Here is a 43,606-nt window from a genome sequence, read left to right as displayed (position 1 = left end):
GGGCTTGTCAGTGAGGGCGCGGTAGTTCGATCACGAACCGTGTCCATCCTGCCTCTGATTCGCAGCCAATCCGCCCGCCATGGGCACGAATGATCGACTGGGTAATCGCCAGTCCCAACCCAGCATGTTCATTGCTGCCTTCCCTGCGTGCCGGGTCGGCCCGGTAGAAGCGATCGAACAGATGTGGCAACAAGCCCGGCGCAATACCTTCACCGCTATTCTCGACGCTGACCCGCCAACCTTCTGAGTCTTCCTCCAGCTTCACCGTGATCTCGCCGTCCTCGGGGGTGAAGCGCAAGGCATTGTCCAGCAGGTTGGACAGTGCCCGGCGCAACATGCCGCGATCACCCGGCAGGCTTGCGCGGCCTTCGCGCTTGAACCGAACCCGGTTCTCTTCGGCCAGCGGCATGAAGAACTCCAGCAGGGCATCGACCTCATCAGCCAGCTCAAGTGCTTCGCGCTTGGGAGTCAGCAATCCGTGATCGGCCTTGGCCAGGTAGAGCATGTCGTTGACCAGCTGCGCCATCCATTGCAGCTCCTCGAGGTTGCCGTGCAGGGCTTCGCGGTAGTCCTCCAGTTCACGGGGTCGGGTCAGGGTGACCTGGGTGTGGGTCAGCAGGTTCGACAGCGGCGTGCGCAGTTCATGGGCGATATCGGCGGAGAACGCCGAGAGGCGCTGGAATGAATCATCCAGGCGCGCCAGCATGGCATTGAACGACTGCGCCAGTTCGGCCAGCTCCGGCGGCATCTGTTCTTCAGGCAAGCGTTGCGTCAGCGAGTTGGCCGAGACGCCTGCGGCAATCTCGCCCATGCGCCGCAAGGGTCGCAGGCCGCTACGCACGGCCCAGGCGCCGAGCAGGGCCGTGGCCAGGGCCGAGAGGCTGACGGTCAGCCAGATCAGGTGCTGCATGCGCTGCAAGAAGTGTTGGTGATGGGTGATGTCGAGGATCAGGGTCAGTTGCGGCGAGTCGGCTTTGTTCGGGTCCAGTGGGGCATTGAAGACCCGATAGGCGGTGCCCTCGATCCGCAGGCTGGTGAGTCCCGATTTCGTTGGCAGGTCGCCGGGCAGGGCGCTCGGGGCATTGAACCAGCGCTGGCCGTCGGCACCACTGACGCGCAGGGCGAGATCAGGCCTCAGGTTGATTTCGGCCTGCAATCGCTCGCTGCGCCGCTGAAAGTCGTCCAGGCTCTCGACCCCGGCCAGGGTGCTGCGCAGTGCCACCAGGCGGGCATCGAGCAGTTGCTGGTCGAGTTCGATGAAGTGCGACTCGCTGGCGCGGTTGAACAGCACGCCCGCGCTCAGCGAGACCACGGCAGTGCAGGCGGCGAACAGCAGGGCCAGGCGGCTGCCCAGGGACAGGCGGCGCATCAGGCGTTGCGCTCTTCGAGAACATAACCCATGCCGCGCACGGTGTGGATCAGCTTGTGCGGGTGAGCATCGTCGACTTTCAGGCGCAGACGGCGGATTGCCACTTCGATGACATTGGTGTCGCTGTCGAAATTCATGTCCCAGACCTGGGAGGCGATCAGGGATTTGGGCAGTACCTCGCCCTGACGGCGCAGGAGCATTTCCAGCAGGGCGAATTCCTTGGCGGTCAGGTCGATGCGCTGTCCGGCGCGTTCGACTCGCCGGCGAATCAGGTCCAGGCGCAGGTCGGCCAGTTGCAGGCTGGTTTCCTGGGTCGCCGTGCTGCCCCGGCGCAGTAGGCTACGAACCCGGGCCAGCAGCTCGGAAAAGGCGAACGGTTTGACGAGGTAGTCGTCGGCGCCCAGTTCCAGGCCGTGGACCCGGTCTTCCACCGCATCGCGAGCGGTCAGGAACAGCACCGGAATGTCCAGGCCGGCGCTGCGCACCGCTTGCAGGATTTGCCAGCCATCGCGGCCAGGCAGCATGACGTCGAGGATCAGCAGCGCGTAGTCGCCGGTCAGGGCCAGGTGCTGGCCGGTGGTGCCGTCGGCCACCAGTTCGGTGTTGAAGCCGGCTTCGTTCAGGCCCTGGCGCAGGTAATGACCGGTTTTCGCTTGGTCTTCGACGATCAGCAGTTTCATGGACAACTCATGGCTAATGATACGGGGACGTTATACCGCGCGCCCGGTGCTCGGGGGGCAAGCTGACAAAGTTGTAATCTGCGGGTCAGCTCAATGCCAGCGAGCGGGCCTTACAGTTTCACACAGCCTGAACCCGATCCCGTTGGAGTGTGACTATGTTTTTGCGTAACAGCCTGCTGCTGGCCGGTTTGCTGGCCCTGAGTTTTCCCGTCTGGGCCTCGCCTGCGAGCCGCTACGATTTTGGCCAGCCGGCACCGGCGGGCAAGGCCACCCGCACGGTTGAAGTGACCATGACCGACATTGCCTTCAGCACCAAGGAACTGGATGTGAAGGCCGGTGAAACGGTGCGTTTCGTGCTGATCAATAAAGGTCATCTGCTGCATGAATTCAACCTGGGGCACGCGGCGGCGCATGCCGAGCACCAGCAAGAGATGCTCAAGATGCAGCAGGACGGGCAGTTGACTGCCACCGGCATGAATATGGCCGGTATGGACCACGGGGCCATGGGGCATGCCATGAAGCATGACGATCCCAACAGCGTACTGGTGGAGCCCGGCAAGACCGCCGAACTGACCTGGACCTTCAGCCAGGCGAAAAACCTGCAGTTTGCCTGCAATATTCCCGGGCACTATCAGGCCGGGATGGTCGGGGCGCTGAACATCGCGCCTTGAAGTCGCCCGCCCGGGTCGACGGTTTTCGTGCGTGGGGTGAATTGCGCTAGACTGGCGGGGTTTATCCAGCCAGGTTTTTGTCATGCATCCCGCCGCCGAACACTCACCACTGGGCAAGTCCAGTGAGTACATCGCCACCTATACACCTTCTTTGTTGTTCCCGATTCCGCGGGCGGCCAAATGGGCCGAGCTGGGCCTTAGCGCCGAGACCCTGCCGTATGTCGGCGTGGATTTCTGGAACTGCTTCGAGTTGTCCTGGCTGCTGCCGTCCGGCAAGCCGGTGGTGGCGATCGGTGAGTTCAGTATCCCGGCGGATTCGCCGAACATCATCGAATCGAAATCCTTCAAGCTGTATCTCAACTCCCTGAACCAGACGCCGTTCGTCGACAGCGCCAGCCTCGAAGCCGTACTGCGTGCCGATCTGTCGGCCGCCGCCGGAAAGCCGGTGGGCGTGCGGGTTCGCCGCTTGAGCGAAGTGCAGGCCGAGGGTGTGGTCGCCTTGCCGGGTATGTGCATCGATGACCTGGAAATCAGCGTCAGTGATTACGCCCATCCGCGTCCTGAGTTGCTGCGTTGCGATGCGTCGCGGGTCGTGGAGGAGAGCGTGCACAGCCATTTGCTCAAGTCCAATTGCCCGGTGACCAGCCAGCCGGATTGGGGCAGTGTGGTCGTGGAGTATCGCGGTGCGGCGCTGGATCATGCGAGCCTGTTGGCGTACCTGGTGAGCTTCCGCCAGCACTCGGACTTCCACGAACAGTGCGTGGAACGGATCTTCCTCGACCTGCAGCGCTTGCTGAAGCCGGAGAAGTTGACGGTGTATGCGCGTTACGTGCGGCGCGGCGGGTTGGATATCAATCCGTATCGCAGCACCGAGAAGGTCGAGTTTCAGAACCTGCGGTTGGTGCGTCAGTAACGGCGGACATAAAACCGGCAGGTATAAAAAAGCCCCGACAAGTCGGGGCTTTTTCTATTGCGCGTACAGCTTAGGCTTGAATGACCGGAATCTTGGCATTCGCTGCGGCTTCACGGAACTCGGCGATCTGGTCGAAGCTGAGGTAGCGGTAAACGTCGGCAGCCATGCTGTCGATTTTACCGGCGTACTCCATGTATTCCTCGACGGTCGGCAGGCGACCCAGGATCGAAGCCACGGACGCCAGCTCGGCCGAAGCCAGGTAAACGTTCGCGCCGTCACCCAGACGGTTCGGGAAGTTACGGGTCGAAGTCGAGACCACGGTGGAGTTCGGTTCTACCCGTGCCTGGTTACCCATGCACAGCGAGCAGCCCGGCATTTCCATGCGTGCGCCAGCTTTACCGTAGATGCCGTAGTAGCCTTCTTCGGTCAGTTGGTGAGCGTCCATCTTGGTCGGCGGCGACAGCCACAGACGAGTAGGCAGCTGACCTTTGACCTGATCCAGCAACTTGCCCGCAGCGCGGAAGTGGCCGATGTTGGTCATGCAGGAACCGATGAACACTTCGTCGATCTTCTCGCCAGCAACGCTGGAGAGCAGGCGAGCGTCGTCCGGGTCGTTCGGCGCGCAGAGCACAGGCTCCTTGATGTCCGCCAGGTCGATTTCGATGACTTCGGCGTATTCGGCGTCAGCATCGGCAACCATCAGCTCAGGGTTGGCAATCCAGGCTTCCATCGCTCGGGCGCGACGTTCCAGAGTGCGTGCATCACCGTAGCCTTCGCCGATCATCCAGCGCAGCAGGGTGACGTTGGAGCTCAGGTATTCGCTGATCGACTCTTTCGACAGCTTGATGGTGCAACCGGCAGCCGAACGTTCAGCCGAAGCGTCGGACAGCTCGAAAGCTTGCTCGATGCTCAGGTTGTCCAGGCCTTCGATTTCAAGGATGCGGCCGGAGAAGGCGTTCTTCTTGCCTTTCTTCTCGACGGTCAGCAGGCCAGCCTGAATCGCGAAGTAAGGAATGGCGTGAACCAGGTCACGCAGGGTGACGCCCGGTTGCATTTTGCCTTTGAAGCGCACCAGGATCGATTCCGGCATGTCCAGCGGCATAACGCCAGTGGCTGCGGCAAACGCTACCAGGCCGGAACCGGCCGGGAACGAAATGCCCATTGGGAAACGGGTGTGGGAGTCGCCGCCAGTACCGACGGTGTCCGGCAGCAGCATGCGGTTCAGCCAGCTGTGGATGATGCCGTCGCCCGGACGCAGGGAAACGCCGCCACGGGTCATGATGAAGTCAGGCAGCGTGTGGTGCGTGGTGACGTCGATCGGCTTCGGATAGGCAGCGGTGTGGCAGAAGGACTGCATGACCAGATCGGTCGAGAAGCCCAGGCACGCCAGGTCTTTCAGTTCGTCACGGGTCATTGGACCGGTGGTGTCCTGGGAGCCGACGGTGGTCATCTTCGGTTCGCAGTAGGTACCTGGACGAACGCCTTTGCCTTCTGGCAGGCCACAGGCCTTGCCGACCATTTTCTGCGCCAGGGTGTAACCCTTGGTGCTTTCGGCCGGGGCTTCCGGCAGTTTGAACAGGGTCGAAGGTGGCAGGCCCAGCTCGGCACGTGCCTTCTCGGTCAGACCGCGACCGATGATCAGCGGGATACGACCGCCGGCACGAACTTCGTCCAACAGCACTGGCGTCTTCATTTCGAAGGTGGTCAGGACTTCATCGCTGTTGTGCTTGGTGACTTTGCCAGCATGCGGGTACAGGTCGATCACGTCGCCCATGTTCATGTTGGTAACGTCGAACTCGATCGGCAGTGCGCCGGCATCTTCCATGGTGTTGTAGAAGATTGGAGCGATCTTGCTGCCGAAGCAGAAGCCGCCTGCGCGCTTGTTCGGCACGTAGGGAACGTCGTCGCCGAAGAACCACAGTACCGAGTTGGTCGCCGATTTACGCGACGAACCGGTACCGACCACGTCACCGACGTAGGCGATCGGGAAGCCGTCGTTGCGCATCTGCTCGATCTGTTTCATCGGACCGATGGCGCCTTGCTGGTCAGGCACGATGCCGTCACGGGCCATTTTCAGCATGGCCAGGGCGTGCAGCGGGATGTCAGGGCGCGACCAGGCGTCCGGGGCTGGGGACAGGTCGTCGGTGTTGGTTTCGCCGGTGACCTTGAATACCCGCAGGCTGATCTTGTCGGCCAGGGTAGGGCGGTTCTGGAACCACTCGCCATCGGCCCAGGACTGGATCACGCCTTTAGCGTGTTCGTTGCCGTTCTTGGCTTTTTCCGCGACGTCGTGGAAAGCATCGAACATCAGCAGGGTGTGCTTGAGTTGCGCGGCGGCAACTGGAGCCAATTCGGTGGAGTCGAGCAGGTCGACCAGGGTCACGATGTTGTAGCCGCCCTGCATGGTGCCGAGCAGTTCAACAGCGCGTTTTTTGTCGATCAGAGGGGAGCTGACTTCGCCCTTGGCCAGGGCGGACAGGAAGCCGGCCTTGACGTAGGCCGCTTCGTCCACGCCAGGTGGAATGCGGTTGGTGATCAAGTCAACGAGGAAAGCTTCTTCGCCAGCCGGGGGATTCTTCAGCAGTTCGACCAGGCCTGCGGTTTGTTCGGCATTAAGCGGCTGGGGCACGATGCCCAGTGCTGCACGCTCTTCGATATGTTTGCGGTAGGCTTCAAGCACAGTTATTACCCTCATCAGTGGTCCCAAATGGGTGTCCGGGACGCTCATCCAGAAATGCACGGCACTCATGCGCTGCGGGGCTTTTTGAGCCGCTTAGCCAGAGTTTCCACGATTTCCAACAGAAGCTGTTTTCAAAGTTTTACGCCTGCGGAACGGGAGCTGATGAGGGTTGGCGCAGGGACTTCCGGAGGGGAAATTCCAACGCCAACGCCGTTCTTTAGGGCTGGGGGCGATTTACGTCCGACTGATGAAGCGTCGTCGGACCTAATTTCACCCCACACTGTGCTCGTGACGCTTTGAAAACAGCTTCCAACGGACATTGGCGCCTAAAAAGGCAGGCCGATTCTACGGCATATTCCAAAGAAAGGTAAGTTAGGCCCTACAGGTTCGGGGGTGACCCTTCTTAGACAAAGGGCTAACATGCGGACCAGTTTTGCTTTTGCGCGTGTCCCCTGCTCATGTCCAATCAGACCATCAAGACCCCCTGCGTCGGCCTCTGCTCCACTGTTTACGGTGATTTGGTCTGCCGCGGCTGCAAACGCTTCCACCATGAAGTCATCCACTGGAACGGCTACAACGAAGAAGAGAAGCGTGCGGTCTGGTTGCGCCTGGAACAATTGCTGGTCCAGGTCATGGTGGCCAAGATCGAGGTGTTCGATCCGGCCAAGCTGCGCCAGCAACTGGAAACCCGCAAGATTCGCTTCGTGCCCCATCAGTCGGAATATTGCTGGGCGTACCAGTTGATTGCCCGTGGCGCGCGGGTGATCAGCCAGTTGGAGGCCTATGGCATGGTGCTGTTGCCGGAGTTTCGCGACTGGGGCCTGCCCGAGCTGCGCGATGCCATTGATCGGGAGTTTTTCCTGCTGTCCGAGGCGCACTACCAGCGCTATATCGCGCCGGGTTTCCTCAAGGACGCCATGGGCGGTTGATCGGCTCGACCTGTAGGAGCCGGCTTGCTGGCGAGAACGATAACGCAGTTCGCCTGGAACACCGCGGTGCCCGATTCGCCAGCAAGCCGGCTCCTACAGATTGTTCAAGGTCGTGGCGCTGTCTCCACCAGGTGATCGATGATTTCCTGGGGCTTGAGCACCAGCACATCGCTTTCCAGTGCATCGAGCACCACTTCTGCGGTATTGCCGATCAGCGCCCCTGAAATACCGGTACGCGCCACCGTGCCGATCACCGTCACCGCCGCCCCGAGTGTGTGGGCCATATGGGGAATCAGCACGTCGGCGGGGCCTTCCTTGATATGCAGGTGTTCGTCATCCACATCGAATTGGCTCTGGAAATCCCGGCATTGATCGCGATAACGGCCTTCGATGGTCTCCCTGAGCTGGTACACCGGGTCGGCAGCCGACAGCATGGGCGAGGGGTGGGCGCTGATCACGTGCAACTGGCCTTTGGCCAGGCTGGCGATGTCATAACCGTGATCGATGATGCTGGCGTGCAGGTGCCGGTGTTCATCATCGGCATTGCCCACGTCCACCGCCGCGAGAATCACCCCGCCTGACCAGGGCGTCTCGGTCTTGACCATCAGTACTGCGGACGGGCAGTAGCGCAGCAGTTTCCAGTCGGAAGGGGTCAGCAGGGCTTTCTTCAATGGGCTGTCGGGGCGATGTTGCTTGATCACCAGGCCGCAACCTTCGGCCTGTTGCACGCCGATGATGGTTTCATGCACGGTCTTGTCCCAGGCCTGCTCCGCCGTGGCACTGTAGCCATCATCATGCAACTGGCTCTTGAGCAGGCTGAGCAGGGCGCTGTGGTCGTGCTTGGGATCGCACATCAGCAGGTGCAGGTGCGCATCCGTGACCCCGGCGATCAGCTTGGCACGGTTGAGGGCCAGGCTGTGGGCGTGGTCGGGGTCGAGTATCACCAGAATGCTGCGGATGGCTTGCATGGTCGGGTTGCTCCGGGAAGGCTGAGGGCGACTTGATACAACTATAGTTGCACTCCACGGACTGCGATCTTGATGCATATCAAGTGCGGTGGCTGGCGATCTGCCCCGGCCCCCGTATAATCGGCGGCCTTGTCCTGCCTGATCCCCGGTTTTTGTGAGCCCCATGTCGACTATTCCCGCTTTGTCCTCCTGCCAAGCCGCTCCTGTGACGGGAGTTTTCCTGTGAACCTGCCGGAAATCCACGAATTCCTCGGTTGCCCGACCCCCCAAGGCTGGGTTCAGGCGGCCCTGGCGGATCAGGAGACGCTGCTGATCGATCACAAGAACTGCGAGTTCAAGGCGGCCAGTACCGCCTTGAGCCTGATCGCCAAGTACCATTCCCATGTCGACCTGATCAACCTGATGTCGCGCCTGGCTCGGGAAGAACTGGTGCACCACGAACAGGTCATGCGCCTGATGAAGCGGCGCAAGATCGAGTTGCGGCAATTGTCCGCCGGTCGTTATGCCTCGGGGCTGCGCAAGGCGGTGCGCAGTCACGAACCGGTCAAGCTGGTGGATACGCTGGTGGTCGGGGCCTTTATCGAGGCTCGCAGTTGCGAGCGCTTCGAAGCCCTGGTGCCGCATCTGGACGAAGAACTGGGCAAGTTCTACTTCGGCCTGCTCAAGAGCGAGGCCCGGCATTTCCAGGGTTACCTGAAACTGGCCTATCAGTACGGCGACGCCGAGGACATTGGCCGGGTCATCGAGCGGGTGCGGGCGGTCGAGCAGGAGCTGATCGAGTCGCCCGACAGCGAATTCCGCTTCCACAGCGGTGTCCCGACCGCTGTCGGCGTTTAAGTCCGTACCAGTTTTTCCAGCGCCGCGTCCGCCAGGAACGATGAGCGACTCTTGATCCGGTGGTCGCGCACGTAACGGTCGATGCGCTGGATCACAAAGCCGGGAAGGGTCACGTTGACCTTCTCGGTCTTGCCCAGATAGGGCGAGATATCGATCTCCAGCATGCCCCAGCCCATCTCCGCGAACTCGGGATTTTTCCGATGGGTGAAGGAGGGCGATGGCGTCGGCACGGGCTGGCCGTTCGAAACGATCTCCTCAAGCATGATATGGGCGATTTCCAGGGCGGCGTTATAAGCCTCCTCGAACGTATCGCCTGCGGTCACGGCACCCGGAATATCCGGAATCTGGATGCCGATGGCGGTGTGTTCATCACCCCATTCGATCGCGATGGGATATTGCATGATGGTCTCCTGACTGAACGGGTTCATAGCAACCCCGCCCGTTTTCTGATGCTTCTGATGGTCCCGAGCGGCAGATCCTTCTTCGGATGCGGCACGGGGATCGAGTGGGGGCTGATGGGGTGGACAAACACATGATGACTGCCCCTGATTCGTTGCAGCATCCACCCGGCGGCCTCCAGTTCGGCGATCAAATCCCTGCTTTTCACCTGTGACTCCTTGTCAGGTATGTCAGGGAAGCCTAGCCGTCTTGCTATCAGACATCGAATTCAAAGGTGTGTCTAGAGTTATCTATTAGACCTGCTGCCTTTTATCGGCTAAATAAAAAGCTTGCTAACTAATGCTTTGACATTAGCTGCCTAAGCAGTAAGATCGCACCAACTCCCTGCCTAAGCAGCTTTTGGTGGCCTTATGAAGCATTTCACCCCGGACGACTTTCACAACTGCCATCTCGGCTTGCTTCTGGGTCGTGCCGCGTTGCTCAAGGACCGGATCATCGACACCCATATGGTGCCGTACGGCATCACGGCCGCGCAGTTCAAGGTGCTGATCATCATGGCCCAGTACGGCGTCGATACCCCGGCCGAGCTGTGCCGCCATCTGTCCCTGGACAGCGGTTCCATGACCCGCATGCTCGATCGCCTGGAGCAGAAAGACCTGCTCGCCCGTCGGCGTTCGGAGGGTGATCGGCGTCAGGTGCAACTGGTGCTTACGGCGCAGGGGCAGGTTCTCGCTGATCGTTTGCCGGAAATCGGTGCCGATGCGATGAACGAGCTGGCGGGGGCTGTCAGCCCGCAAGAGCTGCGGACCCTGGAAGACATTCTGAAGAAAATTTTGCTGGCGGCCGGGGACTCGATCACCGTGCTGCGGGTGGGTGAAAAAAATGAGCAGTAAAACCCTGCGTACCGGCTTCAGCCTGGTGTTCCTGTCGATGGTCCTGGCCGGTTGCGCCAGCTACAGCGGCCTGCACACCGAAGGTGTCAGTCTCGATGCGAAAAACCTCAAGGCCGCACAATCCCTCAAGGGCGTAACCCTGTCGCCGGCGGCCTGGCCGAAAAACGACTGGTGGAAAAGCCTTGGCGATCCGCAACTCGATAGCCTGATCCGCGAAGCCCTGCGCGACAGTCCTGATATGCAGGTCGCCAGCGCGCGCGCGCACCAGGCCAGCGCAGCGGCCTCTGCCGCCGACGCGGCGCGTTTGCCGACCCTCGATGCCAGCGCGGGTGTTACCCGGGCGCGCCTGCCGCGGGACCAGGACCCCACCGGTCGCGGCGGGCTTCTCGAGACTTCTCGCAAGGTGGGTGCCACCTTCAACTACAGCTTCGATCTCTGGGGCGGCCAACGTGATGCCTGGGAAGCCGCGCTGGGCCAGGCACGTGCCGCCGAAGTCGACCGCCAGGCCGCACAGTTGACCCTGGCCGCTGATGTGGCGCGGGCCTACAGCGACCTGGGGCAGGCGCACATCGTCTATGACCTGGCCAACGATGACCGGCAGCGGACGCAAAAATTGCTGGACCTGGGCAAGCGACGGCTGAGTTCCGGGATCGACAGTCACTATCAGTACCAGCAGACCGAAAGCCTGGACGCCAGTGCCGAAGAGCAGGTGATCGACGCCGGGAAAAAACTGCAAAGCGCCAAGGTCGCCCTGGCCGTGTTGCTGGGCAAGGGGCCGGATCGCGGCAATGAAATCGCCCGGCCGAAGATTCTCCAGCCGAGCGCCGTGGCCTTGCCCTCGGTACTGCCGGCGGAACTGCTGGGACGGCGTCCAGACCTGGTGGCTGCGCGCTGGCGTGTCGAGGCCGCGAGCAAGGACATTGCTGCTGGCAAGACGCGCTTCTACCCCAACCTCAACCTGAGTGCCGCCGCCGGCGGTGAGTCGCTGCTGGGCGACGCGATGTTCGGCTCCGCCAGTCGCTTCTTCAGCATTGCCCCGACCGTCTCGCTGCCGATCTTCGACGGCGGCCGCTTGCGCGCCGGCCTCGACGCCAAGGACGCCGATTACGACCTGGCGGTGGCGCAGTACAACAAGAGCCTGGTCCAGGCCCTGGGCGATGTCAGTGACACCCTCCAGCAGTTGCATGCCCTCGGCCAGCAGATCGTGGCCCAGCAACATGCCGCGGATATCGCCCAGGATTCCTACAACACCGTGCTTCAGCGCTACGGCGCCGGCATCGGCAACTACCTGGACGTGCTCACCATCGAGCAGACCCTGTTGCAGGCCCAGCGCCAGTTGGCGGACCTGAATGCCCAGCAGATCGATTTCTCCATCCAGCTGATGCAGGCCCTGGGCGGTGGTTTCCAGGCTGACAACATCGCCGCGAACAGCCCCAGCCCTTCGGCTCAGACTTATTAATTCAAGGTACCTGCCATGGCCACTGAAACGAACACGACTGCAACAACCCAGGATGCTGGCAATTCGCGCAAGCGCAAAGTCATGCTGACCGGCCTCACCCTGCTGGTGATTCTCGGCGGCCTGGGTGTCTGGGGTTGGCACGAAGTCTACGGGCGTTGGAGCGAAAGCACTGACGACGCCTATGTCAACGGCAACGTGGTGGAAGTCACGCCGCTGGCAACCGGCACCGTGGTCAGCATCGGTGCCGACGATGGTGACCTGGTGCACGCCGGCCAGGTGCTGGTGAACTTCGACCCGAGCGACGCCAAGATCGGTCTGCAAAGCGCCGAGGCCAACCTGGCCAAGGCCGTGCGCCAGGTCCGTGGCCTGTACAGCAATGTCGACGGCATGCGCGCCCAGGTCGCCGAACAGAAGGCGGCGGTACAGAAGGCCCAGGAAAACCTTACCCGCCGCAAGAACCTGGCGGCCGGTGGCGCGATTTCCCAGGAAGAACTGTCCCATGCCCGTGACGACCTGACCTCCGCCGAGAGCGCGATGAGCAACGTCCAGCATCAACTCAACAGCAGCAGCGCCCTGGTGGACGACACCGTGGTGTCCAATCACCCGGATGTCAAAGCCGCGGCCGCGCAACTGCGCCAGGCTTATCTGGCCAATGCGCGGACCACCCTGATCGCGCCGGTCACGGGCTACGTTGCCAAGCGCACCGTGCAACTGGGCCAGCGGGTTCAGCCGGGTACCGCACTGATGGCGGTGATTCCCCTGGATCAACTGTGGATCGACGCCAACTTCAAGGAAACCCAGCTGCGTGATATGCGTATCGGCCAGCCCGTGGACATCGAGGCCGACCTGTACGGCAGCGCGGTGAAATACAGTGGCACCATCGACAGCCTCGGCGCCGGTACCGGCAGTGCCTTTGCCTTGCTGCCGGCGCAGAACGCCACCGGCAACTGGATCAAGATTGTCCAGCGGGTGCCGGTGCGAATTCACGTCAATGCCGAAGAGTTGGCCAAGCATCCGCTGCGGGTCGGCCTGTCGACCCAGGTCGAGGTCAATCTGCATGACCAGAGCGGTCCGGTGCTGGCCCAACAGCCGCCACAGAAAGCTTCGTTCAGCACCGATGTGTACGGTCAGCAACTGGCCGACGCCGATGCCGAGATTACCCGTCTGATTCATGAAAACAGCGCCACCGCGGCGAAAACCGCGCAACGCTGAGTCGCCAATCCAGCCGCGACCCCAGCGTCGCGGCACCTGCCTCGTTTTCAAGGATTCGCGATGAGCTCGAACGCATCTTTCACCCCGCCCAGCCTGTTGCTCAGCACCATCGGCCTGTCGCTGGCGACCTTCATGCAGGTGCTCGACACCACCATTGCCAACGTGGCCTTGCCGACCATTTCCGGCAACCTGGGGGTGAGTTCGGAGCAGGGCACCTGGGTCATTACCTCCTTTGCCGTGAGCAACGCCATCGCCTTGCCGCTGACCGGCTGGCTGAGCCGGCGTTTCGGTGAGGTGAAGCTGTTTATCTGGGCGACGATCCTGTTCGTGCTGGCGTCGTTCCTCTGCGGTATCTCCACGTCGATGCCTGAGTTGGTAGGCTTTCGCGTGCTGCAAGGGATGGTGGCCGGGCCGCTGTATCCCATGACCCAGACCTTGCTGATCGCGGTCTATCCGCCGGCCAAGCGCGGTATGGCCCTGGCACTGCTGGCGATGGTCACGGTGGTCGCGCCCATTGCCGGGCCGATTCTCGGCGGCTGGATTACCGACAGTTACAGTTGGCCGTGGATCTTCTTTATCAACGTGCCCATCGGTGTGTTCGCCGCCATGGTGGTCCGCCAGCAACTCAAGGCCCGGCCGGTGGTGATCAGTCGCCAGCCGATGGACTACGTCGGTTTGCTGACCTTGATCATTGGCGTGGGCGCCTTGCAGGTGATTCTCGACAAAGGCAATGACCTGGACTGGTTCGAGTCGAACTTCATTGTGATCGGCGCGGTGATCTCGGCGATTGCCCTCTCGGTGTTCGTGATCTGGGAGATGACAGACAAACACCCGGTGGTCAATCTGCGCCTGTTCGCCTACCGCAACTTCAGGATCGGGACCATTGTGCTGGTCCTCGGTTATGCCGGGTTCTTCGGCATCAACCTGATCCTGCCGCAATGGTTGCAGACCCAGATGGGCTACACCGCGACCTGGGCCGGCCTCGCGGTAGCGCCCATCGGGATCCTGCCGGTGCTGATGTCGCCGTTTGTCGGTAAATACGCCAACAAGGTCGACCTGAGGTTGCTCGCCGGGTTGGCGTTCCTTGCGATCGGTCTGAGTTGCTTTATGCGCGCCGGTTTCACCAATGAAGTGGACTTCCAGCATATCGCCATGGTGCAGCTGTTCATGGGTATCGGTGTGGCACTGTTCTTCATGCCGACCTTGAGCATCCTGATGTCGGACCTGCCGCCCAGCCAGATCGCCGACGGTGCCGGCCTGGCGACTTTCCTGCGTACGCTGGGGGGCAGTTTCGCCGCTTCGCTGACCACCTGGATCTGGATTCGCCGGGCGGACCAGCACCATGCTTACCTGAGTGAAAGCATCACCACCTTCGACCCGGCGACGCGCGATACCCTGAGCACGCTGGGTGGCGCGGGCAGCCGGGCTTATGCCCAGCTGGATCAGGTGCTCACCAGCCAGGCGTACATGCTCTCGACCGTGGATTACTTCACGCTGCTGGGTTGGGGCTTCATGGGCTTGATGTTGCTGGTGTGGCTGGCCAAGCCACCGTTCGCGGCGAAGGCCGGACCGGCGGCTGCCGGACATTGATCAACCCCCACCTGTCCGGGTGGGGTTGGTATCAGGCCTGGGGCAGGGCTGGCGACGGGGTAAAATCAAACGCCGCCAGTTGGAAACCCTGTTCATCCACCTGCAAGGCCCAGCCCTGGCGGTCCCAGTCGCCCAGCACAATCCGTTTCGCCGCTTGCTCGCCGAGCTGCAACTTGTGAATGGCCGGTCGATGGGTGTGGCCATGGATCAGGGTCTGCACGCCATGCTGCTGCATGACCTGCTCGACTTCCCGGGGCGTCACGTCAACGATGTCATTGGCTTTCATGCGCGTCTGCGCGCGGCTCTCACTGCGCAGTTTGCGCGCCAGCTTGTGGCGGGTGCGCAGCGGCAGGTGCCGGAGGATAAACAGGGTGATGGGGTTGCGCAGATAACGACGCAGGCGCATATAGGCCTCGTCCCGTGTGCACAGGCTGTCGCCGTGCATCAACAGCACGGGCTCGTCATTGATCCGCACCACGCTCGGGTCCTTGAGCAGAGTAGCCCCGGCCGCTTTGCAGAAGGCTTTGCCCAGCAGGAAGTCGCGATTGCCGTGCATCAGGAAGATCTGCGTGCCACTGTCGCTCAATGCGCGCAACGCGGCGCAGATCGAGCGTTGAAAGGGGGTCATGGCATCGTCGCCGATCCAGACTTCGAAAAAATCGCCCAGGATGTACAGCGCTTGTGCCGAACGGGCGCGCCCGGCGAGGAAATCCAGAAACGCCCGGGTGATGTCCGGGCGCTCCTCTTCCAGATGCAAATCTGAAATCAGCAGTATCACTCAACGATCTCGGCTTTCTCGATGATCACGTCTTCTGCCGGTACGTCCTGGTGGCCGCCTTTCATGGTGGTGGCCACGCCTTTGATCTTGTCGACCACTTCAGTGCCGGAAACCACTTTGGCGAATACCGCGTAGCCCCAACCCTGGACGGTCTTGGCGCTGTGGTTCAGGAAGCTGTTGTCGGTCACGTTGATGAAGAATTGCGCGGAGGCCGAATGCGGCTCCATGGTACGGGCCATGGCGACGCTGTATTTCTCGTTCGGCAGGCCGTTGTCGGCTTCGTTCTGGATGCTTGGGCGCTTGTCTTTCTTTTCTTTCATGCCAGGCTCGAAACCACCGCCCTGGATCATGAAGTTACCGATCACACGGTGGAAAACGGTGTTTTCGTAGTGGCCGGCGTTGACGTACTCAATGAAGTTGGCCACGGTGAGCGGGGCTTTCTCGGCGTTCAGTTCCAGGACGATTTCGCCGTGGTTGGTGGTCAGTTTGACTTGGGTCATCTTGGCTACTCTTTGAAGGAATTCGTGGGCTTCGGAGCGCTGCGAGTAGCACCCGCGGGCCCGAACCGATCTGGCATCAATCCACCAGGTTGCGCAGTTTAGCGTGAGGCGCGGGAATTTCGAGGCGGTTTTTTCATCCGGGGGCTATTAATAGCCACCGTTATTGGGCGCGCCTCTGTCAGCTGATTGATCGCATCGGCTATGATACTCGTTTTGATTGATCTGGCCGCACCCGGCCGCGCACCCGCAAGCCCAAGGATCCTATGAGCAAGCCCACTGTCGACCCTACCTCGAACGCCAAGACCGGACCGGCTGTCCCGGTCAACTTCCTGCGCCCGATCATTCAGGCCGACCTGGACTCGGGCAAGCACACCCAGATCGTCACGCGCTTCCCGCCTGAGCCCAACGGTTACCTGCACATCGGTCACGCCAAATCGATCTGCGTGAACTTCGGCCTGGCCCAGGAGTTCGGTGGCGTCACGCACCTGCGTTTCGACGACACCAACCCGGCCAAGGAAGACCAGGAATACATCGACGCCATCGAAAACGACGTCAAGTGGCTGGGCTTCGAATGGTCCGGCGAAGTGCGTTATGCCTCGCAGTATTTCGACCAATTGCACGACTGGGCGGTGGAGCTGATCAAGGCCGGCAAGGCCTACGTCGACGACCTGACCCCCGAGCAGGCCAAGGAATACCGTGGCACCCTGACTGAACCGGGCAAGAACAGCCCGTTCCGCGAGCGTTCGGTGGAAGAGAACCTGGACTGGTTCGCCCGCATGAAGGCCGGTGAATTCAAGGACGGCGAGCGCGTACTGCGGGCCAAGATCGACATGGCTTCGCCGAACATCAATCTGCGCGACCCGATCCTCTATCGTATTCGTCACGCTCACCACCACCAGACCGGTGACAAGTGGTGCATCTACCCGATCTACGACTTCACCCACGGTCAGTCGGATGCCATCGAAGGCATCACCCACTCGATCTGCACCCTGGAGTTCGAAAGCCACCGTCCTCTGTACGAGTGGTTCCTCGACAACCTGTCGGTGCCGTGCAAACCGCGTCAGTACGAGTTCAGCCGTCTGAACCTGAACTACACCATCACCAGCAAGCGCAAGCTCAAGCAGTTGGTGGACGAGAAGCACGTCAATGGCTGGGATGACCCGCGCATGTCGACGCTGTCGGGCTTCCGTCGTCGCGGCTACACGCCGAAATCCATTCGCAACTTCTGTGAAATGGTCGGCACCAACCGTTCCGACGGTGTGGTGGACTTCGGCATGCTGGAATTCAGCATCCGCGACGACCTCGACCACAGCGCCCCGCGGGCCATGTGCGTGCTGCGTCCGTTGAAAGTCGTGATCACCAACTATCCGGAAGGCCAGGTCGAGAACCTCGAACTGCCGCGCCACCCGAAAGAAGACATGGGCGTGCGCGCACTGCCGTTCGCCCGTGAGATCTACATTGATCGCGACGACTTCATGGAAGAGCCGCCCAAGGGCTACAAGCGCCTGGAGCCGACCGGTGAAGTGCGTCTGCGCGGCAGCTACGTGATTCGTGCCGACGAAGCGATCAAGGATGCCGACGGCAACATCGTCGAGCTGCGTTGCTCCTACGACCCGGAGACCCTGGGCAAGAACCCCGAAGGCCGCAAGGTCAAGGGCGTGATCCACTGGGTGCCGGCAGCGGCCAGCGTCGAGTGCGAAGTGCGCCTGTACGATCGCCTGTTCCGTTCGGCCAACCCCGAGAAGGCCGAAGACAGCGCCAGTTTCCTGGACAACATCAACCCTGACTCGCTGCAAGTTCTCACTGGTTGTCGTGCTGAACCCTCGCTGGGCAATGCACAGCCGGAAGACCGTTTCCAGTTCGAGCGCGAAGGTTACTTCTGCGCGGATATCAAGGACTCGAAGCCCGGTGCTCCGGTATTCAACCGTACCGTGACCTTGCGTGATTCGTGGGGCCAGTGATTCTTTAAGGAAAGCGTTGTGCTAACGATCTACAACACGCTCAGCAAGAGCAAAGAAGTCTTCAAGCCCCTGGATGGCAACAAGGTGCGCATGTATGTCTGCGGGATGACCGTGTATGACTACTGCCACCTGGGCCATGGCCGCAGCATGGTGGCCTTTGACCTGGTGACCCGCTGGTTGCGGTTCAGCGGCTACGACCTGACGTACGTGCGCAACATCACCGACATCGACGACAAGATCATCAATCGGGCCAACGAGAACGGTGAATCGTTCGAAGCGCTGACCGAGCGCATGATCGCTGCGATGCACGAGGATGAGGCGCGCCTGAATATCCTCAAGCCGAACATGGAGCCGCGGGCCACCGATCACATTCCGGGCATGCACGCCATGATCCAGACCCTGATCGACAAGGGCTACGCCTATGCACCGGGCAATGGCGACGTGTACTACCGCGTCGGCAAGTTCCAGGGCTACGGCAAGCTGTCGCGCAAGAAGATCGAAGACCTGCGCATCGGTGCGCGGATCGAGGTTGACGAGTCGAAGCAGGACCCGCTGGACTTCGTACTGTGGAAAGCCGCCAAGCCGGGTGAGCCGAGCTGGGCTTCGCCGTGGGGCGCCGGGCGTCCGGGCTGGCACATCGAATGCTCGGTGATGTCCACCTGCTGCCTGGGTGATACCTTCGATATTCATGGCGGCGGCAGTGACCTCGAGTTCCCGCACCATGAAAACGAAATCGCCCAGAGCGAGGCGGCTACCGGCCAGACCTACGCCAATGCCTGGATGCACTGCGGCATGATTCGCATCAATGGCGAGAAGATGTCCAAGTCCTTGAACAACTTCTTCACCATTCGCGATGTGCTGGACAAGTATCACCCGGAAGTCGTGCGTTATCTGCTGGTGTCGAGCCATTACCGCAGCGCCATCAACTATTCGGAAGACAACCTCAAGGATGCCAAGGGCGCCCTGGAGCGTTTCTACCATGCGTTGAAAGGCCTGCCGAAGGTGCCGGCGGCCGGTGGTGAGGCCTTTGTCGAGCGTTTCACCCAGGTGATGAACGACGACTTCGGTACGCCGGAAGCCTGTGCGGTGCTGTTCGAGATGGTGCGCGAGATCAATCGCCTGCGCGAGAGTGATCCCGCATCGGCGGCCGGTCTGGCGGCGCGACTGAAAGAGCTGGCCAGTGTCCTCGGTGTCTTGCAGTTGGAGGCCGATGACTTCCTGCAGGCGGGCGCTGAAGGGCGGGTCGATGCGGCTGAAGTCGAAGCGCTGATTCAGGCACGTCTGGCGGCGCGGGCCAACAAGGACTGGGCGGAATCCGACCGTATCCGCGACCAGATCACCGCCATGGGCGTGGTGTTGGAAGACGGCAAGGGCGCAACCACCTGGCGCCTGGCTGACTGAGCCGGGCTCCTGTGAAAACAAAAAACCGCCAATTGGCGGTTTTTTGTTGGAGGCTTTTCAGCGTTGTAGTGCCTCAAGGGGCTTGCTGGCTTCAGGCATGCAGCGTTTCGGCGGCATACAAGGTGTTTTCCAGCAGGCAGGCGCGGGTCATCGGGCCGACGCCACCCGGTACCGGAGTGATCCAGCCGGCGCGGGGCAGGGCAGTTTCGTATACCACGTCGCCCACCAGCTTGCCGTCTTCCTGGCGGTTGATACCGACGTCGATGACGATGGCGCCTTCCTTGACCCACTCGCCCTTGACCAGGCCCGGCTTGCCGGCGGCCACCACCACCAGGTCGGCGCGGCCGACATGGCCGGCCAGGTCGCGGGTGAAGCGGTGGGTGACGGTCACGGTGCAACCGGCCAGCAGCAACTCCATGGCCATGGGGCGGCCGACGATATTGGAGGCGCCGACAATCACCGCATCCATCCCGTAAAGGTCAGCCCCGGTGCTTTCCAGCAGGGTCATGATGCCTTTCGGGGTGCACGGGCGCAGCAACGGAATGCGCTGGGCCAGGCGACCGACGTTATAAGGATGGAAACCGTCGACGTCCTTGTCCGGGCGGATGCGTTCCAGCAACAGGGAGGCATCCAGGTGTTCGGGCAGCGGCAGTTGCAGCAGCACGCCGTCGATCTGCGGATCGTCATTAAGACGGTCGATCAGCTCGGTGAGCGCCTGTTGAGTGGTGTCGCTGGGCAAGTCATAGGCTTGTGAAATAAAGCCGACCTCTTCGCAGTCTTTACGCTTGTGCGAAACATAAACCTGAGAGGCAGGATCGCTGCCGACCAGAATCACCGCGAGGCCTGGCGTACGCAGGCCCTGCTGGCGACGCTCGGCGACACGTTGGGCGATCTGCTGGCGCAGACGGGCGGCGATCGCTTTGCCGTCGATTAGTTGTGCAGTCATGACGCGTGATTAACCATCGAGAGGGGTTGAAAAAGAGTGCGTATTCTCGCATGTCATGGCGCGAGGGCAAAGGCGCTTGGTCTGTATATTCCCCTAAGCCCTTTATATTTCTGAATTTTTTTTAGAAAAGAGTTGACGACCTTTCGGCTCGTCTATAACATTCGTCGCGCTTGTCGGGCATAGCCTAGCACTGGTTGAGAAGGTCGAGCAGAGTTGATGTCTGGCTCAGCAAGATTGAAGCACTTGGTTTGTAGTCGTCACCGAGTACAGATTAATAAGGCGCCCGTAGCTCAGCTGGATAGAGCATCCGCCTTCTAAGCGGATGGTCGCAGGTTCGAGTCCTGCCGGGTGCGCCATTAGGCAGCTTTGGCACAAGTAACGCAATATGGTGGGCGTAGCTCAGTTGGTAGAGCACAGGATTGTGACTCCTGTTGTCGTGGGTTCGATCCCCATCGTCCACCCCATATTTCGAAAAGCGCCAGATTAGTCGTCTGGCGCTTTTGCTTTAAAAGCTTCATGCGCGGATGTGGTGGAATTGGTAGACACACTGGATTTAGGTTCCAGCGCCGCGAGGCGTAAGAGTTCGAGTCTCTTCATCCGCACCAAATAAGTTTCATCAGGGCCGCAGGGTGTTGGTGGGGCTGAACAAAAAGATCGGTTTTGGTCGATTTTTTTGAACATGCAATATGGTGGGCGTAGCTCAGTTGGTAGAGCACAGGATTGTGACTCCTGTTGTCGTGGGTTCGATCCCCATCGTCCACCCCATATTTCGAAAAGCGCCAGACTCATCGTCTGGCGCTTTTTTTTGCGTTTAAAGCGCAAAACTCCCGTGGCCTGGCTCTGTCGGTGGCGAGCAGGGGCGCCGGATGCCCCGAGCGCCAAGAAAAAACAAGCATTCTCAATGTCTTGGCGTTAGAATTCGGGCCGGTTTTGAAGGCTTGGAACTGATTCGGCAGGTATCGGATGAGTGCCGCTATTGAATAGCAGTTAACGGCGCAGCGCCTGAAAAGGGCTGTGCCGTTTTCGTTCAAAGGGTTTGAGTTTTCAGCGCGGTCGCCTGTCCCGGGGCAGCAGGGCGGGTCGTTTCGTCGTATTTGTGTTGCTCGATGATGCTGTGGTGCCCGCCGCTTCTGTTCATGAGATCGGTTGTCGGGGCGCTGATAGGTCGTCTCTTCTATAGATAGAAGGGGCGGCGCAGAGCTCTGGCGTGATTGGCTGTATTTGCTACGGAGGCGAGGTGCAATTGTGCATCCGCCTTTATTAATGGCCTGCTGTTTTTTTACCCGTTTTCAGTAGGGTGACTTCTTGAGTTTGACCCACTAGAATGCATGCCCTTGATTCTGGGGTCGGAAACGGCCAGCTAACGTCTGTGCAACGAGGAATATCCATGCAAGTTTCTGTTGAAAATACATCGGCTCTTGAGCGCCGCATGAGCATCACCGTGCCAGCTGAGCGCATCGAGACCCAGGTCAACAAGCGTCTGCAGCAGACTGCCCAAAAGGCCAAGATTGCAGGCTTCCGTCCTGGCAAGGTGCCAATGAGCGTGATTCGCCAGCGTTACGAGGCGGATGCCCGTCAGGAAGCTGTGGGCGATGTGATCCAGTCTTCCTTCTATGAAGCCGTGGTTGAGCAGAAGCTGAACCCGGCTGGCCAGCCTTCCGTCGAGCCGAAAGTGCTGGAGAAGGGCAAGGACCTGGAATACGTCGCTACTTTCGAAGTGTTCCCTGAGTTCACCGTTGCCGGTTTCGAATCCATTGCTGTCGAGCGCCTGAGCGCTGACGTAGCGGACGCCGACCTGGACAACATGCTGGAAATCCTGCGCAAGCAGAACACCCGTTTCGAAGTGGCCGATCGCGCTGCCCAGAACGAAGACCAGCTGAACATCGATTTCGTTGGCAAGGTCGACGGTGAAGTCTTCGCCGGTGGTTCCGCCAAGGGCACCCAGCTGGTGCTGGGCTCCAACCGCATGATCCCGGGCTTCGAAGATGGCCTGGTAGGCGCTAAAGCCGGTGAAGAACGCGTTCTGAACCTGACTTTCCCTGCTGACTACCAGAACCTGGACCTGGCGGACAAAGCCGCCGAGTTCACCGTGACCGTCAACACCGTGTCCGCACCGACCCTGCCTGAGCTGAACGAAACTTTCTTCGCCCAGTTCGGTATCAAGGAAAGCGGCATTGACGGCTTCCGCACCGAAGTTCGCAAGAACATGGAGCGTGAGCTGCGTCAGGCGATCAAATCCAAGGTCAAGAACCAGGTCATGGACGGTCTGCTGGCCGCCAACCCGATCGAAGTGCCTAAGGCCCTGCTGTCCAACGAAGTTGATCGTCTGCGTGTGCAGGCTGTTCAACAGTTCGGCGGCAACATCAAGCCTGACCAACTGCCGGCCGAGCTGTTCGAAGAACAAGCCAAGCGCCGTGTCGTGCTGGGCCTGATCGTGGCTGAAGTGGTCAAGCAGTTCGAGCTCAAGCCTGACGAAACCCGCGTGCGTGAGCTGATCCAGGAAATGGCCTCGGCCTACCAGGAGCCAGAGCAGGTTGTGTCGTGGTACTACAAGAACGACCAGCAGCTGAACGAAGTTCGTTCGGTTGTGCTGGAAGAACAAGTTGTGGATACTGTTCTGCAGAAGGCGAATGTGACCGATAAATCGGTCTCCTACGAAGAAGCAGTCAAGCCGGTGGAAGCACCACAAGCCGACTGATTTTCTGACTCGTTGGAAAATACACACCATAAGCCAGCCTCGCGCTGGCTTATGCGTATTCAAGACATGACTATTTGGGAGTGACTGCAGAGCATGTTCCGTAATTCTTATATTCAGCAGAACTCTGATATCCAGGCCGCAGGCGGCCTGGTCCCGATGGTTGTCGAGCAGTCCGCTCGTGGCGAACGCGCCTATGACATCTACTCGCGCCTGCTCAAGGAGCGAGTGATTTTTCTGGTGGGCCCGGTAGAGGACTACATGGCCAACCTGATCTGTGCGCAGCTGCTGTTCCTTGAAGCGGAAAACCCGGACAAGGACATCCATCTCTATATCAACTCCCCGGGCGGTTCGGTGACGGCGGGCATGTCGATCTACGACACCATGCAGTTCATCAAGCCAAACGTGTCGACCACCTGTATCGGTCAGGCGTGCAGCATGGGCGCGTTCCTGTTGACGGCCGGTGCCCACGGCAAGCGTTTCTGCCTGCCGAACTCGCGTGTGATGATTCACCAGCCACTGGGCGGTTTCCAGGGCCAGGCATCGGATATCGAAATCCATGCCAAGGAAATCCTCTTCATTCGCGAGCGTCTCAACACGCTGATGGCCAAGCACAGCGGGCGCACTCTCGAAGAAATCGAGCGCGATACCAACCGTGATAATTTCATGAGCGCCGAAGTCGCACGTGAATACGGGTTGATCGACGAAGTGATCGAGAAGCGTCCCGCTTAATATCAAGCAGCTCAAAATAGGGTTGGTCGGCAGTTCCGATCACCAGCGGGCTTGAAAAAGCCCGCAATAGCCTTCATCTTGTGTTGCAAGCCTATCGGATTGGATCGAACGAATGACTGACACCCGCAACGGCGAGGACAACGGCAAGCTGCTTTATTGCTCCTTCTGTGGCAAAAGCCAGCATGAAGTACGCAAATTGATTGCCGGCCCCTCGGTCTTTATCTGCGACGAGTGCGTCGACCTGTGCAACGACATCATCCGTGAGGAGGTGCAGGAAGCACAGGCCGAGAGCAGCGCGCATAAATTGCCTTCGCCTAAAGAAATCAGCGGCATCCTTGATCAGTACGTGATTGGTCAGGAGCGTGCGAAAAAGGTTCTGGCGGTAGCGGTCTACAACCACTACAAGCGTCTGAACCAGCGTGACAAGAAAAGTGACGACGTCGAGCTCGGCAAAAGCAACATCCTGCTGATCGGTCCGACCGGTTCGGGCAAGACCTTGCTGGCTGAAACCCTGGCCCGCCTGCTGAATGTACCGTTCACCATCGCCGATGCAACCACCCTCACCGAGGCGGGTTATGTGGGCGAGGACGTGGAAAACATCATTCAGAAACTGTTGCAGAAATGCGACTACGATGTGGAAAAGGCCCAGATGGGCATTGTCTACATCGACGAAATCGACAAGATTTCCCGCAAGTCCGATAACCCGTCGATTACCCGGGACGTTTCCGGTGAAGGCGTGCAACAGGCTTTGCTGAAGTTGATCGAAGGCACGGTGGCTTCCGTTCCGCCCCAAGGCGGTCGCAAGCACCCGCAGCAGGAATTCCTGCAGGTAGACACCCGCAACATCCTGTTTATCTGTGGTGGTGCATTCTCCGGGCTGGAAAAGGTTATTCAGAGCCGTTCCACCCGTGGTGGCATCGGTTTCAGCGCCGAAGTGCGTAGCAAGGAAGAAGGCAAGAAGGTGGGCGAGTCCCTGCGTGAAGTCGAACCTGACGATCTGGTCAAGTTCGGTCTGATCCCGGAATTCGTCGGTCGCCTGCCGGTCCTGGCCACGCTCGACGAGCTGGATGAGGCTGCGTTGATGCAGATCCTCACCGAGCCGAAGAACGCCTTGACCAAGCAGTACGCCAAGCTGTTCGAAATGGAAGGGGTTGACCTGGAATTCCGTGCCGATGCACTGAAATCCGTCGCCAAGCGTGCCCTGGAGCGTAAAACCGGTGCTCGCGGCCTTCGTTCGATCCTCGAAGGCATCCTGCTCGACACCATGTATGAAATCCCCTCGCAGTCCGAGGTGAGCAAAGTGGTGATTGATGAAAGCGTGATCGAGGGTAAATCCCAGCCGCTGTACATCTACGAGAACAGCGAGCCGCAAGCAAAGGCCGCGCCTGACGCCTGAGTGCTGCAGACTGTGACCTGACAAGGGGCCTTCGGGCCCCTTTTCTTTTGGCGCTTGTTTTTTTCCGAACAAGCCCCCATCTTGGTTTCAAGCTTATCCATCTGTTTCCGGCCGTACGGCCGCCGTAGAGGCGAAATCATGAAGACAACCATCGAATTGCCTCTCCTGCCATTGCGCGATGTCGTGGTGTATCCGCACATGGTTATCCCGCTGTTCGTGGGGCGCGAGAAATCTATCGAAGCCCTCGAGGCAGCGATGACGGGCGACAAGCAGATCCTGCTGTTGGCCCAACGTAATCCTGCCGATGATGACCCGGGCGAAGATGCGCTGTATCGCGTAGGTACAGTCGCTACCGTATTGCAATTGCTGAAATTGCCTGACGGCACCGTCAAGGTGCTGGTCGAAGGTGAGCAGCGCGGCACCGTGGAGCGTTTCAGCGAGGTCGACGGCTACTGCCGCGCCGAAGTGGCGCTGATCGAAGAGGTCGATGCCCCGGACCGTGAGTCCGAAGTTTTTGTCCGCAGCCTGCTGGCGCAATTCGAGCAATACGTGCAGTTGGGCAAGAAAGTCCCGGCTGAAGTGCTGTCGTCCTTGAACAGCATCGACGAGCCGAGCCGCCTGGTCGACACCATGGCCGCGCACATGGCCCTGAAGATCGAACAGAAACAGGAAATTCTTGAAATCGTCGATCTGTCGGCCCGTGTCGAACACGTGCTGGCGCTGCTCGACGCCGAAATCGACCTGCTGCAGGTCGAAAAACGCATCCGTGGTCGCGTCAAGAAGCAGATGGAGCGCAGTCAGCGCGAGTACTACCTGAATGAGCAAATGAAAGCCATTCAGAAGGAACTGGGCGACAGCGACGAAGGCCATAACGAAGTCGAAGAGCTGAAAAAGCGCATCGACGCCGCCGGTCTGCCGAAAGACGCCATGACCAAGGCCCTGGCCGAGTTGAACAAGCTCAAGCAGATGTCGCCGATGTCCGCTGAAGCGACCGTGGTGCGTTCCTACCTCGACTGGTTGGTGCAGGTGCCGTGGAAGGCCCAGAGCAAGGTCCGCCTTGACCTGGCGCGGGCTGAAGACATTCTCGACGCGGACCATTATGGTCTGGACGAAGTCAAGGAACGGATCCTCGAGTACCTCGCCGTACAGAAGCGCGTGAAGAAGATCCGCGGTCCGGTACTGTGCCTGGTCGGACCTCCTGGGGTAGGTAAAACTTCCCTGGCTGAGTCGATTGCTCACGCGACTAACCGAAAATTCGTACGTATGGCCCTCGGCGGCGTGCGTGACGAAGCTGAAATTCGTGGACATCGGCGGACTTACATCGGTTCGATGCCAGGAAGATTGATACAAAAAATGACAAAGGTCGGCGTACGCAACCCGCTGTTCCTGCTCGATGAAATCGACAAGATGGGCAGCGACATGCGGGGCGATCCGGCTTCGGCCTTGCTCGAGGTGCTGGACCCGGAACAGAACCACAATTTCAACGACCACTACCTGGAAGTTGACTACGACCTGTCCGATGTCATGTTCCTGTGTACCTCCAACTCGATGAACATCCCGCCGGCGCTGCTGGACCGGATGGAAGTGATCCGCCTGCCGGGTTACACCGAGGACGAGAAGATCAACATCGCCACCAAGTACCTGTCGCCCAAGCAGATCCAGGCCAATGGCCTGAAGAAAGGCGAGCTGGAGTTCGAGGTCGAGGCGATTCGCGACATCATCCGCTACTACACCCGCGAAGCCGGTGTGCGTGGGCTGGAGCGGCAAATTGCCAAGGTCTGCCGCAAGGCGGTGAAAGAGCATGCCATGGAAAAACGCTTCTCGGTCAAGGTCACCTCCGACCTGCTGGAGCATTTTCTCGGCGTGCGTAAATTCCGCTACGGCCTGGCCGAGCAACAGGATCAGATCGGTCAGGTCACGGGCCTGGCCTGGACCCAGGTCGGTGGCGAGCTGTTGACCATCGAAGCCGCCGTGGTACCGGGCAAGGGCCAGTTGATCAAGACCGGTTCCCTGGGCGATGTGATGGTCGAGTCGATTACTGCCGCGCTGACCGTGGTTCGCAGTCGCGCCAAGAGCCTGGGCATCCCCCTGGACTTCCATGAGAAGCGCGACACCCATATCCATATGCCGGAAGGGGCGACGCCGAAAGACGGCCCTAGCGCTGGTGTAGGAATGTGTACGGCCTTGGTGTCAGCCTTGACTGGCATTCCTGTGCGTGCCGACGTGGCCATGACCGGTGAAATTACCTTGCGTGGTCAGGTACTGGCCATTGGCGGTTTGAAGGAAAAATTGCTGGCGGCACATCGGGGTGGGATCAAGACCGTCATCATTCCTGAAGAGAATGTGCGCGATCTGAAGGAAATTCCTGACAATATCAAGCAGGATCTTCAGATTAAACCGGTTAAATGGATTGACGAGGTCCTGCAAATTGCGCTGCAATACGCGCCGGAGCCCTTGCCAGATGTGGCTCCGGAGATCGTCGCAAAGGATGAGAAGCGCGATTCCGATTCCAAGGAAAGAATCAGCACGCATTAAGTTCGGATCAAGCCTGGGTGGCTTCCTTGACAGCTTTTTAGAGCCCTTGTTATAAAGCGGCTCTTAAGTGTCTGTAGGCCATTCAGCACAGGTTTAGCTTTCACCCAAAAAACTTAGAAATATACTCAATAGATATAAGGGGACTTAGAGTGAACAAGTCGGAACTGATTGATGCTATCGCTGCATCCGCTGATATCCCGAAAGCTGCTGCTGGCCGTGCGCTGGATGCAGTCATCGAATCCGTCACTGGCGCTCTGAAGGCTGGCGACTCTGTTGTACTGGTAGGTTTCGGCACTTTCTCCGTGACCGACCGTCCTGCTCGCATCGGTCGTAACCCTCAGACCGGTAAGACGCTGGAAATCGCTGCTGCTAAAAAGCCAGGTTTCAAAGCCGGTAAAGCACTGAAAGAAGCCGTCAACTGACATTCGTTCAAGCCTTTGCCTATCCGGGTCGGGCGCTTGCCTGATCTGGCCGCGGAGCGGTGAAGCGTTCGACCAGGGTCCTTTCAAGGCCGGTCTGACACGCCGAGGGACGCGTATTCGAGCCCTCATCCGTTCCGCCAGTTACGAGAAGGCGCATCCTCGGATGCGCCTTTCTTCTATCCGGATTCTACCCACGCTCCACGGTTGCCCACATTGAAGTTCAACCGTTTCTGGGGGACGCATGCTGCAAAATATCAGGGACAATTCACAAGGCTGGATTGCCAAGACCATCATCGGGGTCATCGTCGCATTGATGGCGTTGACTGGTTTCGATGCCATTTTCAGGGCCACCTCCACTAGCCAGGACGCGGCCAAGGTCAACGGTGACGAGATCACCCAGACCGAGCTGAGCCAGGCGGTCGACATGCAACGTCGCCAACTCATGCAACAGCTGGGCAAGGATTTCGACGCCTCGATGCTGGATGAGAAAATGCTGCGCGAATCCGCCCTCAAAGGGTTGATCGACCGCAAGCTGCTGCTTCAAGGTGCCGAGAAGTCGAAATTCGCTTTCTCCGAGGGCGCCCTGGACCAGGTCATCCTGCAAACGCCTGAGTTCCAGGTGGACGGCAAGTTCAGCTCCGACCGTTTTGACCAGGTGATTCGTCAACTGGGTTACGGTCGCATGCAATTCCGCCAGATGCTGGCTCAGGAAATGCTGATCGGCCAGATCCGTGCGGGTCTGGCGGGCAGCGGTTTCGTCACTGATGCCCAGGTGCTGGCGTTTGCTCGTCTGGAAAAACAGACCCGCGATTTCGCTTCGCTGAACGTTCCGGTCGATCTGTCGGCGGTCAAGTTGACCGATGACGAGGTCAAGGCCTACTACGACAAGCACGCCAAGGAATTCATGACGCCGGACCAGGTGGTCATCGATTACCTGGAGTTGAAGAAGTCTTCGTTCTTCGACCAGGTCAGCGTCAAGGATGAAGACCTGCAGGCGCAGTATCAGAAAGAAACCGCGAACCTCGCCGAGCAGCGTCGTGCCGCGCACATTCTGATCGAAGTGAATGACAAGGTCAGCGACGCCCAGGCCAAGGCGAAGATCGAAGAGATCCAGCAGCGCCTGGCCAAAGGTGAGCAATTCGACGCCCTGGCGAAGGAATTTTCCCAGGATCCGGGTTCGGCCAGCCATGGTGGTGACCTGGGCTTCGCCGGCCCTGGTGTCTATGACCCTGCCTTTGAAAAGGCACTGTATGCCTTGACCAAGGACCAGGTGTCGGGACCGGTGCGTAGCGAGTTCGGTTATCACCTGATCAAGCTGCTGGGCGTCGAGGCACCGCAAGTGCCAACCTTCGCCAGCCTGAAGGACAAGCTGACCCACGAGCTGAAAGCCCAGCAAGTGGAGCAGCGTTTTGTCGAGGCAACCAAGCAGCTCGAAGACGCTTCGTTCGAAGCCTCCGACCTGGCCCAACCGGCTCAGGACCTGAACCTGAAGGTGCAGACTTCGGCACCGTTCGGGCGTGAAGGTGGTCCAGGTGTCGCGGCCAACCGTGCCGTGGTCACCGCGGCGTTCAGCCCGGAAGTGCTGAATGAAGGTTCCAACAGCAGCGCCATCGACCTGGACCCCGACACCGTCATCGTGTTGCGTGCCAAGGAACACCTCAAGCCAGAGCAACTGCCACTGGCGAGCGTGGATGGGGCGATTCGCAAGCAATTGACCAAGGAGCACGCTACGGCGGCGGCCAAGGTCAAGGCTGACGAATTGATCGCCAGCCTGCGTGAAGGCAAGGCGTTGCCGGCCGGCCAGACCTGGAAAACCCAGGAAGCCGTCACCCGTGCTCAGGAAGGGGTCGATCCGGCGGTGCTGCAAGCACTGTTCCGCATGCCCAAGCCGGAAGCCAAGGACAAGCCAACCTTCAATACCGTCACCCTGGCCGATGGTAGCCTGGTGCTGGTGCGTCTGAACGGCGTGAACGAAGGCGCGGCGCCAAGCGATGAAGAGAAGGCGTCTTATCGTCGCTTCCTCGCGTCCCGTGCTGGTCAGCAGGACTTCGCGGCGTACCGCAAGCAGTTGGAAGGTCAGGCGGATATCAAGCGCTTCTGAAGCCCTTGATACGGCCAACACTGGCTGCATAAAAAAGACCGCTCATTGAGCGGTCTTTTTTTATCTTCGCAGAACAGCAAACCGCCGTTCGACGCCCTTACGCAGAGCTCGTCCCGGGGACCAGGAAAGCCGCCTCCAGCAACTTCTTTGTATAAGGATGTTGCGGTGCGGCAAAGATGTCCTTCGCGTCACCTTGTTCGACCGCTTTGCCATGCTTGACCACCATCAGCTGATGGCTCAGCGCTTTTACCACTGCCAGGTCATGGCTGATGAACAGATAGGTCAGGTTGTACTTGATCTGCAACGAGCGCAGCAGCTCGACGACCTGGCGTTGCACCGTGCGATCGAGGGCCGAGGTCGGTTCATCCAGCAGGATCAACGCCGGTTTGAGCACCAGGGCCCGGGCAATGGCGATGCGTTGGCGCTGCCCACCGGAGAACTCGTGGGGGTAGCGGTTGCGGGTTTCCGGGTCGAGGCCGACTTCTTTCAGTGCCGCGATGATGGCCGCTTCCTGCTCTTGTTCGGTGCCGATCTTGTGGATGCGCAAGCCTTCGCCGACGATCTGGCTGACGCACATGCGCGGGCTGAGGCTGCCGAACGGGTCCTGGAACACCACCTGCATTTCCCGGCGCAACGGTCGCACCTGTTTCTGCGACAGGTCGCTCAATGCTTGGCCTTCGAAACGGATATCGCCCTGGCTGCCGATCAACCGCAGGATCGCCAGCCCCAGGGTGGACTTGCCCGAGCCGCTTTCGCCGACGATGCCCAGGGTCTGGCCCCGGGGCAGGCTGAAGTGAATGCCATCCACGGCCTTCACATGGTCCACGGTGCTGCGCAGCAGGCCTTTCTTGATCGGGAACCAGACCTTGAGGTCGTCGACCTCCAGCAGCGGCTCACCGACCTGGGTCAAGGCCGGCTCGCCACGGGGTTCGGCACTGAGCAGTTCGCAGGTGTAGGGGTGTTGCGGGGCCTGGAACAAGGCTTCGCAGTCGGCCTGCTCGACGATCCGACCGCGTTGCATGACGCACACCCGATGGGCGATCTGGCGCACCAGGTTGAGGTCGTGGCTGATCAGCAGCAGGGCCATGCCCAGGCGGGCCTGTAACTCCTTGAGCAATTCGAGGATCTTCAACTGCACCGTCACGTCGAGTGCGGTGGTCGGTTCGTCGGCGATCAGCAACTCCGGCTCATTGGCCAGGGCCATGGCGATCATCACGCGCTGGCGCTGGCCGCCTGAGAGCTCGTGTGGGAGGGCCTTGAGGCGTTTATGGGGCTCGCTGATGCCCACCAGCTCCAGCAGCTCCAGGGTGCGCCGTGTGGCGACCTTGCCGGTCAGTCCCTTGTGGATGCCGAGCACCTCGTTGATCTGCTGCCCAATGGAGTGCAGCGGGTTCAGCGAGGTCATCGGCTCCTGGAAGATCATCGCGATGCGATTGCCGCGGATATGGCGGATGGTCTTTTCTTTCTGGGTCAGCAGGTCCTGTCCGGAATACAGGATCGTTCCGCTGGGGTGATGGGCCAGGGGGTAGGGCAGCAGGCGCAGGATCGAGTGCGCGGTGACCGATTTACCCGAACCGCTTTCGCCGACCAGGGCCAGGGTTTCGCCACGGCGGATATCGAAGCTGATGTTTTCCACCACCCGCTGGCGGTGGTCGCCGACCACGAACTCCACCGAGAGGTCGTGCACTTCGATCAGATTGTCCTGATTCATGTTACTTCCTCGGGTCGAAGGCATCGCGAGCGGACTCGCCGATAAACACCAGCAGGCTGAGCATCAAGGCCAGCACGGCGAACGCGCTCATGCCCAGCCAGGGCGCCTGGAGGTTGGATTTGCCCTGGGCCACCAGTTCGCCCAGGGACGGCGAGCCGGCGGGCAGGCCGAAGCCGAGGAAGTCCAGGGCGGTCAGGGTGCCGATGGCGCCGGTGAGGATGAACGGCATGAAGGTCATGGTCGAGACCATGGCGTTGGGCAGGATATGGCGGAACATGATCGCGCCGTTCTGCATGCCCAGGGCCCGCGCCGCGCGGACATATTCCAGGTTGCGCCCACGGAGGAATTCGGCGCGCACCACGTCCACCAGGCTCATCCAGGAAAACAGCAGCATGATGCCCAGCAGCCACCAGAAGTTCGGCTGGACGAAGCTGGCGAGGATGATCAGCAGGTAGAGCACCGGCAGCCCCGACCAGATCTCCAGGAAACGCTGGCCGGCCAGGTCGACCCAGCCGCCATAGAAGCCCTGCAGGGCGCCGGCGATCACGCCGATGATGGAGCTGAGCACGGTCAGGGTCAGGGCGAACAGCACCGAGATGCGGAAGCCGTAGATCACCCGGGCGAGCACATCGCGGCCCTGGTCGTCGGTGCCCAGCAGGTTGTCCGCCGAAGGCGGGGCCGGGGCCGGGACGCGCAGGTCGTAGTTGATGCTCTGATAGCTGAACGGAATCGGCGCCCACAGGGTCCAGGCGTCCTTGGCCTTGAGCAGTTCGCGGATATAGGGGCTCTTGTAGTTGGCCTCCATCGGGAATTCACCGCCGAACGTTGTTTCCGGATACCGCTTGAGGGCCGGGAAATACCAACCGCCGTCGTAGTGCACCAGCAAGGGTTTGTCGTTGGCGATCAGCTCGGCGCCGAGGCTCAGGCCGAACAGTACCAAGAACAGCCACAGCGACCACCAGCCGCGCTTGTTGGCCTTGAATCTTTCGAAACGTCGGCGATTGAGGGGGGATAACTGCATCTCAATGCTCCCGATGTTCGAAGTCGATTCGTGGGTCGACCAGGGTGTAGGTAATGTCGCCGATCAGTTTCACCACCAGCCCCAGCAGGGTGAAGATGAACAGGGTGCCGAAGACGATCGGATAGTCGCGATTGATCGCCGCTTCGAAACTCATCAGGCCCAGGCCGTCGAGGGAGAAGATCACTTCCACCAGCAGCGAGCCGGTGAAGAAGATGCCGATGAAGGCCGAGGGGAAGCCGGCGATGACCAGCAGCATGGCGTTGCGGAACACATGGCCATAGAGCACGCGGCGCTGGGTCAGGCCCTTGGCCTTGGCCGTGACCACGTATTGTTTGTTGATTTCATCGAGGAAGCTGTTCTTGGTCAGCAGGGTCATGGTGGCAAAGTTGCCGATGACCAGGGCGGTGACCGGCAGCGCCAGGTGCCAGAAATAGTCGAGGATCTTGCCGCCCAAGCTCAACTGATCGAAGTTGTTCGAGGTCAGGCCGCGCAGGGGGAACCAGTTCAGGTAGCTGCCGCCGGCGAACACCACGATCAGCAGGATCGCGAACAGGAAAGCCGGAATCGCATAACCGACGATGATCGCCGAACTGGTCCAGACGTCGAAATGACTGCCGTGGCGGGTGGCCTTGGCGATGCCCAGGGGGATCGAGACCAGGTACATGATCAAGGTGCTCCAGAGCCCGAGGGAAATCGACACCGGCATCTTTTCCTTGATCAGGTCGACGACCTTGGCATCGCGAAAGAAGCTGTTGCCGAAGTCCAGGGTCGCGTAGTTCTTGATCATGATCCACAAGCGTTCCGGCGCCGATTTGTCGAAGCCGTACATGTGTTCGATTTCCTTGATCAGGGCCGGGTCCAGGCCCTGGGCGCCGCGATAGCTGGAACCGGCCACCGAGACTTCCGCGCCGCCGCCGGCGATCCGGCTGGTGGCGCCTTCGAAGCCCTCGATCTTGGCGATCATCTGTTCCACCGGGCCGCCGGGCGCGGCCTGGATGATCACGAAGTTGATCAGCAGGATGCCGAACAGGGTCGGGATGATCAGTAGCAGTCGGCGAAAAATATAGGCCAGCATCTTATTGCTCCGCGCTCGTGCTGTCGGTTTTCAGCGATACCGCCGGTTTGGCATCTGGCTTGATCCACCAGGTGTAGAGGCCGACATCGTAGGCCGGCGAGACTTTCGGGTGGCCGATATGGTCCCAGTAGGCCACGCGCCAGGTGTTGATGTGCCAGTTGGGAATCACGTAGAAACCCCATTGCAGCACCCGGTCGAGGGCACGGGCATGTTCCACCAGGCTCTGCCGCGAGTCGGAGTCGATCAGCGCTTCCACCAGTGTATCCACCGCCGGGTCCTTGAGGCCCAGGAGGTTGCGGCTGCCGGGTTTGTCGGCGCTGGAAGATTTCCAGAATTCCCGTTGCTCGTTACCCGGTGAACTGGACTGCGGGAAGCTGCCGACGACCATGTCGAAGTCCCGTGAGCGCAGGCGGTTGATGTACTGGGAGACGTCCACTCGGCGAATCACCAGGTCAATGCCAAGGTCGGCGAGGTTACGTTTGAACGGCAGCAGCACCCGTTCGAATTCGGTCTGGGCCAACAGGAACTCGATGCTCACGGGTTTGCCCTGGGCGTCGACCATCTTGTCGTCGACGATGTGCCAGCCGGCCGCCTGCAAAAGCTGGTAGGCACGGCGCTGTTGCGGGCGAATCATGCCGCTGGCGTCGCACACCGAGGGTTCGAAGGCCTGGGTGAAGACTTGCTCGGGAATCTTGCCCCGCAGCGGTTCGAGGATCGCCAGCTGCGCGGCGTCCGGCAGGCCGGTGGCGGCCATTTCCGAGTTTTCGAAGTAACTGCGGGTGCGCTGATAGGCACCGTTGAACAACTGCTTGTTGGTCCACTCGAAGTCGAACAGCAGGCTCAAGGCCTCGCGCACGCGGATATCCTGGAACATCGGTTTGCGCAGGTTGTAGATAAAGCCTTGCATGCCGGTCGGATTGCGGTTGGGGATCTGCTCCTTGATCAGTCGACCCTGGGCGACCGCCGGGGTGTTGTAGGCGTTGGCCCAGTTCTTCGCGCTGATCTCCAGCCAGTAATCGAACTGTCCGGCCTTGAGGGCTTCCAGGGCCACCGTGTTGTCACGGTAGTAATCCGTGGTCATGACATCGAAGTTGTAGAAACCGCGGTTGATCGGCAGGTCCTTGCCCCAGTAGCCCTTGACCCGCTCATAACGTACCGAACGCCCGGCCTTGACCTCGGCCAGTTTGTACGGCCCGCTGCCGAGGGGGAATTCCAGGTTGCCCTTGCTGAAGTCGCGATTGGCCCACCAGTGCTTGGGCAGGACGGGCAACTGGCCGAGGATCAGCGGCAGTTCACGGTTGGTGGTGCGCTTGAACTTGAACAGCACCCGCAGCGGGTCTTCGGCGATGACCTCGTCGACGTCGGCGTAGTAAGTCCGATACAGCGGCGCGCCATCCTTCATCAGGGTCTGGAAGCTGAACACCACGTCTTCGGCGCGCATTGGGTGGCCGTCATGGAAACGTGCCTCGGGACGCAGGTAGAAGCGTACCCAGCTGTTGTCCGGAGCCCTTTCGATTTTTTCCGCCACCAGGCCGTATTCGGTGAAGGGTTCATCGAGGCCCTGGCGCATCAGCGTGTCGTAGATCAGGTCGAGACCGTCGGCCGGCACGCCCTTGGTGATAAACGGGTTGAGGCTGTCGAAACCGCCCATGGACGACTGACGGAAGGTGCCACCCTTGGGCGCGTCAGGGTTGACGAAGTCGACATGCTGGAAGTCGGCCGGATATTTCGGCGGCTCGTTGTAGAGCGTCAAGGCATGTTGCGGAGCGGCTGCCGCAAGGCCCGCCAGGGCGCTGAACAGCAGGCCGCTGACGGGCAGGAACAGGACACGCGAAAACATCATTGGGCTTTCTCCGAAGCTTTCATCCACCAGGCACTCAGTCCCAGGGTGTACGGCGGCGTAGTGACGAAGGCGAACCGGTTGCGGTAGGCCAGGCGATGATAGTCAAGGTACCAGTTGGGAATCATGATGTGTTGCCAAAGCAGGACCCGGTCGAGGGCGCGACCGGCGGCCAGTTGCTCGTCGCGGGTGTGGGCCGCCAGCAGGGCGTCGAGCAGGTGGTCGACCACCGGGCTGGCGACCCCTGCGTAATTCTTGCTGCCCTTGACGCCGGCCTGGCTGGAGTGGAAGTACTGCCACTGCTCGAGCCCCGGGCTGAGGTTCTGGTCCAGGGTCATCAGGATCATGTCGAAATCGAACTGGTCGAGACGTTGTTTGTACTGGGCACGATCCACTGTTCGCAAGCGGGCGTCTATACCTATGCTCGCGAGGTTTTCGACGTAGGGCTGGAGGATCCGTTCCAGGTTCGGATTGACCAGCAGTATTTCAAAGCGCAGAGGCTGCCCGTTCTTGTTCAGCAGGCGCTGGCCGTCGAGTTTCCAGCCGGCTTCACCGAGCAGGGCGAGGGCGCGACGCAGGGTGTCCCGGGGGATCCCGCGACCCTCGGTCTGCGGCAGGCTGAACGCTTCGCTGAACAGCCGGGTCGGCAGTTGTTCGCGATAAGGCGCCAGCAGCAACCATTCCTGGCCGGCCGGAACGCCGCTGGCGGAGAACTCGCTGTTGGGATAGAAACTCATGGCCCGCTGGTAGGCGCCGCCGAACAGCGTGCGGTTGGTCCATTCGAAGTCGAACATCAGGCCCATGGCTTCGCGTACCTTGTCCTGGGCGAAGCTGGCGCGGCGGCTGTTCATGAACAGGCCCTGGGTCTGGGTCGGGATCCGGTGGGGGATTTGCGCCTGGATCACTTCGCCCCGATCAACGGCGGGGAAGTGGTAGCCGTTGGCCCAGTTTTTGGCCTGGTGTTCGATATAGATATCGAACTCACCGGCTTTGAAGGCTTCGAAGGCAACGTCGCTGTCGCGATAGAACTCCACTTCGACGCGGTCGAAATTGTACTTGCCGCGATTGACCGGCAGGTTTTCGCCCCACCAGTCCCGCACCCGTTCAAAGACCAGCTGGCGCCCCGGTTGCACCTTGCTGATGCGATAGGGGCCGCTGCCCAGTGGCGGTTCGAAGGTGGTGGCGGTGAAGTCGCGACCTTGCCAGTAGTGTTGCGCCAGCACCGGCAGTTCACCCAGGCGCAGGATCAGCAACGGATTGCCCGAGCGCTTGAAGACGAAGCGGATCCGCAGGGGATTGAGCACGTCGACCCGCGCCACTTCCTGCAGGCTGGTGCGGTATTGCGGATGGCCTTCCTTGAGCAACAGGCGGTAGGAAAAGGCCACGTCGTAGGCGGTAATCGGCGTGCCGTCGTGAAAGCGCGCTTCGGGACGCAGGTTGAAGACCACCCAACTGCGGTCCTCGCTGTATTCCACGGACTGGGCGATCAGGCCATAGCTGGCGTTTGGCTCATCCCCCGAGGGCGCGTACTGGCCGGTGCCGGCCATCAACGTGGCGTTGAGCTCGTTGACACCGTATTGCAGGAAGTTCGCCGTGCTGACCGGGCTGGTGCCCTTGAAGGTATAGGGATTGAGGGTGTCGAAGGTGCCGAACGCCATCACCCGCAAGGTGCCGCCTTTGGGAGCGTCGGGGTTGACCCAGTCGAAGTGGGTGAACCTGGCGGGGTACTTGAGCGTGCCGAACTGCGCATAACCATGGCTTTCGCTGATCGTCGCGCTTGCGGGAGAGCTCAAGGCCAGGCTGATGAGCAGCAGGAGGAGGGGACGCGTCAAGGCAGAGATCCGATCCAGGCGGCTTGGGCTATAGGGCCAGTACCTTAACAGCTTGTATCGGGTGGAAAAAGACACCCTTGAAGACACACAACCCCTGGGGGAGCCGGCTTGCCGGCGATGGCGCTGGGACAGTCGCGACAGGCCTTTCAGGCCTCATCGCCGGCAAGCCGGCTCCTACAGGGGGGCGGTGGTGTTTTCGAAGCTGATGGTGATCAGCGCGGCTGGGCAACCGTGAGGATCTGCCCTGGCTTGAGTGCCTGGCCGGTGCGCGGGTTCAGACGCTTGAGGTGCTGCATCTCGACGTTGAAACGCTTGGCGACGATATACAGCGAATCGCCTTTCTGCACCTTGTAGGTGGTGGCGGCCTTCTTGCTGGCCGCGGCCTTGACGTTGTCCTGCATGACCAGGGTCTGGCCGACTTTGAGATGGTGCCCGGACAGCTTGTTCCAGTGTTGCAGGTCCTTCACGTCGACCCGGTTGGCCTTGGCGATCGAGGTCAGGTTGTCGCCGTTCCTCACCTTGTAGCGGCGGGTCAGGCGTGTCGGCGAGTTGCCGGCGAGGGATTCGAACACTGGCTTCTTCGGCCGCAGGCTGATCAGCTCTTCGGGGTTCATCCGCGATAGGCTGGCGGTCAGCAGTTGCGCCTTGGAGCTGGGCACCAGCAGGTGCTGCGGGCCGTCCATCGTGGCTTTCTGCTTGAACGCCGGGTTGAGCTGGATCATTTCGTCTTCGTCGATCTCGGCCAGGGCCGCGACCCGGCTGAGGTCCATCGGCTGGTTGATTTCGACGGTGGCGAAATAGGGTTCGTTGGCGATCGGGCTCAGGTTCACGCCGTAGGCCTCGGGGGACATGACCACCTGCGACAGGGCCAACAGTTTGGGCACGTAGTCGCGGGTTTCCTGGGGCAGCGGCAGGTTCCAGTAGTCGGTGGGCAGGCCGAGCTTCTCATTGCGCTCGATGGCCCGGCTGACCGTGCCTTCGCCGGCATTGTAGGCCGCCAGGGCGAGCAACCAGTCGCCGTTGAACATGTCGTGCAAGCGGGTCAGGTAGTTCATGGCCGCGATGGTCGAGGCGGTGATGTCCTTGCGCCCGTCGTAGAAACGGTCCTGGCGCAGGTTGAAATAACGCCCGGTGGACGGAATGAACTGCCACAGGCCGACGGCATCGGCACGGGAATAGGCCATCGGGTTGTAGGCGCTTTCGATCACCGGCAACAGCGCCAGCTCCAGCGGCATGTTGCGTTCTTCCAGGCGCTCGACGATGTAATGAATGTAGAGGCTGCCACGGGAACTGGCGTTTTCCAGGAACGAAGGGTTGCTGGCAAACCACAGGCGCTGTTGTTCGACGCGCGGGTTCACACCCAGGCCATCTTGCAGCTGGAAGCCCTGGCGCATGCGCTCCCAGACGTCCTGTGGATGCGTGGGCTTGGCTTTTTCGCTGAGCCAGATCGGTTTTTGCTTGATCCGGGCGCTGAGGTTCGGGGTCGGTTCGTTGGTGCTGTCCGAGGGGTGATGAAAGCCTGAACAGCCCGCCAGCGTGGCGGACACAGCCACGGCGATAGCTTGAGCCAATCGCGTCAATGCGTCTGAATTGATGGGTTTTCGGTTGGATGACGACATTGGCTGGAAGTGAGTTCCGGGCGAAAATGTCGGGCGATTCTAGAAAGCGCTCAGGGTGCGGTCAACCATTCTGATTTTTGACGCTGACCGCACCGCTCTCAGAAGCTGTCTTTCCAGCGGCGCAGGGCCGCAAAAACCTCACTCGGCGAGGTGTTATCAAGACCATTCCGTTCGTCTGCTTTTTCTTTAACAGATGTTTCACCGACACGCAGGAACGGGTTGGTCTTCAACTCCAGGGCCAGGTTCGACGGCAGGCTGATGCGTCCCTCGGCCCGCCATTGGCTGACCTGCTCCACCCGTTTGGCAATGTCCGGGTTATGCGGCTCGACCGCCTGGGCAAAGCGCAGGTTGCTCAAGGTGTATTCGTGGGTGCAGTAGACGCCCGTGTGCGCCGGCAGTGCCGCCAGTCGGCTCAGGGAATGGTGCATCTGCTCCGGCGTGCCCTCGAACAGGCGACCGCAACCGGCGGCAAACAGCGTGTCGCCACAGAACAGCAGCGGTCGAGTGCCATCGTCATGGTAGAAGGCGATATGCCCCAGGGTATGACCGGGTACGGCGAACACCTGGAAGGCCAGGCCCAGTACCGTGACGCTGTCATTGTCGTTCAACGCCAGGTCGCGGGCCGGGATGTTCTCGCCGGCCGGACCGAGCACACGGGCGCCGCTGGCCTGTTTCAGGCGCTCGACACCGCCGACATGGTCGTGGTGGTGATGGGTCACCAGGATGTCCTCGAGCTGCCAGCCCGGATGCTGCTCCAGCCAGGCCAGCACTGGCGCGGCATCGCCCGGGTCGACCACGGCGCAACGGCGGCGGACGGTATCTTGTAACAACCAGATGTAGTTGTCGGTGAAGGCGGGCAGCGCGTCGATCTGTATCATGGTGCAATTCCCAAGCGCAAAACAATGGCGCATCTTAGTGCTTGTAAAGCATTTGTGGCGAGTTGGAGAAGGCAATGACCGATAAAGCGTTCGCTCAGGCTGATCCTGACTGGTTGGCACTGATCAGCGCGGCCCGTGACTGGCTGTCCGGCCCCCTGGGGCAACTGCTGCTCGACGAGGAACGGCGCATGCTCGAGGACGAGCTGGGGCGTTATTTCGGCGGCTACCTGGTGCATTACGGTCCGTCGGCCGAGAATCCGCCCCAGGCCGGGCAGGTGCGCCGCAACGTGCGTCTCGGCGCGCCGCTGCCGGGGGTGGAGATCGTCTGCGAGGAGCAGGCCTGGCCGCTGAGTGAGCATGCCGCCGATGTGGTGGTGTTGCAGCACGGCCTGGATTTCTGCCTGTCGCCCCATGGCCTGCTGCGTGAGGCCGCCGCCGCCGTGCGTCCCGGCGGGCACCTGCTGATCCTCGGTATCAACCCCTGGAGCGCCTGGGGGTTGCGTCATGTCTTCGCCCATGACGCGCTGCGCAAGGCCCGCTGCATTTCCCCCTCGCGGGTCGCCGACTGGCTCAACCTGCTGGGCTTTGCGCTGGAGAAACGCCGCTTCGGGTGCTATCGTCCGCCGCTGGCGTCGGCCGCCTGGCAAGCCCGGCTGGCGGGCTGGGAGCGGGTCGCCGGTGGCTGGCAGCTGGCGGGTGGCGGCTTCTATCTATTGGTCGCGCGCAAGATCGTGGTCGGCCTGCGGCCCGTGCGCCAGGTGCGCCGCGAGCCGGTCGGCAAGCTGGTACCGCTGCCGATGGCCAAGGTCAACCGGCGGCAAAGCGAAGAGTAGGCATTTTTTTCCTTGAGGGTCGAGCCTGCTCGGCCCTGGATGCGTCGGTCAGTTATCGGCGCGCCACGGGGTCATTTTCGATGGAAAGGTTGTAATGAGCGATACTGTTGAACTCTTCACCGACGGTGCCTGCAAAGGCAATCCAGGCCCCGGCGGCTGGGGCGCCTTGCTGGTCTGCAAGGGCGTCGAGAAAGAACTCTGGGGCGGCGAGCCCAACACCACCAACAACCGCATGGAGTTGATGGGGGCGATTCGTGGCCTCGAAGAACTCAAGCGTCCCTGCGACGTCTTGCTGGTGACCGACTCCCAGTACGTGATGAAAGGCATCACCGAGTGGATGGTCAACTGGAAGAAGCGCGGGTGGAAGACCGCGGCCAAGGAACCGGTGAAAAACGCCGACCTGTGGCAACTGCTCGACGAGCAGGTCAGCCGACACACGGTGAAGTGGAAGTGGGTCCGCGGGCATATCGGCCATCACGGCAACGAGCGTGCCGACCAGTTGGCCAACCGTGGCGTGGATGAAATACGGGGGATCAAACATGCGTAGCGTGGTGCTCGATACCGAAACCACCGGTATGCCGGTCACCGACGGCCACCGGATCGTCGAGATCGGTTGCGTCGAACTGATCGGCCGCCGCCTCACCGGCCGGCATTTTCACGTTTACCTGCAACCGGACCGCGAAAGTGATGAAGGCGCCATCGGCGTCCACGGCATCACCAACGAATTCCTGGTGGGCAAGCCGCGTTTTGCCGAGGTGGCCGAGGAGTTCTTCGAGTTCATCAAGGGCGCCCAGCTGATCATCCACAACGCGGCGTTCGACGTGGGGTTCATCAACAACGAATTTGCCTTGATCGGTCAGCAGGACCGTGCGGATATCACTCGCCACTGCACCATCCTCGACACCCTGATGATGGCCCGGGAGCGTCACCCGGGGCAGCGCAACAGCCTCGATGCGTTGTGCAAGCGCTACGATGTCGACAACTCCGGCCGCGAACTGCACGGCGCCTTGCTCGACTCGGAGATTCTCGCCGACGTCTACCTGACCATGACCGGTGGCCAGACCAGCCTGTCCCTGGCCGGTAACGCCACCGATGGCAACGGTTCCGGTGCCGGTTCGGGCAACCAGGCCAGCGAAATCCGTCGCTTGCCGGCCGATCGCCAGCCGGCGCGAATCATTCGCGCCAGTGAAAGCGACCTGGCCGAACACCTCGTACGCCTCGAGGCCATTGCCAAGTCCGCCGGCGCCCCGGCGCTCTGGACCCAGCTGGCCGAGGCCGACGCGCAACGCCACTGAGGCGCAGATGATCTTTTGTGTACCGGCGATTGACCTTCTAAGCTGAAGGAGCCGGTGCAGCGAAGTCCACTGTTCGGGGATTGGATGTCCCACGGGCAGTCACTCGACGTTTTCCCTTCCGATCGTGCACCGTGACATCAAGGCTTGAGGATGATTGGCCCAATGCATTTAGTCACGAACCCGAAGTATCCCGAGGTAACGGTCCGTGTGGCTGACGCTGGTTTCTCCGAGTACATCTGGGGCAGCGATTTCAGCTTTCAGGTCAAGGCCCATGGCCTGGCCGAAATCGGCAAGCGGGTCGATCAATGGCCGCTGGTACCGGTGGCGCCCTATCGCAAGTGTTATGGCATCGACCCCGAGGAGTTCGCTAGCTATCGCGCGGCGGTGGACAGCGAAATCTTCATGGCCTATCTGGACGGCCGCGCCGTGGGCCATGTGGTGGTCAGCACCAACTGGAACGGTTTTGCCCATGTCGACGAGCTGGCGGTCGACGCCTCGGCGCGTCGTCACGGGGTGGCCCGGGCGCTGCTGGATGTGGTGCGCTTCTGGAGCCACAAGAAAAACCTGCCGGGGGTCATGCTGGAAACCCAGAACAACAACCTGGGGGCCTGTCGCCTCTACGAACGTTGCGGTTATGTACTGGGCGGGATCGATCATCTGCGTTATCGCGGGATCGATGCGCAGACCGCGGAGGTGGCGGTCTTCTGGTACCTGTTGTTTGCCGGGCAGCCCTGAGGGGGGCTCAGAGCAGCATCGCGCTGGCTTTCTCGCCGATGATTTCCAGCAGGGCCTTCAAGGCGGCGCCCGGCTCACGCTCCTTGAGCGTCAGGGCGTACAGGGTGACACCAATAGCCGGTGACAACGGGCAGACATCCAGCCCGCCGGCCCTGGCCCCGACGGCGGTGAATGGATCGACAATCGCCAGCCCTTCACCGGCTTCGACCATGCTGCGCATCATCTGGTAGGTCTGTACCCGGGTCTGTACCTGTGGCGCCGGTCGCAGGGCCTGCAGCTTGCCGTCGAGCATCAGGCTCAAGGTGTCCTGCTGCTCCAGGCCGACCATCGCTTGCCCAGCCAGCTCCTGCAGGGCGATGTACTTCTGTTTGGGTTGCAGCCAGCCGTGGGGTGCCAGCAATTGCAGTTTTCCTTCGGCCAGGGCCTCGGCATGGATCTGTGGATGATCGGGATTGTGCAGGCTCAGGCCCAGCTCGACCTCCCTGAGCAACAGGTCGCGAACGATCTCGCGGGTGTGCTGGCTGGCGAGGGTGCAGGGGGTTTCGCGAAAGCGTCGGCGCAAGGCTGCCAAACTTTGGGGCAACAGTTGCTGGGCCAGGGTCGGTGTGCAGACGACCCGCAAGGCGGGGTCCTGATGCTGGCGCAGGCTGCCGGCCAGTCGTCGTAGCGGTTCCACCTCCGCGTAGAGGCGGTGGAGCAG

Annotated in this window: 37 protein-coding genes and 4 tRNA genes (1 of these 41 only partly in view); 24 read left to right on the top strand and 17 right to left on the bottom strand. The window is 60.7% G+C overall.

Features of this window, described 5'->3' with window-relative positions; translation table 11 throughout:
* Window positions 1-7 precede the first annotated feature (7 nt).
* Both HX866_RS14420 and HX866_RS14415 read right to left on the bottom strand, forming a co-directional pair.
* The gene (locus tag HX866_RS14420) at window positions 8-1,369 is read right to left on the bottom strand and encodes a heavy metal sensor histidine kinase (protein ID WP_177100332.1); all 1,362 of its coding nucleotides are present in this window, start codon (window positions 1,367-1,369) and stop codon (window positions 8-10) included.
* A complete protein-coding gene (locus tag HX866_RS14415) occupies window positions 1,369-2,049 on the bottom strand; it encodes a heavy metal response regulator transcription factor (protein ID WP_177092409.1) in 681 nt (226 codons plus the stop codon). Before HX866_RS14415 ends, HX866_RS14420 begins: the two co-directional genes overlap by 1 nt.
* Window positions 2,050-2,204: 155 nt before the next feature.
* On the opposite strand from HX866_RS14415, the gene copI reads away from it, so the two are divergent.
* A complete protein-coding gene (gene copI, locus HX866_RS14410; RefSeq protein WP_177126849.1) occupies window positions 2,205-2,720 on the top strand; it encodes a copper-resistant cuproprotein CopI in 516 nt (171 codons plus the stop codon).
* Between the two features lie 82 nt (window positions 2,721-2,802).
* The gene (gene queF, locus HX866_RS14405; RefSeq protein ID WP_177092407.1) at window positions 2,803-3,633 is read left to right on the top strand and encodes an NADPH-dependent 7-cyano-7-deazaguanine reductase QueF; all 831 of its coding nucleotides are present in this window, start codon (window positions 2,803-2,805) and stop codon (window positions 3,631-3,633) included.
* A 70-nt stretch (window positions 3,634-3,703) separates the two neighbouring features.
* Here the strand turns inward: queF and acnB are convergent, their stop codons facing one another.
* Complete coding sequence (gene acnB, locus HX866_RS14400) at window positions 3,704-6,313, bottom strand: bifunctional aconitate hydratase 2/2-methylisocitrate dehydratase (protein ID WP_177140103.1); 2,610 nt, start codon at window positions 6,311-6,313, stop codon at window positions 3,704-3,706.
* A 458-nt stretch (window positions 6,314-6,771) separates the two neighbouring features.
* Between acnB and HX866_RS14395 the strand changes: the two genes are divergently transcribed.
* The gene (locus HX866_RS14395; RefSeq protein ID WP_177092406.1) at window positions 6,772-7,242 is read left to right on the top strand and encodes a DUF1289 domain-containing protein; all 471 of its coding nucleotides are present in this window, start codon (window positions 6,772-6,774) and stop codon (window positions 7,240-7,242) included.
* Window positions 7,243-7,346: 104 nt separating this feature from the next.
* Here HX866_RS14395 and HX866_RS14390 read toward each other — a convergent pair whose 3' ends face one another.
* Window positions 7,347-8,210, bottom strand: coding sequence for a universal stress protein (locus tag HX866_RS14390; protein WP_177092405.1), 864 nt, complete (start codon window positions 8,208-8,210; stop codon window positions 7,347-7,349).
* 222 nt (window positions 8,211-8,432) lie between these two features.
* Between HX866_RS14390 and HX866_RS14385 the strand changes: the two genes are divergently transcribed.
* Window positions 8,433-9,047, top strand: coding sequence for a tRNA-(ms[2]io[6]A)-hydroxylase (locus tag HX866_RS14385; protein WP_177092404.1), 615 nt, complete (start codon window positions 8,433-8,435; stop codon window positions 9,045-9,047).
* Here the strand turns inward: HX866_RS14385 and HX866_RS14380 are convergent.
* Together HX866_RS14380 and HX866_RS34345 are read right to left on the bottom strand one after the other, a co-directional pair.
* A complete protein-coding gene (locus HX866_RS14380; RefSeq protein WP_177092403.1) occupies window positions 9,044-9,448 on the bottom strand; it encodes a type II toxin-antitoxin system HicB family antitoxin in 405 nt (134 codons plus the stop codon). The genes HX866_RS14385 and HX866_RS14380 overlap by 4 nt on opposite strands.
* Window positions 9,449-9,471: 23 nt before the next feature.
* A complete protein-coding gene (locus tag HX866_RS34345) occupies window positions 9,472-9,654 on the bottom strand; it encodes a type II toxin-antitoxin system HicA family toxin (RefSeq protein ID WP_177092402.1) in 183 nt (60 codons plus the stop codon).
* Between the two features lie 202 nt (window positions 9,655-9,856).
* Here HX866_RS34345 and HX866_RS14370 point away from each other — a divergent pair, with 202 nt between their 5' ends.
* Genes HX866_RS14370 through HX866_RS14355 form a run of 4 tightly spaced genes read left to right on the top strand, consistent with a single transcriptional unit; the run spans window position 9,857 to window position 14,600 of the window.
* The gene (locus HX866_RS14370) at window positions 9,857-10,339 is read left to right on the top strand and encodes a MarR family winged helix-turn-helix transcriptional regulator (protein ID WP_177092401.1); all 483 of its coding nucleotides are present in this window, start codon (window positions 9,857-9,859) and stop codon (window positions 10,337-10,339) included.
* The gene (locus HX866_RS14365; protein ID WP_177140022.1) at window positions 10,329-11,798 is read left to right on the top strand and encodes an efflux transporter outer membrane subunit; all 1,470 of its coding nucleotides are present in this window, start codon (window positions 10,329-10,331) and stop codon (window positions 11,796-11,798) included. The genes HX866_RS14370 and HX866_RS14365 overlap by 11 nt, the downstream gene beginning before the upstream one ends.
* A 15-nt stretch (window positions 11,799-11,813) precedes the next feature.
* Entirely contained in the window at window positions 11,814-13,010 is a 1,197-nt protein-coding gene (locus HX866_RS14360) for an HlyD family secretion protein (protein WP_177092399.1), read from the top strand.
* Window positions 13,011-13,070: 60 nt separating this feature from the next.
* Window positions 13,071-14,600, top strand: coding sequence for a DHA2 family efflux MFS transporter permease subunit (locus HX866_RS14355; protein WP_177092398.1), 1,530 nt, complete (start codon window positions 13,071-13,073; stop codon window positions 14,598-14,600).
* Window positions 14,601-14,631: 31 nt separating this feature from the next.
* Here HX866_RS14355 and HX866_RS14350 read toward each other — a convergent pair whose 3' ends face one another.
* Together HX866_RS14350 and HX866_RS14345 are read right to left on the bottom strand one after the other, a co-directional pair.
* Window positions 14,632-15,378: a UDP-2,3-diacylglucosamine diphosphatase gene (locus HX866_RS14350; protein ID WP_177140021.1), complete on the bottom strand. Its 747-nt coding sequence runs from the start codon at window positions 15,376-15,378 to the stop codon at window positions 14,632-14,634.
* Window positions 15,375-15,878: a peptidylprolyl isomerase gene (locus tag HX866_RS14345; protein WP_177092396.1), complete on the bottom strand. Its 504-nt coding sequence runs from the start codon at window positions 15,876-15,878 to the stop codon at window positions 15,375-15,377. Before HX866_RS14345 ends, HX866_RS14350 begins: the two co-directional genes overlap by 4 nt.
* A 263-nt stretch (window positions 15,879-16,141) precedes the next feature.
* On the opposite strand from HX866_RS14345, the gene HX866_RS14340 reads away from it, so the two are divergent.
* Together HX866_RS14340 and cysS are read left to right on the top strand one after the other, a co-directional pair.
* Window positions 16,142-17,839, top strand: coding sequence for a glutamine--tRNA ligase/YqeY domain fusion protein (locus HX866_RS14340; protein ID WP_177092395.1), 1,698 nt, complete (start codon window positions 16,142-16,144; stop codon window positions 17,837-17,839).
* Window positions 17,840-17,857: 18 nt separating this feature from the next.
* A complete protein-coding gene (cysS, locus tag HX866_RS14335; protein WP_177140020.1) occupies window positions 17,858-19,240 on the top strand; it encodes a cysteine--tRNA ligase in 1,383 nt (460 codons plus the stop codon).
* Between the two features lie 91 nt (window positions 19,241-19,331).
* On the opposite strand, the gene folD is transcribed toward cysS, so the two are convergent.
* Window positions 19,332-20,186 carry a bifunctional methylenetetrahydrofolate dehydrogenase/methenyltetrahydrofolate cyclohydrolase FolD gene (gene folD / locus HX866_RS14330; protein ID WP_177092393.1) on the bottom strand — a complete coding sequence of 285 codons (855 nt, stop codon included), beginning with the start codon at window positions 20,184-20,186 and terminating at the stop codon, window positions 19,332-19,334.
* Window positions 20,187-20,465: 279 nt separating this feature from the next.
* Between folD and HX866_RS14325 the strand changes: the two genes are divergently transcribed.
* The 10 genes from HX866_RS14325 to HX866_RS14280 all read left to right on the top strand — a co-directional run bounded on the left by HX866_RS14325 (window position 20,466) and on the right by HX866_RS14280 (window position 30,067).
* Window positions 20,466-20,542: transfer RNA gene (locus HX866_RS14325), tRNA-Arg, on the top strand.
* Window positions 20,543-20,574: 32 nt separating this feature from the next.
* Window positions 20,575-20,650, top strand: a tRNA-His gene (locus HX866_RS14320).
* A gap of 56 nt (window positions 20,651-20,706) precedes the next feature.
* Window positions 20,707-20,791: transfer RNA gene (locus HX866_RS14315), tRNA-Leu, on the top strand.
* Window positions 20,792-20,875: 84 nt separating this feature from the next.
* Window positions 20,876-20,951 (top strand) — tRNA-His (locus tag HX866_RS14310).
* A gap of 622 nt (window positions 20,952-21,573) precedes the next feature.
* Window positions 21,574-22,884 (top strand): trigger factor, encoded by a 1,311-nt coding sequence (tig, locus tag HX866_RS14305; protein WP_177092392.1) that lies wholly within the window; start codon window positions 21,574-21,576, stop codon window positions 22,882-22,884.
* A 93-nt stretch (window positions 22,885-22,977) separates the two neighbouring features.
* Window positions 22,978-23,613 carry an ATP-dependent Clp endopeptidase proteolytic subunit ClpP gene (gene clpP, locus HX866_RS14300; RefSeq protein WP_177092391.1) on the top strand — a complete coding sequence of 212 codons (636 nt, stop codon included), beginning with the start codon at window positions 22,978-22,980 and terminating at the stop codon, window positions 23,611-23,613.
* Window positions 23,614-23,725: 112 nt separating this feature from the next.
* Complete coding sequence (gene clpX / locus HX866_RS14295; protein ID WP_177092390.1) at window positions 23,726-25,009, top strand: ATP-dependent Clp protease ATP-binding subunit ClpX; 1,284 nt, start codon at window positions 23,726-23,728, stop codon at window positions 25,007-25,009.
* A 138-nt stretch (window positions 25,010-25,147) separates the two neighbouring features.
* Window positions 25,148-27,544, top strand: a complete 2,397-nt coding sequence (lon, locus tag HX866_RS14290) for an endopeptidase La (RefSeq protein ID WP_177092389.1) — start codon at window positions 25,148-25,150, stop codon at window positions 27,542-27,544.
* A 149-nt stretch (window positions 27,545-27,693) separates the two neighbouring features.
* Complete coding sequence (locus tag HX866_RS14285) at window positions 27,694-27,966, top strand: HU family DNA-binding protein (RefSeq protein WP_002552737.1); 273 nt, start codon at window positions 27,694-27,696, stop codon at window positions 27,964-27,966.
* 241 nt (window positions 27,967-28,207) lie between these two features.
* Window positions 28,208-30,067: a SurA N-terminal domain-containing protein gene (locus HX866_RS14280; protein WP_177092388.1), complete on the top strand. Its 1,860-nt coding sequence runs from the start codon at window positions 28,208-28,210 to the stop codon at window positions 30,065-30,067.
* A 97-nt stretch (window positions 30,068-30,164) separates the two neighbouring features.
* Here HX866_RS14280 and HX866_RS14275 read toward each other — a convergent pair whose 3' ends face one another.
* The 7 genes from HX866_RS14275 to gloB form a co-directional block, all read right to left on the bottom strand.
* Window positions 30,165-31,778 (bottom strand): ABC transporter ATP-binding protein, encoded by a 1,614-nt coding sequence (locus tag HX866_RS14275; protein WP_177092387.1) that lies wholly within the window; start codon window positions 31,776-31,778, stop codon window positions 30,165-30,167.
* A 1-nt stretch (window position 31,779) separates the two neighbouring features.
* On the bottom strand, window positions 31,780-32,799 hold the full coding sequence (locus tag HX866_RS14270; RefSeq protein ID WP_177092386.1) for an ABC transporter permease: 1,020 nt from the start codon (window positions 32,797-32,799) through the stop codon (window positions 31,780-31,782).
* Between the two features lies 1 nt (window position 32,800).
* Window positions 32,801-33,874: a microcin C ABC transporter permease YejB gene (locus HX866_RS14265; protein WP_177092385.1), complete on the bottom strand. Its 1,074-nt coding sequence runs from the start codon at window positions 33,872-33,874 to the stop codon at window positions 32,801-32,803.
* Between the two features lies 1 nt (window position 33,875).
* Entirely contained in the window at window positions 33,876-35,717 is a 1,842-nt protein-coding gene (locus tag HX866_RS14260; protein ID WP_177140019.1) for an extracellular solute-binding protein, read from the bottom strand.
* A complete protein-coding gene (locus HX866_RS14255; protein WP_177092383.1) occupies window positions 35,714-37,546 on the bottom strand; it encodes an extracellular solute-binding protein in 1,833 nt (610 codons plus the stop codon). Before HX866_RS14255 ends, HX866_RS14260 begins: the two co-directional genes overlap by 4 nt.
* A gap of 212 nt (window positions 37,547-37,758) precedes the next feature.
* A complete protein-coding gene (locus HX866_RS14250; RefSeq protein WP_177092382.1) occupies window positions 37,759-39,165 on the bottom strand; it encodes a transglycosylase SLT domain-containing protein in 1,407 nt (468 codons plus the stop codon).
* Between the two features lie 98 nt (window positions 39,166-39,263).
* Complete coding sequence (gloB, locus tag HX866_RS14245; protein WP_177140018.1) at window positions 39,264-40,043, bottom strand: hydroxyacylglutathione hydrolase; 780 nt, start codon at window positions 40,041-40,043, stop codon at window positions 39,264-39,266.
* 74 nt (window positions 40,044-40,117) lie between these two features.
* Here gloB and HX866_RS14240 point away from each other — a divergent pair, with 74 nt between their 5' ends.
* The 4 genes from HX866_RS14240 to HX866_RS14225 all read left to right on the top strand — a co-directional run bounded on the left by HX866_RS14240 (window position 40,118) and on the right by HX866_RS14225 (window position 42,906).
* On the top strand, window positions 40,118-40,876 hold the full coding sequence (locus HX866_RS14240) for a methyltransferase domain-containing protein (RefSeq protein ID WP_121138404.1): 759 nt from the start codon (window positions 40,118-40,120) through the stop codon (window positions 40,874-40,876).
* A gap of 94 nt (window positions 40,877-40,970) precedes the next feature.
* Window positions 40,971-41,423: a ribonuclease HI gene (gene rnhA, locus HX866_RS14235; protein ID WP_177140017.1), complete on the top strand. Its 453-nt coding sequence runs from the start codon at window positions 40,971-40,973 to the stop codon at window positions 41,421-41,423.
* The gene (gene dnaQ, locus HX866_RS14230) at window positions 41,416-42,171 is read left to right on the top strand and encodes a DNA polymerase III subunit epsilon (RefSeq protein WP_177092379.1); all 756 of its coding nucleotides are present in this window, start codon (window positions 41,416-41,418) and stop codon (window positions 42,169-42,171) included. The genes rnhA and dnaQ overlap by 8 nt, the downstream gene beginning before the upstream one ends.
* A 162-nt stretch (window positions 42,172-42,333) precedes the next feature.
* Window positions 42,334-42,906 (top strand): GNAT family N-acetyltransferase, encoded by a 573-nt coding sequence (locus HX866_RS14225; RefSeq protein ID WP_177092378.1) that lies wholly within the window; start codon window positions 42,334-42,336, stop codon window positions 42,904-42,906.
* A 7-nt stretch (window positions 42,907-42,913) separates the two neighbouring features.
* Here the strand turns inward: HX866_RS14225 and HX866_RS14220 are convergent, their stop codons facing one another.
* Window positions 42,914-43,606: the 3' portion of a LysR family transcriptional regulator gene (locus HX866_RS14220; protein WP_177092377.1), read on the bottom strand. The gene runs 198 nt beyond the window's last position; 693 of the gene's 891 nt are visible here — the last part of the coding sequence; the start codon falls outside the window, past its right edge; the stop codon is at window positions 42,914-42,916.

Origin of the sequence: Pseudomonas gingeri (genome assembly GCF_013386165.1) — a bacterium.
GTDB lineage: Bacteria > Pseudomonadota > Gammaproteobacteria > Pseudomonadales > Pseudomonadaceae > Aquipseudomonas > Aquipseudomonas gingeri_C.
Note: the sequence above shows the minus strand (reverse complement) of the source record. Positions and strands in the feature narration are given on the sequence as shown.

What these genes read in the sequence shown, in the direction of transcription:
- HX866_RS14415 (WP_177092409.1), bottom strand. Translation starts at nt 2,049, where the DNA reads ATGAAACTGCTGATCGTCGAAGACCAAGCGAAAACCGGTCATTACCTG.
- queF (WP_177092407.1), top strand. Translation starts at nt 2,803, where the DNA reads ATGCATCCCGCCGCCGAACACTCACCACTGGGCAAGTCCAGTGAGTAC.
- HX866_RS14240 (WP_121138404.1), top strand. Translation starts at nt 40,118, where the DNA reads ATGACCGATAAAGCGTTCGCTCAGGCTGATCCTGACTGGTTGGCACTG.
- HX866_RS14275 (WP_177092387.1), bottom strand. Translation starts at nt 31,778, where the DNA reads ATGAATCAGGACAATCTGATCGAAGTGCACGACCTCTCGGTGGAGTTC.
- gloB (WP_177140018.1), bottom strand. Translation starts at nt 40,043, where the DNA reads ATGATACAGATCGACGCGCTGCCCGCCTTCACCGACAACTACATCTGG.
- HX866_RS14390 (WP_177092405.1), bottom strand. Translation starts at nt 8,210, where the DNA reads ATGCAAGCCATCCGCAGCATTCTGGTGATACTCGACCCCGACCACGCC.
- HX866_RS14250 (WP_177092382.1), bottom strand. Translation starts at nt 39,165, where the DNA reads ATGTCGTCATCCAACCGAAAACCCATCAATTCAGACGCATTGACGCGA.
- folD (WP_177092393.1), bottom strand. Translation starts at nt 20,186, where the DNA reads ATGACTGCACAACTAATCGACGGCAAAGCGATCGCCGCCCGTCTGCGC.
- HX866_RS14420 (WP_177100332.1), bottom strand. Translation starts at nt 1,369, where the DNA reads ATGCGCCGCCTGTCCCTGGGCAGCCGCCTGGCCCTGCTGTTCGCCGCC.
- HX866_RS14380 (WP_177092403.1), bottom strand. Translation starts at nt 9,448, where the DNA reads ATGCAATATCCCATCGCGATCGAATGGGGTGATGAACACACCGCCATC.
- HX866_RS14280 (WP_177092388.1), top strand. Translation starts at nt 28,208, where the DNA reads ATGCTGCAAAATATCAGGGACAATTCACAAGGCTGGATTGCCAAGACC.
- rnhA (WP_177140017.1), top strand. Translation starts at nt 40,971, where the DNA reads ATGAGCGATACTGTTGAACTCTTCACCGACGGTGCCTGCAAAGGCAAT.
- clpP (WP_177092391.1), top strand. Translation starts at nt 22,978, where the DNA reads ATGTTCCGTAATTCTTATATTCAGCAGAACTCTGATATCCAGGCCGCA.
- HX866_RS14260 (WP_177140019.1), bottom strand. Translation starts at nt 35,717, where the DNA reads ATGATGTTTTCGCGTGTCCTGTTCCTGCCCGTCAGCGGCCTGCTGTTC.
- HX866_RS14345 (WP_177092396.1), bottom strand. Translation starts at nt 15,878, where the DNA reads ATGACCCAAGTCAAACTGACCACCAACCACGGCGAAATCGTCCTGGAA.
- HX866_RS14340 (WP_177092395.1), top strand. Translation starts at nt 16,142, where the DNA reads ATGAGCAAGCCCACTGTCGACCCTACCTCGAACGCCAAGACCGGACCG.
- HX866_RS14360 (WP_177092399.1), top strand. Translation starts at nt 11,814, where the DNA reads ATGGCCACTGAAACGAACACGACTGCAACAACCCAGGATGCTGGCAAT.
- HX866_RS14365 (WP_177140022.1), top strand. Translation starts at nt 10,329, where the DNA reads ATGAGCAGTAAAACCCTGCGTACCGGCTTCAGCCTGGTGTTCCTGTCG.
- clpX (WP_177092390.1), top strand. Translation starts at nt 23,726, where the DNA reads ATGACTGACACCCGCAACGGCGAGGACAACGGCAAGCTGCTTTATTGC.
- HX866_RS14225 (WP_177092378.1), top strand. Translation starts at nt 42,334, where the DNA reads ATGCATTTAGTCACGAACCCGAAGTATCCCGAGGTAACGGTCCGTGTG.
- HX866_RS14355 (WP_177092398.1), top strand. Translation starts at nt 13,071, where the DNA reads ATGAGCTCGAACGCATCTTTCACCCCGCCCAGCCTGTTGCTCAGCACC.
- HX866_RS14395 (WP_177092406.1), top strand. Translation starts at nt 6,772, where the DNA reads ATGTCCAATCAGACCATCAAGACCCCCTGCGTCGGCCTCTGCTCCACT.
- lon (WP_177092389.1), top strand. Translation starts at nt 25,148, where the DNA reads ATGAAGACAACCATCGAATTGCCTCTCCTGCCATTGCGCGATGTCGTG.
- HX866_RS14270 (WP_177092386.1), bottom strand. Translation starts at nt 32,799, where the DNA reads ATGCAGTTATCCCCCCTCAATCGCCGACGTTTCGAAAGATTCAAGGCC.
- dnaQ (WP_177092379.1), top strand. Translation starts at nt 41,416, where the DNA reads ATGCGTAGCGTGGTGCTCGATACCGAAACCACCGGTATGCCGGTCACC.
- copI (WP_177126849.1), top strand. Translation starts at nt 2,205, where the DNA reads ATGTTTTTGCGTAACAGCCTGCTGCTGGCCGGTTTGCTGGCCCTGAGT.
- HX866_RS14265 (WP_177092385.1), bottom strand. Translation starts at nt 33,874, where the DNA reads ATGCTGGCCTATATTTTTCGCCGACTGCTACTGATCATCCCGACCCTG.
- tig (WP_177092392.1), top strand. Translation starts at nt 21,574, where the DNA reads ATGCAAGTTTCTGTTGAAAATACATCGGCTCTTGAGCGCCGCATGAGC.
- HX866_RS14370 (WP_177092401.1), top strand. Translation starts at nt 9,857, where the DNA reads ATGAAGCATTTCACCCCGGACGACTTTCACAACTGCCATCTCGGCTTG.